Origin of the sequence: Natrinema amylolyticum (assembly GCF_020515625.1) — an archaeon.
GTDB lineage: Archaea > Halobacteriota > Halobacteria > Halobacteriales > Natrialbaceae > Natrinema > Natrinema amylolyticum.
On the sequence record NZ_JAIWPJ010000001.1, the window covers coordinates 1,800,058 to 1,856,136 of the forward strand.

A 56,079-nucleotide genomic window follows, 5' to 3' on the forward strand; every position below is an offset into this window, starting at 1 on the left:
ATGTCGAGACTGTTCGACCCGATACCGATACGACAATCGGGACGAGAGGCGAGGCTGAGAGCGTGAAAACGGGGAATATCTGATCCATGAAGGGATGATAGAGGGGCCGGATCGTCCGAGACACGGCTTTGAGCCCCTCCTCGTTGACGGTCTCTCACGCGCGAGGATTCAGTCGTCGATAGGGGTTTCGTCGACCGTCGAAAGTTCGATCGAAAAAATATGAGTTATAGGTCTGGAGTCGAGCGGTTGATATACCGACCCACACGATCCAATAATGTCTGGTAAATACGACTTAGTAATCGTCGGCGGCGGTATCAGTGGTGCGTCGCTTCTCTACACGACCGCGAAGTTCACTGATATCGACTCGATCGCACTGATCGAGAAGGAATCGGAGATCGCAGCGATCAACTCCCACCACACGAACAACTCCCAGACCCTTCACTTCGGGGACATCGAGACTAACTACACGCTCGAGAAGGCCGAGGAGGTCAAAGAGGGCGCGGAGCTCCTCGCCGGCTATCTGGAGAATCAGGACCCCGACCGGGAGATGCACGCCAAGCGCAGCAAGATGGTGCTCGGGGTCGGCGACGAGGAGGTTGCGGAGCTCGAGGAGCGCTACGAAGACGAGGGCTTCGGCGACCTCTACCCGAAGCTCCGTCCGATCGACCGCGAGGAGATCGGTGAGATCGAACCGAAGGTCGTCGAGGGCCGCGACCCCTCGAAGGATATGCTCGCACTTCAGACGCCGGACGGCTACGTCGTCGACTACGGCGAGACGACGAAATCGTTCGTCGAAGAGGCGAGAGACGAGGCGAACGTCGACGTGTTCACCGGAACGAAGGTCGAGGACATCACGCCGACGCTCGACGGGTACACGATCGAGACGAACGGCGGCCGCTTCGACTGTGACGCGACCGTCGTCGCCGCCGGCTCCCACAGCCTCCAGATGGCCAAGGAACTCGGCTACGGCCAGGACAAGGTCCTGCTGCCCATCGCGGGGAGCTTCTTCCTCGCCGACGACCTCCTGAACGGGAAGGTCTACACGCTCCAGATGAAGAAACTGCCCTTCGCCGCCGTCCACGGCGACGCTGACGTCCACGACGGCAGTATCACGCGATTCGGGCCGACCGCGAAACTCGTTCCGACGCTCGAGCGCGGTCGTATCTCGACCGTGAAGGACTTCCTCGACGTCTTCGGGCTGAACGCAGCAGCCTTCCTGAGTTATGCCAACATTCTCTCGGATCGGATTCTCCTGCCGTACGTGCTCCGGAACCTCGTCTACGATCTCCCGAACGTCGGCCGGAAACAGTTCCTGCCACACGTCCAGAAGGTCGTCCCGAGCGTCGAACTCGAGGACATCGAACGCGCCAAGGGCTACGGCGGCGTCCGGCCCCAGATCGTCGACACGAAGAACAAGTCCCTCGACATGGGCGAGGCCAAGATCGTCGGCGACGACGTCATCTTCAACATCACGCCGTCGCCGGGCGCCTCGACGTGTCTCAAGAACGCTATGCGCGACACGCACACGCTGCTCGAGTTCCTCGACGACGACTACGAGTTCGACGAGGCGGCGTTCCGGTCGGAGACGATCGACAACTTCCCGCGTGCCGACGACTCCGACGGACCGAAAGCGGTCAAACCGAGCGCTGACGACTGAGCCAGCGTCAGGCGCTGCCCAGCATCTTCCGAACCCTGTTCGAAATCCGTCGTAGCAGCGACGAGACGGTTTCGTCGGACCCCGTATCTGTGGCGTTCGTCTCCGCTGGATTCGGTTCTGGTTCCGTCGACACGGAACTCGGTCCCGAACCCTGGGACGCGTGTTCACAGTACGGACAGGCGTCGTTCTCGTCGGCGTAATACGGCAGGCCGCACTCGTCACACGCCGTTCGGTCTCCCCGTGTGGACGTTTCGGTGCTCATCGGCCCGGTCGATATAGGACTGCGAGCACAATATAGTTCAGTCCCGGCTGACGAGACAGACAGTCGTACTCACACGTTAGGAGCCGTCTCCGGTCCTCGTTCTGCGGATCCGACTGTCGTTCACACCGTTACTGCTCTCCTCGAGACACCGGAGAGCGAACGGTCGTGGTCTCGGTGTCTCCCTCGAGACTGCGACGATCGGAGTCGATCGAGAGGGACCGACGACTGTCCTCCGCGCCAACGTATCCACCGTTGCTCTTCTCACGTCGGGGAAACAGTACTTCGTTCCGACCAGATTGGTTGCTACCAATTCGCATACTCTTTTACTGCCGTTCGTCGTATTCTGCTGTATGATGGATGATACGAAATCACGGCTCGCGGAGACGACGAAAGAAGCGGCGGAACGGCAGACGGCGACTGCGAAACGAGAGCTCGGACGGGCGATGCTCGATGCGACGAACGAGTACTTCCCCGAACAGGCCAAAAAGCAACGGCGACGGGACATGGCGCGCGGCTTTCTCATCGGTGCCGCAGTGGGCGTGCTGGTTCGCGAGGCGCTTCGCTGGTGAGCGCGTTCGACGGCCCACCGGCGAACGAAACGGCGTCTGCTTTTTGACCGGTCGTCTCCGAGACGCGAGCGTCGCCTTCGTATCCGTCTCCCGGCTGGCCGGGTCGATCTTTCCGGCCGTGCATATGCGGCGCACAGTTTAACCACGGTGGCGATGTCACGGAACGAGTAATGAACGACCCGCCGGAAACCGTGGCCGAACTCGCACGGATCGTGACCGAACTCGAGCGGATCGCCGACGACGTCGACGACGACGAGACCGCGTACCGATTCGAAGAGGCGATCCGTCACATCGAAATCGGGGTTGGCGAGTGGGCCAGCACCGACTCCGAGGCGAGTGCCGTCGCTGGCGACCGATTCGACCTCGAGTGAGGGCGACGGTGTCGGTGAACCGCGCTCGACCGCTTCGATTTTCCTGCCACGAGACGAATTCCGATGGTGCCGTCCAGAGCGGCCGTTCGTCGCTCACTGAGCCGGTCGCTCGTACCCGTCGTCGAGTACGAGAGCGTAGCCACAGCGGCGACCGATCGAAGCGGGCACTGACGGTGAGCACAGCAGGCATCGACGGTTAACAGTGGCGTTTCGCATCGACTTCCTCGAGTTGATCGCGCGTCGCCTCGCGGGACGTCCTCCAGTACGCCGCGTACGCCTCATCCAGTACGCTGCGTACGTCTCGTCGTGTGCGAGGTACGGCGTGAGTACGCACGACCGGCGGACGGACACGTCGCCGCGGCCGTCCCACTCTTTGACGGGGACGCCGAGATCGCGTACGAACGATGCGGGCGCATCGCCGTACGCCGCTTCCCGAAGGACGATCTTCGAGGTGACGAAATCGTCGCGCACACGGGTTCCGATCGATGCGAGATGGCCTCGTACAGCGCCCCTCTCGGCCGACTCGCGCGGCCGATCATTGCGGACACCGATCGCCCGTCCGACGGCTCGAGCCGTCCCCCTACGCTGTGCGGTCGCTCGTACCCTCGCCCATCCGCTCGCTGTAGTCCCAACTGTAGATCTCTCGGGGCTCGATCCGGATCCCGACCTCCTCGCGGTCCTCGTCGAGCAACCACTCGGCGAGCGAGGAGTCCGCGTCGCCGAGGTAGCGCTCGACGAGGTCCCGCAGGACTGGCCTGCCGTCGGGTTCGATTTCGACGGTGCCGGTCCCCCTGATCCCGCGGTAGGGGATGTCGTTCGTCGAGATATCGAACGCGATCTCCGGATCGTTCCGGAGGAATCGCACCACGTCCGCGCTCGCCTGCGTCGCACACTCGAGTGCGCCGTCCCGATAGCGAAACCACAGCGTGACGAGCCACAGCGAGCCGTCCGGCCGCTGAGTGGCGATCCGAATCGGTACGGTCGTCTCCTGCAGGAAGGCCTCGACGTCGGCTTCGGTCCACGCCCCGCGGAAGTCGGTCATATCTGAGACGTTCGGGGAGCAGTTTGAAAAAGCTCGACCCAACAGCGGTCTCAGGACTGATTCGCGGTCGAGGGCTGATTTCGAGTCCGGTCCGATCCTTGGTCCGACGAGGCGGCCGTATCGGCGTCCGCCGACCCGGCCGCCTCGGTGTCCGACGATCCGAGCATGTCCGTCCGGACCGGCCGCTCGTAGGAGAGGAACTCCAGCGGGACCTCCCGCTCGGCTCCGGCGAATTCGAGCGTCGCGTCGAACTCGACCGACAGGTTCGACGTCTCGTCGTTTCGGAGGTGCGTCACCCACCACTCGTCGAGCGTATCGGTGTCGATCGTCGCGTTCGCCTCGATCGTCTGCGTGCGCTCCGGTTCGAGGAGGAGCTGCTCGCCGGCGACGCCGTCCCCGACGACGATGCCGTTCAACTGGACGGTGTATCGGATCTCCGCGATCGGGATCGGTATCGCCGTCGGGTTCGTGACCGTCGCCGAGGCGTCGATCGGCGTTCGGTTCGGGGTGGCGTTCCCCCACTCTGCGTCCGTCTCGTTGACGACGAACAACGTCCGTCCGCCGGCTTCGAACGCCTGGTTCTCGGTCGTCCGTAACGGCTCGAGCAGATCCGTACGGACGGTCCGGGTCTGCGTCCACCGATCCGCCGAGCGCCGAATACCGGCGTGCTCGACGACGACCTCCGGTTCCATTCGCACTGTGGTCGTCTCGTTTCGCTCGACGTGACTCGCCCACCACGCCGGAATGTCGTCGTTGTCGAGCCACGTCGAGACGGCGATCTCGCTCTCCGTACCGGAGTCTATCTGCCGTTGGCGCTCCGTGGCGACCTCGACGTCGTTCAGCGAGACGGTGTAGGAGACGTCCGCCGCGGCGTCACCGACGCGAAGCAGTCGTGGATCGTCGACGGCGATTCGGGTTTCGATTTCGGTCCGCTCGCTCGTGACGGTCCCCCACTCGTTGTCGACCGATTCGACCTGCGGTCGATCCACTGCGAACAGCCCGTACGCCGCGGCCGCGACGACCAGGAGGATCGCGACGAGAAGCACCATCCACGTCCGACGACCGGGAGCCATCTATCGAAACCCCCTCGCGACCGCAGTTCGACCCGCGCGTTACACGTTCAGGCCGTTCAAGACGGGGCCGCCGTGGCTCGACGCGACCGCGCTGCCCCGCCTCCTCGAGTCGACGATTTCGGGACCGATCGAGCGCTCGCGACGGCTCCGGAGACCTAACAAAACGTATAACTCACTGTGTCCGAACTATCGGAAAAACCATGAGTCTCTTCGGAACGGTTCTCCTGGGGTTCGCAGTCCTCGTCGTCGGGTACAGTGTCGTCCGATATCTCGGCCACGCACAGACCCGGGCCGTGGAGGCCCACGAGCGCTGCGAGAAGACCTGGGCCGACATCGAGGTCCTGCTGGAACGCCGACAGTCCGAACTCGAGCAACTGATCGACCTGACGAACGAGCACGTCGCCCACGAGCGGGACTTACTCGCGGGTCTCGTCGACGCCCGCGAGAGAGCGATCGAGGCCCAGTCCCCCGAGGAGGCCGCCGCGGTCGCGGTCTCGCTCCGAGAGACGACCCGAGAAGTCTACGCGCTGTCGGACGAACACCCGGAGCTGGCGTCGGACGACCGGTTCGCGGAGCTGTCGGACTCGATCCAGCGCCTCGAGCAGCGCCTCGAGGATCGCCGCGAGCAGTACAACGAGGCCGTCGCCGCGTACAACGCGTTGCTGAACACGTTTCCGGAGTCGGTCTTCGCCGGGCGTCAGGGGTTCACCCGCCGGGAACCGTTCGTCGCGTCCCGCAGCGCCCGCGAGGGCGTCGACGTCGGTGACCGCCTCGACGTCGGCGCGACGATGGAGACGTGATCCTCGCGATCGTCATCTACGCGGCGCTGGTCCTCGGCTCGGGCGCGCTCGTCGTCGTCGGAATCGGGACCGTTCGCTCGGGCTTCGAGCGCTACGAGGAACGGGTCGCGATCGTCGATCGACCCCGCTCGTCGCTCGAGTCGGTCGCGTTCGGCGAGACGGCGCTCGTGGGGACGGCCCGACCCGACGGGGGAGCCGAGCGGGTTCCGTTCGGCGGCCGGGAGCGAGCCGTCTGCTACGACGTGACCGTCGAGGACACCAACAAACTCGAGATGGCCCACGTCGACGAGCGGATCGCGCCGCCGTTCGTCCTCGAGGGGGCGGCCGACGACGCGACCGACGTGGCCCGCATCCGCGTCGACGCGTCGGACCTGCGGCTGGATCTCTCCGCGGACCGCCGGTGGTCGAGGGAGGTCGCCAGTCACGAGGTCCTCGAGGAGAACCTCGCGTCGTTCGCCGAGGCGAACGACCTGCCCGATCAGGGGCTCGAGCGCGACCGAACGTACGCCTACGAGTACCTCGCGCCCGGCGACGAGGTGTTCGTCTACGGACGGGCGGTGCCGGACGACGACGCCGCGGCCGACGGGAAGGCCGTGCTCGTGACGGCACAGGAGGACGGCGGGGGCGTCATCTCCGATAAATCGCCCGAGACGCTGCTCGCGGAGCGGCGGCGAGTACTGGTAAAGAGCGTCTCGCTGGGCGCACTCGAGGGCGTCGTCGGCCTCGCGGGGTTCCTCTGGCTGACCGGGATCGCCCAGCTTCTGCTCGGCGCCTGAACTACGACCACTCTTCATCGGCGACGACCCGGAGGCCGTCGTAGATCCCCCCGACGATCCCTTTGACCATCCAGGCCGTGAACACGCCGAGGACGACGCTCACCAGTACGATCCCGACAGCGGCGGGGTCGGAGAACTCGGGGCCGAAAAACCGGTCGTGGACGGACACGGTGAGGAGCAGCCAGCAGAAGACACTCGCGAGATAGAGGACGACGTTCGCCCAGAATTTGACGGTCCGATAGATCGTGTGTGCCGATTCCGGCAGGTCTCGAGCGGACCCGCTGCCGGGACGCGGGAGCCGATCGACGACGGGGCCGAGCAGCGCGACGAACTCGATCACTCCGATAACGACGAACCCGATCGGTGCCAGGAGATAGTCGACCCATGTCCGGCCGCTGCGACCGTCGCCGGCGGCGGATCCGTCGGACTCGGCGCGCGTTCGGACGGTCCAGTCGTCGGGCGTCGGCGGTTTCGGGAACGTCGAGGCGTCCGTGAGCGCGTTCCGGCAGTCCTCGCAGTAGGTCGCCGGTGCCGCGTCCAGCTGACGGCGGGTCGTTCCCGGCGCAACGGCGCACGGCTGGCCGTCGCCGCCTTCGTGCAGATGCGTTCGCAGCCCGAGCATGGTTCCGGCGACCGACCGAGTCTCTGTGGCCAACCGCTCGCGCTCGCGCTCGGTTGGCTCGGCGCCCTCGAGCAGTCGAGCCGTCGAGACGACCCCGACCGTCTCGAACTCGCCCGCGACGCCGAACACCGCGGTCTGATCGCGACTCATCCTGATCCTGCTCTCGGTGACGCCGACGGCGAGGTCGACGGCCGGAGTTTCGTCCCCGAGGTGCTCCAGGACCCGCGTCGCTCTGTGGTCGTCCGACTCCGTTCGCGAGGGCTCCTCGATCGGCTCTCGGATCGGAACCTCCATCTCGAACGTCTCGCGTAACGTTTCGGCGACTCGCTCACACGCCGCCGGCGACGGATCGCCGACAGGTATCACCGCGGCGTGCGGAGTGTTGCCGTGCGGAAAGACAGTCATTAGTTTCCGTACCTATCGGTACTGACGAATACATTTCGGTGTTCACCGGTCCCGTGCAATATATTGAAACTTTTATGATAGTTCCGTCGGATACTGTGGTAGACAATGACTAGGGACGGGCGGTCGTACGACTACGTCATCGTCGGCGCGGGGCCGGCGGGCTGTGTGCTCGCGAACCGATTGTCGGCCGACGACGACACCGAGGTCCTGTTGCTCGAGGCGGGGACCCCCGACGAGGAGCGCGAAATCGGGATTCCAGCGGCGTTCTCGGAGCTGTTCCGGACGGGAGTCGACTGGAACTACCACACCGAGCCCCAGTCGGCACTCCACGATCGGGAACTGTACTGGCCGCGCGGGAAGACGCTCGGCGGCTCGAGTTCGATTAACGCGATGATCTACGTACGCGGCCAGCCCGAGGACTACGATCGTTGGGCCGAGCTGGGCAACGAGGGATGGGGGTACGAGGACGTGTTGCCGTACTTCAAGCGGGCCGAACACAACGAGCGCGGCCCCTCGGAGCACCACGGAATCGGCGGGCCGCGGAACGTGGCCGACCTCCGGTCGCCGAACGACCTCAGCGAGGCGTTCGTGGCGGCCGGGCGGGCGGTCGGGTTACCGCACAACGAGGACTTCAACGCCGGTGATCAAGCGGGGGTCGGCTTCTACCAGGTGACCCAGGAGGACGGCCGTCGCCACAGCGCCGCCGACGCCTATCTCAAGCCGGTACTCGACCGTCCGAATCTGACTGCAGTGACCGGCGCGCGGGTGACGCGGGTCCGATTCGACGGGGAACGGGCCGTCGGCGTGGAATACGCGCGCGATGACGGCGACGGGAGCCCCGCGACGGTCGATGCGGCCGAAGAGGTCCTCCTCTCCGCCGGCGCGATCAACTCCCCGCAGTTGCTCATGCTCTCCGGCGTCGGCCCGGCCGATTACCTCGCGGACCACGACATCGAGGTCGTCGCCGACCTCCCCGGTGTCGGCCGAAACCTGCAGGATCACCTCCAGGTCGGCGTCAACTACGAGTGCGAGAAACCGATCAGCCTCGCCGACGCGGATTCGATCCGGAACCTCCTCACATTCTTCGCCCTGAAGCGGGGACCGCTGACGTCGAACGTCGCGGAGGCCGGCGGCTTCGCGACCGTCACCGAGGACGCCGATCGCCCCGAAATTCAGTTTCACTTCGGACCGTCGTACTTCGTCGAGCACGGGTTCGAGAACCCCGACGGCCACGGGTTCTCGCTCGGTGCACTCCGACTGCGCCCCGACAGCCGCGGCCGGATCACGCTCGAGTCGGCCGACCCCTTCGACGACCCGGCCATCGACCCCCAGTACCTGACCGAGGGCGACGACCTCGAGGTGCTGCTCGAGGGAGTTAAACTGGTCCGACGGATCTTGCAGGCCGCGCCGTTCGACGAGTACCGCGGCGAAGAGGTCCTGCCGGGATCGGACGTCCGGAGCGACGCGGAACTGATCGAGTACATCCGCGAGACCGCCGAGACGCTCTACCATCCCGTCGGCACGTGCAAGATGGGCGACGACGAACTGGCCGTCGTCGACGACCGGCTTCGGGTCCGGGGCGTCGACGGATTGCGCGTCGTCGACGCCTCGGTGATGCCGACGATCACCAGCGGCAACACGGACGCACCGACGACGACGATCGCCGAGCGGGCGGCCGATTTCGTTCGGGACTGATCGAAATCGGCGGCCGACCGTGCTCTCTCCCACCGAACATGAAATATAGGTAACTATTTTGCGGATCGATTCGAAGGAGGCCGGTAGAGCCGGATCACGGCTCGGTGTCCAATGAACGTCGACGAATTCGTCAGTACGAACGAACCGAAAGACGGCGGTGAAACGTTCCAACTCGAAAACGGCAAGCTGTTAGACGTAGCCCTCGACGGCTCCGTGATCGCGAAGGCCGGTTCGATGATCGCCTACGACGGCGACATCTCCTTCGAGGGAAAATCCTCCGCCGAAGGCGGAATCACCGGCTTCCTCAAGGAGAAAGCCACGAGTGAGGGGCCCCGGTCATGAAGGCGACCGGAACCGGTCACCTCTACCTCGCCGATCAGGAGAAGAAGATCCAGATCCTGGATCTCGACGCCGGTCAGGAAATCTCGGTCAACGGGAACGACGTCCTGGCGTTCGAGTCGAGCGTCGACTACGAGATCCGGACGATCGAGAGCATCGCCGGGTTCTCGGCCGGCGGGTTGACGAACGTCTCCTTGGTCGGTGCCGGCAGCGTCGCGATCACGACCCACGGCGAGCCGTTGGTCCTGTGAGCGCCCGTCAGAACCGACCCCAGCGCGACCGTCGCCTGGAGCGACACGACGCCCGGCAGTCACGTGGACAGAGCGATCTCGGACATGATCGGCCAGTCCTCCGACGAGACCTACCAACTCGAGTTCACGGGTTCGGAGGGGTTCGTCGTCGTGCAGCCGTTCGAGGAGCGAACGCCACAGCAGTAGCAGGCAGTATCGGCATCGCACCGCATCACGTATGATCGTTCGATCAGTACGCGTTCCTAGACGATTTCCATGAGACGACGAGCACTCGGCGCGATAGCGGCCGCAGTCGCACTGACGCTCCCCTGGGTCGCCATCGAGGGAGCGACCGGTATCCTCCCCTGGCTCACGGCGGCCGCGGGACTCGAGTATCAGGCACCGGCCGCGTTCCGGACGCTGACGACGTTTTGGACGGTGATCCTGACCGGCCTCGCCGTCCTCGGAGCCGCGTTCCTGCTCGCGTGGGCCGCCGAGACCGCCGAGAAGGACGTTCCCCAGGCGTTCGCGATCGCGGTGCTCGCCGTGTTGGCCGTCGCGCCCGAGTACGCCGTCGACGCGCTCTACGCCTGGAACGCGGGCGTGTTTGCGGGCACCGAACGCGGGATCGAAGCCGGCAACCTGGCCGTCGCCAACATGACCGGCGCGAACCGAATCCTCATCGGCATCGGCTGGGCCGGCGTCGCCCTCTTTACGATCTTCCGCCGAGGATCGTCAGCCGACCCCGCCGTCGAACGCCGCCCCGGCTTCCTCTCGGACGTCGTCGTCCTCGACCGGGAGATCGGCCTCGAGATCGTCTTCCTCCTGCTCGCGACACTGTGGGCGTTCCTCGTCCCGCTCAACGGCGGGATCGATATCTTCGACATGCTGTTTCTGGTCGGGCTCTACGTCTGTTACATCGCGGTGATCCTCCGGGGCGAGGTCGAACCGGACATGGACCACGTCGGCGTGCCGGCGTACCTCCAGAGCTTTTCGAAACCGCTCCGTATCGCGACCGTCCTCGCGCTCTTCGCCTACTCCGGCGCGATGATCTTCACCGCCGTCGAACCCTTCGCCCACGGGCTCGAGCACCTCGGCGAAAGCGTCGGCATTCCCTCGTTCTTCATGATCCAGTGGATCGCGCCGCTGGCCTCCGAAGCGCCGGAGCTCATCGTCGTCGTCTATCTGGTGAACAAGGCCCGCTCGACCGCGGGCTTTAACGCCCTGATCTCGTCGAAGCTCAACCAGTGGACGCTACTCATCGGGACGCTCGTCGTCGTCTACTCCATCGCGTTAGGCGAGTACGGCGTGCTCGCGTTCGACTTCAAGCAGTCGGCGGAAATCTGGCTGACCGCCGCCCAGTCCTTTTTCGCCATCGCCCTCCTGATCAGGTTCGAGATCTCCGTCAGAGAAGCCCTCACGCTGCTCGTCCTCTTCCTCTCGCAGGTCCTCCTCGAGTTCGCCATCATCCGCGAGTTCGTCGTGCTCCCGGTCTCGAGTACCGACCTCCTGCTCGTCTACAGCGCGATTTATCTGGTCCTCGGGACGGCGCTATTCGTCAGCCGCCGGCAGGCGTTCGGACGGCTCGTCCGGCGGACCGCGGGCACGATCGGTGACGCGATGTCGACCGGAAGCGACCGGCCCCACGGCGCCGACGACTGAAACCGCCGGCCACAGGGCTCCGTTCTCGGGGATGGCTCGTCCCCGTCGATGCTCTCGAGCGGTCCGCCGCTCTCCGACGCGGTGCTCACTCCCGCGTTCGCGCTCGCGCTCGCACTGGTCCACCTCTTCGCCGGCCGGCTGGGATTCAGTGGCCCGATTCCACGGAGTCGGTGGCTGTCTTTCGCCGGCGGCGTCTCGGTCGCGTACGTGTTCGTCCACCTCCTGCCCGAAGTCGGGGCGGCCGCGGCCGCGATCGACGCACGATACATCGTCATCGGCGGCCGGAAGCGATCCCCGACGGGGAAGGCCCTGTTCGGCAGCACGACCCAGTCCGTCCTGCTCGAGGCCGATCGGCCGGTCGTGACGGTCACGTCGGACGCGGGGTAGTCACGGAACGGGTCCCTAACTCGAGGCGGTGACGCCGGACTCGTCGGCCGTCGAGGGGGCGGGCTCGGCGATGCGGACGCGCTTGATGCGCGTGTCGTCGACGCGTTCGACGGTCAGTTCGACGCCGTCGTACGCAAACGTCTCGCCGGGTTCGACCAGCCGCCCGGCGCGGTTGAAGACGAAGCCGGCGATCGTCTCGAACTCCTCGCCTTCGGGGAACTCGACGCCGATGGCGTCGGTGACGTCCTCGATGTTCACCTCGCCGTCGACCCGGATCGTCCGTTCGTCGACGGTCTCGATCGGTTCCGCCTCCTGGGCGTCGAGGATCTCGCCGACGATCGCCTCGACGATGTCCTCGGTCGTGACGATCCCCTCGGTCGTCCCGAACTCGTCGATGACGACGACCTGTCCGACCCGCTCGCGGCGCATCTCGCGGAACAAGTCGTCGACCTGCTTGCTCTCCGGGACGTGCAACGTCTCCTCGATGTGGGCCTCGAGCGAGGCGTCGTCGACCGGGTCGCCAGCCCGATAGTCGCGGACGAGATCGCCGAGCGCGACCACGCCGACGACGGTGTCGAGACTGCCCTCGTACACTGGCAGACGGGCGTGACCGCTCTCGACGCACTTCGCGACGGCGTCGTCGACGGTCGCCGTTCGGGGGACGGCGGTCACGTCCAGCCGCGGCGTCATCACCTCCTTCGCGATGGTGTCCTTGAAGCGGAACACGCGCTGGAGCATCTCGCGCTCGTCGGCCTCGATGATCCCCTCGCTCTCGCCGGTCCGGATCAGTTCGCGGATCTCGTCGCGGCTCACGTACGAGGACTCGACGGTCGTTCCGCCGCCGGTCATCCCGTTGACGATGCGGGTCAGCCGATCGAACGTGACCACGAGCGGATACAGTGCGTACTTCGAGAGCCGCAGCGGCCAGGCGACCGAGAGGGCCCACGACTCCGTATTCTCGATAGCGTACGATTTCGGGGCGCTCTCGCCGAACAGCAGGACGACGGCGGTCACGCCGAACGTCGCCGCCGCCATCGCCTGTCCCTGCCCGACGTACATCGCGAACAGGCCGGTCGCGATCGACGACATCGCGATGTTGACGAGGTTGTTGCCGACGAGAATCGTCACCAGCAGCCGATGCGGATCCGATTGCAGCGCCTGCACCGTCTCGGCACCGGGCCGTCCTTCCTCGACGAGCGCCTCGATGCGGTGCCGGGCCAGCGAGAACATCGCAATCTCCGCCGAGGAGAAAAACCCCGAGAGGACCAGCAACACCAGCAGCGTCCCGACGCCGACGGCGGCCACGAGGTTCGTCGGGAGATCGAGGCCGACGGCTCCCTGCGCGACCGTCAGGCTCTCGACGCCGACGAGCGCTCCCGGAACGGCCGCCGCACTCTCAGCGGCGACGACTGCTCCCGTCAGGGTCGTCTCGAGGCCGGACATGGGCGTCAGTCACCCACTGAGTCGGTGTTCGCCGAGGCCGGGAACTCGTCGTCCGCGGCCGACGCGTCCGAGGCGGACGTCTCGCCCTCGCTCTCCGGGAAGTAACACGCCGCCCGGTGGCGCTCGTCGCCGGTCTCGTCGATGGCCGGTTCGGCCTCCCAGCACGATTCCTCGGCCTTCGGACAGCGCGGGGCGAACGCACAGCCCGAGGGGAGATCGACCGGGTCCGGCGGCTCTCCCTCGAGCAGGACGCGGCTCCGATCGACCGTCGGATCCTTCTCCGGCGCGGCCGAGAGCAGCGACGACGTGTAGGGGTGTTTCGGCCGCGTCGCGATCCGATCAACGTCACCCTCCTCGATGATCCGGCCGAGATACATGATGGCCAGCCGGTCGGAGACCTGCGTCAGACTCGCGAGGTCGTGGGAGATGTAGACGATCCCGATGTCCTCGGCGTCGGCCAGTCCCCGCAGCAGGTTCAGCAGGTTGACCTTCAGCGAGACGTCGAGCATCGACGCCGGCTCGTCGCAGATGAGGAAGTCCGGATCCAACACGAGCGCCTTGGCGACCGCCACGCGCTGGCGCTGCCCGCCGGAGAGCTCGTGGGGATACTTGTCGAGGAACGTCTCGGCGGGGGTCAGCCCCACCTTCTCGAGCGTCTCGACGATCGCCCGCTCTTTCTCGTCGGTGCGGTAGTCGTGAATCGTCAGCGGCTCGCCGACGAGCTTGCGGACGGTCTGGCGCGGGTTCAGCGAGTCGAAGGGGTCCTGAAAGATGATCTGGACCTTCCGTCGGAACTCCTGGAGGTTGTCGTTCTGATAGTACTCGTAGGGCTCCCCGTCGAACGTCAGCTCGCCGCCGGTCGGGTCCTCGAGGAGGGCCATGGTCTCACCGAGCGTCGACTTCCCGCAGCCGGACTCCCCGGCGACGCCGAGCACCTCCGAGCGACGGACGGACAGCGAGACGCCGTCGACCGCCTTCACGCGATCGGGATCCTCGCCGCGGAACTTGCTCACCAGCGACTGGCTCTGCTCGTAGTGTTTTTCCAGATCGTCGGTCTCGAGAATGACCTCACCGCGGTCGGAGTCGGCGTCGCCGTCGTCGGGGATGTCCCACGTCGCCGGTTCGTCGGCGTCCCGTCGCATCTGGGCCGCCTCCTTGACGCGGTGGCAGGCCGACTGGTGGTTGCGGTTCGGGAGATCGACCAGGTCCGGATGGGACTCCCCGCACTCCTCGGTGGCGAACGGACACCGGTCCTCGAAGACGCAGGCCGTCGGCTCCCCGTTGAGATTCGGCGGCGAACCGGGGATCGCGACGGGGTCCTCGCTCTCGCCGATCTCCGGGAAGGAGTTCTTCAGCCCCATCGTGTAGGGGTTCGTCGGGTTGACGAGCACGTTGTCGACGCTGCCCTGCTCCATCACCTTCCCGCCGTAGAGGATCGACAGCTCGTCGCAGGTCTCGGCGATGACGCCGATCTCGTGAGTGATGAGCAGCAGCGAGCTGTCCATCCGCTCTTGAATTTCGAGGATCTTGTCGATGATCTTGTCCTGAACGATGACGTCCAGCCCGGTCGTCGGCTCGTCGGCGATGATGAGGTCGGGCTCGAGGGCTAGCGCCATCGCGATGGTGACCCGCTGGCGCATCCCGCCGGAGAACTCGTGGGGGTAGTCGTCGATCCGATCCGGATCGAGCCCGACGATTTCGAACAGTTCGCGGACGCGGTCGCGCGCCTTCGAGTCCGTGACGTTGCGGTGGGTATGGATGGCCTGTGCGATCTGGTCACCAGTCGACATCACGGGATCGAGCGAGTCCATCGCGCTCTGGGGGATGTAGGCGATGTCCTCCCAGAGGACGTCCCGGCGTTCGGCCTCCGAGAGCGACGTGAGATCGGTCCCGTTGAACTCGATCGTCCCGCCCTCGACGGTACCGTTCCCCGGGAGCAGTCCCAGCAGCGCCTCCGCGACCGTGGACTTCCCGGAGCCGGACTCGCCGGCGAGGCCGTAGTTGACGCCCTCGTCGATACTGAACGAGACGTCGTTGACGGCGTGGACTGATTCGTCGTCGGTCGCGTACGTGACTTCGAGGTTTTCGACGTTGAGTAGCGTCATTGGTCGGTCTGGATTTCGGGGTTGATGACTTCCTCGTAGGCCCGTCCGATGAGGAACACCGAGGTGGTTATCGCGGCGATACCGATCGCGGGCGGGAGCACCCACCACCACGCGACGCGCATGCTCCCCGACGCGAACACCTGCCGGAGCATCCGACCCCAGCTGGTCATCGTCGGGTCGCCGAAGCCGAGGAAGGCGAGACTCGCCTGCGCCGCGATCGCCCAGGCGACGCCGTAGGCGGTGTAAAGGAAGCCGATCGGCAACACGTTCGGCGCGACGTGGTACAGCATCGTCCGCAGGTCGCTCGCGCCGCTGGCTCGAGCCGACTTGACGAACGTTCGCTCGCGGACCGACAGCACCTCCGAGCGGACGACTCGCGCCGGCATCTTCCAGAGGAAGCCGGCGATGATGGCCGTGATCAGCCAGATGTTCGGCGTCATGAACGTCAGCAACAGCAGCGCCATGGGCATGAACGGCAGCGAGAACGTCAGGTCGGTCAGCCGCATCAGGAGTTCGTCGACCCAGCCGCCGTAGTAGCCGCTGACGACGCCGACGGCGAAGCCGAGCGCGCCCGTTCCCAGCCCGCCGAAGAGACCGACGATGAGCGTCGGCCGCGCGCCGGCGAGGAACTGGCTCAGCACGTCCTTCCCGTAGGCCGTCGTTCCGAAGTAGGCGTCCGCGCTCGGAGTCGAGAGCCGGAGCACGGAGCCGGTGTCGCCGCGGACGGTGTGTTCGATCGGATCGTGGGGGGCCAGGAACGGCCCGAACAGCCCGAGGAAGACGAACGCCGCGACGACGAGCATGCCGGCGAAGGCCAGCGGGTCCCGCCGCAGGAACGCGAACTGGTCGCGGACGGTCGTCCACAGCGCGTCGACGCGCCTGTACAACTCTGCTTTGGGTTTCGTTTCGGTACTCATGCGGAGCCACCTCCGTTGGTCGACACCGTCGGATCGAAGTACGCGTAGAGGACGTCCGCAGCGAGGTTCGCGATGATGACCGCCAGCGCCATGATGAAGACGGCGGCCTGAACCAGCGGGTAGTCCTGCTGCTGGATGGCCAACACGAGTTCGCGGCCGATACCGGGCCAGCTGAAGACCACCTCGAGCAGGATCAGGCCCTGGAAGATCATCCCGAGCCGGAGCGTGAAGTACGTCAGAATGGGCAGCATCGAGTTCCGGCCCGCGCGGGCCAGTTGCTGCATCTCGGTGAGCCCCTTCGCCCGGTGGAGCTTGAGGAACTCCGAGCCGCGCTTCTCGACGACGCCGTTGCGGGCCAGCAAGAGGAAGTCGCCGCTGTAGTAGAGGACCGCGACGGTGAAGGGCAAGAGGTAGTGATGGAGGAAGTCGAGCGAGGCGAACGTCTCGACATAGCCGTCCGGCGTCGCCCGGATCGAGCGCATCCCGAGCGCGGGGACGATCTCCAGGTTGTACGCGAAGACGATGATGAAGAAGATCGCCGTGATGAAGACGGGCGTCGAGCGCAGCAGCGTCGTCGAGACGATGCTGAACTTCTCGAGGCGGCTCCCCCGGTTCCAGCCGGCGTACATGCCGAGCACCGAACTCAGGATCGCCGTGGTCACCAGCGCGGGAACCAGCAGGATCAGCGAGTTGATCAGCCGCGGCTCGAGGACGTCCCAGACCGGCTGGCTCCGCAGGATGGAGTAGCCGAACTGGAAGGTCAGTAGACTCCCGAGGTAGTTGACGTACTGGACCCAGATCGATTGATCGAGCCCGTACATCGCCCGGATCTCGTCGATCTGCTCCTGATTGAGGTTCCCCGAGGTCACGAGCGCCTCGAAGGGGCTCCCCGGCAGGAGCCGCAGGACGACGAAGATGACCGAGACCGCGACCAGCGTCAGCAGGACGGAGATCGCGAGTCGCTTGAGCAGGAACCGCTGGAATTTGCTCATCGATTCCCCTCCCGACTGCTCGCAGCGTCGTTCGCTGACCGCGTCGCCGCGCTCGCTGCCGCGCGGCGGTCGAGCGACGTGCGCTCGATGCGAGCGGCACGGTCAGGGGTTCGGTTCGCCTCGGGTCGGATCCGTGCCCGCGGAATTCGCGGGAGAGCGGCCGTCGTGTGGTGCATTGGAGTCAGTCCGTTCATGAGAAATCCGGCTGGTCGAGATCCGAGCGGCGCTCGTTGGTGTTCTCGGGCTGGATACGCTCGACGAACGCCCCCCAGGCCTCGCCGTTGGGGAATCGCAGGTTGCCGTCGCCGTCCCAGGTGTAGCCCGCCCGCTCGAGGACGGTTCGCGCTTCCTCGATGTCGTAGCCGTACTCGGTCGTCTCGGGGTTGTGCCACGGGGTGAGCGACGAGATGGGGTTCTCGCCGGCCGGCACAGTCGCCTGGCCCTGCAGGAAGTCCTCGACGAACCCCTGCGAGTCGACCGCTTTCGCCAGCGCGACGCGGAACTCCTTGTCCCGGATCAGCGGACAGGAGAACATGAGCTTCGCGTCCAGCGGGGCGTAGCTCCCGGCGGACATCTTCTCGATCCCGTCGGTGTCAGCCGCGCGGTCGGCCTGCAGGTCCGAGAGGTTCGTCCCGATAGCGTCGATATCGCCGCTCTGGAGCGAGCCGATCAGCGCGTCGACGTTGCTCACGTTGATCCAGATGACGCTGTCGACGCCGGGGCCCCGTTCCACCTGCTCGCCGAGGGCCTCGGCCCGCCAGTCGTCGTCGAACATCCAGTGGCCCTCGTTACGCGAGACCTCGAACCGGGTCCCCTGTTCCCAGTTCTCGAACTGGAAGGGGCCGGTGCCGACGGGCGCGTCCGGGTTGTGCTGGGACGGGTTGTCGACGCCCTCCCATCGGTGTTTCGGGAGGATGACGCTCCGGACGACCCGCTGGGTCATGAACGACGCGTCGGGATTCGTCAGGTCGAACCGCACCTCGTGGTCGCCGAGGATTTCAACGGACTCGATCGGTTCGTAGAACGGTACCTGACTCGTAGAGGCGTATTCCTGGTACAGGTCGACGGTGAACTTCACGTCCTCGGCGGTGAACGGTTCGCCGTCGTGCCACTCGACGCCCTCGCGTAGAGAGAGTTCGACGGTCGTGTCGTCGACGAAGCCGCCGCCGGTCGCCAGCGCGGGCGCGACCTCGAGGTCGGGCGTCGCGTCGAAGAGGCCGTCGTAGACGAACGTGAGCCGATTCGCTTCCGCGCCGCCGGCGGCCCACGGCAGGTTCAGCGAGTTCATCGACGTCGAGACGCCCTTGACGTAGGTCCGGTTGTCCGTCTCGGGCTGGAGGTTGACCTCGGTCCAGACGAACGAGTCCATCGTCGGGCCGTTGCCCGGCGTCTCCACGTAGCCGCTCCACCGCGCCGTGTTCACGGCCGTGATGATGTTCGGGAACAGCGTGATCAGCGCCCCGACGTCCTCGGCGAATATCTCCTGAGCCCGGTCGACGAGTTCCTCGCGGTCGGCCCGCTCGGTCGTCCGCGCCTGCTCGGTGAGGATCTCCTGCAGTTCCGGGTGATAGTAATTGTCGTAGTTCGAGAGCGACCCCTCGGTCCGCCGCATCAACAGCGGGTTCGGATCGAGCCCTCGCTGCGGGTCGGGCCCGTGCGTGCTCATCGAAATGACCGCCTCGAGTCCGTTCGCCGTCCAGCTCTGCGCGTAGAGCTGGTTCAGCGGTCGATCGTTGAGCCTGACGTCGATCCCCAGATCGGCGAGCCCCCGCTGGACCATCAGCGCGTGCTCGCGCATCCACGGGTCGTCCTCGCTCGAGAACTCGACCGGCAACCGATCGAGCACCGATCCGGCCGTCGCACTGTACTCGAGTGGCGGCGAGTCGGCGTCGACGGTCTCCCACTCCCGCCAGTACTGCGTCTCGACGGTCTCCGGGACTCCATCGGGCACGTCGGGCTCGAGGCTCTCGCCGCGGCTGGCGCTACAGCCGGCGAGCGCGCTCGTCCCGAGCGCCGCGGCGGCCGTGGCAATGTAGCCGCGTCGTGTGAGCCGGTCGTGCGCCCCGCCGACCGAACTGTCATTATTTTCTCTTGGCGTCATCCACTCCCACGTTACGGGCTCGCTAGGTTCGATTTACTCCCCATGGCGAGCGATATCTATCGAACTTTAAGTCGGGGTGGAAAAATCCGACTCTCCGGTCGCGCTCGAGAGCGGATTCGGTTCGGGCTCAATCGCGAGGCCCGTAGATGAGTTCGAGCAGGGTCCGCTCGGCGGTCCGGAGTCGCTCGTTGACCGTCGACTGGGTGACGTCCAGTTCGTCCGCGAGGTCCGTCTCCGACGCGTCCCGGGGCACGTCGAAGTAGCCGCGGGTGTAGGCCGTCTCGAGGACCGCCAGCTGGTCGTCGGTGAGTTTCGAGACGATGACCTCCGTCAGTCGGCCGCTGTCCAGTGGCTCGCCGGGCTCCTCATCCTGAGTGACCGACAGCAGCTCGAATTCGCCCAGCGTCTCCTGGATCTCGTCGGCCATCGAGCGGAATTGGTCCCAGTCGCGCGCGGTCGTCACGACTTCGAAGACACCGTTCTGGAGGACGATCCGGTTCGGAATTGCCTCCTGGCGCAACACGAGGCTCAGGATGAACGGGTAGGACTCGTTCGCCAAGAGAGTGAGCCGACGGATCTCGAGATCGTCGGACGCGGTCGGGATTTCGCTGCTGTAGAACAGCGACGCGCCGGAAATCCCCTCGAGAACCGTCTCGGGATCGAAGCCAGCGTTCGAGGTGACGGTTAGCGACTCGAGCCACGTCCCGTCCTCGACGTAGAACGCGTTGTCGAGTTCGATGCTCCGGACGTCGTCCAGCGCCCGCTGGAGCTTCGCCATCACGCCAGTCGGCACAGTCGTGAACTCGACACGTAGAATTGGCGACCCTCCGTACAGGGTAGAGCCCGGCCCGCTCATATATAGCTCACGCTTGTCGCGGTCGCCCGCTGTCAGCTCACCAGCGGCCAGTAGAGGAGCCACGCGAGCGCGGCGACGACGATCGAGAGCCCCATCGTCACGAGGCCGAACGCGGCGACGTCGCGGTGTGACAGCGGCCCGCGATCCATCGAGACCAGCACTGCAGTCGTGTTGAACGGCAGGATCGTCGTCGAGCCGACGACCAGTAAGACGGTCAGCGCGAGCGGCAGCCGATCGATACCGAAGACGCCCCCGAACTCGAGGACGATCGGGAGCGCGACGACGATCGCCGCCGAGCCGGTCGAAAACAGGGTCCGGATGCCGACGGCGATGGCGATCAACACGGCGACGATCTGCCAGTCTGCAAGCGCCGCGAACGGGATCAACCGCGTCAGCGCGTCGATAACGGCCGTAATCGCTCCCGTCGCGTTCATCGCGTCTAGTATCGACAGCATCGCGCCGATCAGGAAGATGACACCCCAGCTCACGTTCGCGATATCTTCGGCCGTGATAACGCCGACGGACGGGAGCGAGAGCACCGTGACCGCCGCGACCGCCGGGACCACCGTCGGAAGCCCGACGAACGAGCCGCCGATCCAGCTCGCGACGGCGCCGAAGAGGACGAGTCCTACGAGACGCTGGTCGCGCGTCAGCGCGGCCGTCCCGCCGTCCGGGTCCGGCTGGCTCTCGTCGCCGTCCGCTCGCACCTCGATTCCGTCGCCGTCAGCTCGCGTCCTGATTCCGTCGTCGTTCGCGTTCGGCCGGGGCGCACCGTTCGCGCCGACCGTCGCTTCCCCACCGACCCGCGCGAAGAGCCCCGCGGCGACGGCCGCCAGCGCGTACAGGAGGATCGTCGGCGGCACCATCAACACGGCCCAGTCGACCCACGTGATCGGCCGCACCGACGTCGCGACGATCTCGGAGGTGACCAGCGCCATCCCGCCGCCGGTCATGAGCGCCATCGACGCGATGGGGTTGACGTGGCCGAGGACGAGAAACGCTGCGCTCTCGAACCCGTCGTCCGATCCGAACGCGCCCGCGAGTCGCTTCACGATCGGAATGAACGTGATCGCACGGGCCATCGCGGAGGGCATCACCAGCGCCAGCGCGAGGACGCTACCGGCGACCGAGCGCAGCGCCCGGCGCGGCGTGCTGTCCGCAGTCAGCAGCCGTCGCGCCAGCCGCCGATCGAGTCCGACGCTCGCCGTCGCGTCGCCCAGCAACAGGAGGCAGAGCAGAAAGAACACGAGCGTCGACGTAAAGCCCGTCGTCGCCGCACTGAACGAGTCGACGATCCCCAGCGCGAACAGCAACGTGACGCTGAGAACGCTCGAGACGACGTACGGAACGGGCCGCGTCAGCCACAATGCGAGCGCCGACAGGAAGACGGCCAGCGTGCGTTGGCCCTCGACGGTCAGCGCCGCCGGCGGGGGACGTACCGTTCCGGCGACGAGCACGACGACGGCCGCGAACAGTCCCAGGACCTGCCGTGACGGCACCGTCGCAGTCATCCCTCGCTCGCCGGATCCATCACCCATTACCGTCATCCTCGCCACTCCCGCTGAAGAATCTGATGACACCGCGTCGGGCCGGCCGCTGATCGCATCTAGACTCGCCTAGTCGAGGGCCGCCACCGACTCGAGGACAACCGCTGACTCGAGAACACCGGCGTAATACCCGATTGCCGGCGGGAAGATCCCGGTCGTACTGGGTCTGCTACCGCGCTCTCGATCGGTCGAACGGGATCGTTTTCCCGTTCCGCTGTAATCTCTCCCTATGAAACTTCGCCGACCGCGCCGGCCGCGCGATTTCCGGCTCGCGGACTCCGCCCAGCAGATCGTCGGCGGGTTCCTGCTCGCCGGTCCGTTCGTGGTCACTGAGGAGGTCTGGGTGCTCGCGGGGAGTATGAATCTCTATCAGGCGATCGGGACCGTGATCGTGGTGTTCGGGATCGGCTACGGAGCGTTGTACACGGCCGATACGACTCGCGACCCGGACGACGAACAGGAGGTCGCCGGGATCCCGCTCCGGTTTATTTCGCTGATGATCGTCTCGTTCGGCGCAGTGACCGTGCTCGCGCTCTTACTGGACGCGCCGGACACCTTCCTCGGGGACGCTAGGGCCGCCTGCGAGCCCGTTCGACTCGTTCGCACCCCCGGTCCGTTTCTCGAGACCACCGCGATCGCTTGCGAGCGGGTGCTGGTCACGTTCAAGGCCGTGAGCGTGGGATCCGTGTTCAGCGTCGTCGGCGCGGCGACGGCCGACAGCATCTTCGCGAAATAGTCGCTGATCGGTCCACTCGAGGGAGCGACTCGAGAGCGCCGACGCGATTTCGGGACCCTGCAGTGAGCGGCTAGAGGTACGAATCGTCGTACGATTCCTCTGAGCGTTCCGCGTGCTCGTTCCCACAATCGCTGCACTCGAGGCGATCCATCTCTGCCATCGAGACGTCGAGCGAACCACAGTTCGCACAGTAGAACCCGTACTGTTCGGAATGCTCTTCGTCCTCGTAGGTGACGAAAAACGACGCCGCGGTCCCCGACTCCTCCTCGTCGCGAGCGATGTACGCTGTCTCGCCGTCGTCGGTCACCGTCAGGTGGCCGTCGGTCGTCTCCGCTTCGGGGAACTCCTCGTCCTCCGCGTCCTCGCCCTCGGCCCGCGACTCCGTCGGGAGAGTCACGTCAACGTCCGAATCGGCGTACACGTACTTCACGAGGGACTCACCGGCGACCTCGATGCGCCGGTCCCCGTTGTGCTCGAGGCCGAACTGTTCGACGAACTGGTGGCCCTCGGTGTTCGCCTCGAGGACGGTGACGCAGACGTGGTCGGCTCCCCGATCGCGGAGCGTCTCGCTCGCGGTCTCGTAGAGCTCCGTCCCGATCCCCTTCCCTCGGTGTTCCGGGTCGACGAAGAGCCAGTTCACCTCGCCCCACTCGTCCTCGAGTCGGCCTTCGACGAACCCGGCGATGGCCGTACCCTCTATCCCCTCGCCGGCCTCGACGATGTGGAGCAGTGTGCTCTCGTCGTCGATCTTGTCAGCGACGGCGTCGTCGCCGAACTGATCGTCGGTCATCCCGTCGATCTGTCCCGGACTGAGCCTGAACGAGGTCGTCATCGAGCTGTCTACGACTTCCCGAATCCGCTCGGCCTCGTCCGGCTCCGGTTCCCGAATCTCCATATCGAATACTCGGTATCGTCCCGGATAAGATGGCTGCAGGCGGGAACATGCGGATTTATTTGGGGTTCCCACGCTCGTCGGCGCGCCGGCCGCCGCTCGCCTCGACGTCGAGCGAATCGGACCGCTCGAGCGAGACTTACGCGTCGCCGCCGCCGGTGACGACCACCGGGCGGTCGGAGCGGAGAATGACGCCCTGTGTCGTACTCCCGAAGAGCGCCTTGCCTACGGGCGAGCGCTTCCGGCCGCCGAGGACGATCGAATCGACGTCGTAGGCCTCGGCCTCCTCGAGAATGTCGTCTTCGGTATCGCCACTGTCCTCGAGGATCGTCACGTCGACGCCGGCCTCCTCGAGGGATTCCTGTGCGCGGCGGACGGAGCCGATTCGCGAGGCGGACTTGAACTTCTCGAACTCCTGCGGGAGGTCGTCGCTGTCCTCGGTGAAGACGAACAGGATGTAGGCCTCGACCGCCTCGGCGGCGTTGGGCAGCGATTTGACGTAGTCGGCTTGTGCCAGTGCACGGCTCTCGTTGGTATCGACGGGCAGCAACACGCGATGCATAGACAGGCGTTCGCATGGGTGAACAATAAAACCGGCTCCGAATCCCGCCGTTTCGGACCGCTGAGCCGCGAATCGATCTCCCTCCCCCCTCTCCTCCATCCGCGTCCTCACTCCTCGTCGATTCCCTCACGCTCTCGCAAGGAGCGACGGCGGATCTTGCCGGTCGTCGTTGTCGGGAGCCGCTCGACGAACGTGACGTGCTGGGGGTACTCGTACTCGGCGAGTCGATCGCGAACCAGATCGCGGATCTCCGCGCGGAGTTCGTCGGCGTCGTAGTCGTCGACGGCCGGTTCGACGAACGCCTTGATCGCCTCGCCGCGGGTGTCGTCGGGGACCCCGACGACGCCAGCCTGCTCGATGGCCTCGTGAGTGAGGATCGCGTCCTCGACTTCCATCGGTCCGACGCGGTAGCCGCTGGTGAGGATGACGTCATCGGCTCGGGAGACGAACCAGACGTAGCCGTCGTCGTCGCGCTCGACGAGGTCGTCGGTCAGGAACCACCCCGATTCGGTCCGCTTGTTCGCCGTCTTCTCCGGCAGGCCGTGATACTCGTCGAAGAAGACCCGTCGATCGCCCGGCTTCACCGCGAGTTCGCCGACCTCGCCGCGCTCGAGTCGCTCGCCTGTGTCGGGATCGAACACCGCAATCTCGTAGCCGGGAAACGGTTTTCCCATGCTGCCCGGCCGCGTGTCGAACCAGGTCGCCGAGTTGCCGACGACGAGATTGAGTTCGGTCTGGCCGTAGAACTCGTTGATCGCGACGTCCGCGAACGTCGCCTCGACCCAGTCGACGACCTCCGACGTGAGCGGCTCGCCGGCCGAGGCGAACGTCTCGAGGGAAAGGTCGTACTGCCCTTCGGGATCGTCGACGCCCGTCAGCATCCGGAGCGCGGTCGGCGGCATGAACGCCGCGGTCACGTCGTGGCGCTCGAGCAGATCGTAGACCGCCTCGGGGTCGAACCCGTCGCGGGGCCAGCCGACGACCGGACAGCCGTGGTGCCACGCCGCGAACAGCGTTCCGCCCAGCGCCGCGCCCCAGGCCCAGTCCGCCGGAGTCCACAGCGTCGCCTCGCCCTCGGCCAGCCCCTGATCGAAGTAGTTGTACGCCGCGGCGGCCCGTCCGAGCCAGAGCGCGTGGCTGTGGCGGACCCCCTTCGGCGGCCCCGTCGAGCCGCTGGTGTACATGATCGCCGTCGGCGTCTCGGGGGTGGCGTCGTAGACCTCGATTCCGGGCTCGCGGGCCGCGACGAGGTCGTCGAAGGCGTGGGCCTCTCCACCGACCGAGTCGCCGTCGCCGAGTTCGATCACGTGCTCGAGTTCGGGACACTCCGCGCAGATCTCGTCGACGGTCTCGCGGACGCTCGGATCGACGACGACCGCTTTCGCCTCGCTGTCCGCGAGGCGATACTGCAGGGCGTCGCGACCGAAGAGGACAGTCAGCGGCACCGAGACCGCGCCGAGTTTCCAGTTCGCCAGATGCGTGAGCGGGTTCTGGGGTTTCTGCGGGACCACGACGCCCACCCGGTCGCCGGCCTCGACTCCGAGGTCGGCCAGCGCGGCGGCGAGGCGATCCGACCGCTCGTCGAGGTCGTCGAACGAGTACATCTCGAGGCCGTCCTCGGGATCCTCGTACCGCAATGCCGTCCGACTCGTGTCCTCGTGTTTCCGGAGGAAGTCGACGGCGGGGTTGTACTCCTCGGGGAGGTCCCACGAGAACTCTTCGCGAGCGGTCTCGTAGTCGTCGTAGGTCGGCATAACCGTCCAGGCCATGCGGTGGCGTACCGGGGCCAGCGCATAGCGTTTTTCGACGCGCGCGAAAATCGTGCGGTACCCAGTCGATACGCCGTGCGGTTCCCGGTTGATACGCCGCTCAGTCAGTCCTCGTCCGTCTCTTCAGCGTCTTCCTCGTCCGTCTCCGCTTCGTCCGTCGCTTCCTCGTCGGTTTCGCCGTCCGATTCTCCATTCTCTTCGCCCTCGACTTCGACCTCCGCCTCGACTTCGATCGTCAGTCCGTCGACCTCGAGTTCGCCCTCGAACTCGCGTTCGTCTCCGACCTCGATCTCGAGTTCGTTCGAGTCCACTTCGACTTCGACCTCGACGTCGACGGTGACTTCGTCGTCCATACTCGGGTTTCGCTCGCCGTTCCTAAAGGAATGTCGCGCGTTTTCGCGGATCGAATCCGGTCGTTCGTCTCCGACCCTGCGGCGGCCCGATTCGGAACGTACTTTTAGGCCGGCCGAAAATGGGGCGTATGACCGATCCCGCCCGCGTAACGCTCGAGGACGACGACGAATCGACGTCCGTCCGCGTCTACGACGACGAGGGCGACGTGTCGACCGGCGACGCGACGTTTCGATTCAGCGTCGACGGCGGAACCGGAGGCGACTCGAGCGGCGAGGGGACCGACGCAGCGGCCGGGAAGAGCGGAGCGGCCGACGGTGCCGATTCCCGCCGAATCGCACCGCTCGCGGACGTACCGACGGACGGGACGCTCCGGTGTGAGGCGCGACGCGACCGTCGCGGGACGGAACTGATCCTTCGACGGGCAGGGGACGAGGTGTCCGCGTGGCGGAACTCGTGTCCGCACAAGCCCGAGGTCCGCATCGACCCCGGTCCGGGGGCGATCGTCCGCGACGACCAACTGGTGTGTCACGAACACGGTGCGCGCTTCGAGTGCGACGACGGCGTCTGTACGATGGGTCCGTGTCGGGGCGACGCGCTCGACTCGATCGCGGTTACCGTTCGCGACGGGACCGTCTATCTGACCGACGACCGCTTCGATTCGTGTCGCCTGCTGGGCGAGTAAGCCATCTGCTATCGTCGAAACCCTGTTCGAGTCTCGACTACCGCGGAGTGGTCGCTGCCACGCTGTCGACTCCTGTCACGGGTCTCGAGAAAATACACACCTGATTACATTCTCCCCCGATAACCGTATAGTCTTTTAGGACTCCGATCCAAACAGTAGTATGTCTCCACCGATCGAGGACGCGATCACCATTCTATTGGTCGAACCGAACCCTGGCGATGCCCGCCTGTTCTCCGAATCGTTCGACGATGCGAACATCGCGAGCGAGATTCATACCGTCACCGACGGCGAGGACGCGCTCGATTTCGTCTACCAGCGAAACGATCGCACGGACAGCCCGCGTCCGGACATGATCCTGCTCGACTTCCAGCTTCCCGACGTCGACGGCGCGGACGTCCTCTCCGAACTCAAATCGGAACCGGCACTGCGTTCGATCCCCGTGATCGTAATGACGAGTTCGGCGTCCGAAGAGGACATCGCCCGCTCCTACGACCTCCACGCGAACGCGTACGTCCAGAAACCGGTCGAACCCGACGAGTTCATCGAACTCGGCCGCTCGTTCGAGGACTTCTGGTTGACGTTCGTCCGCTTTCCCGACGACCGATAATACCGAACCGTTCGTGTCGCGCTGGACCTACGACTCGAGCCAGTCCGGCACTGCATTGACCGACTCGAGGACCGCCGCTGCGCCCTCGCTCTCGTACTTCCGGCGGCCCGACTCGCCGGTCAGTCCGCCGGTCAGGACGCCGATCCCGTGGTACTCCCGGTCCGGATCCGCCTCGCTCGCGTTGACCGCCGTCCGAACGTCGTCTAGCGTGTCGCCGACGAAGACGACCGAATCGGCGTCGAACCGCTCCGCGAGGGTCGTCAGCGCGCGTGGATGGGGCTTCCCTTCCTCCCAGTCGTCCATCGTGAAGCGGTGCTCGAGCGCCACCGCGTCGTCGAGTCCCACTCGATCGAGGGCGATTTCGGCCTCGGCCGCCGGCCGCCCGGTCAGGACGCCCACGTCGTAGTCCGCGAGCAGCCGATCGCGGGCCTCGGGCTCGAGCACCACCGGTTCGTCGTGGATGAACCCCGGCGTCTCGCGCTCGAGGTCCGGTTCGCCCCCCTCGAGCCCGCGATAGAGTTCGTCGCCGAGATACAGTTGCTGGAAGACGTCGCGGAGCCGCTCGCGGTCCCAGCGGTCGGTCACGCGCTGGGTCGCCCGCGCGCCGATCGCCTCGCGGACGACGCTCTCGGCCGCCTCGAGGCCGCCGCCCGCGGCGGCGATATCGTCGGTAAAGGCCTCGAGCGACTCCCCGTAGCCCTCCTCGGCCGCGAGGATGTAGAGCGCGGCGGCGTACGTCAGCTCCCAGTCGTTGTTGAACCCGCCCGCGTCCTTGAATTCCTGAATGTCGTCCTTACGGATCGTCCGGTCGTAGACGGCGTCGACGGACTCGACGATCGCCCGCCGGTAGGAGTCGGCGACGTCGACGAGAACGCCGTCGATGTCCAGAATAACGGCATCTGCGTTCATACCCGTGGGGACGGGTCGATGCGGATAAAAACCACCCGTTTACGCTGCGTTCGTTTTCGGTGCGTCCGATGAGCCATACGCACTCTCGACTGCGCGGCGGACGATCACATCACCGGTACCCCGACGACGGAGAACGCGACGACACCCAACCCCACTGCGTAGAGGACATCCGCCCAGAGCCACGAGAGGAGGTTCGCGACGTAGATCACGACTACGAACGGGACCCCGAGCAGCACCCGCGGCGACCGCCGCCACTCGGCCCGCGATCGCTTCCAGAGGGTGTTCGCATCTCCGGTACTGGAAACGCGTGCATCCCGATCGTGAGCCCCAGCCAACCGAGAACGAGTACGGCAGCGATCTGCCGGCTCGAGGCGCCTCGAATACCACCGCTGGTCTCGACGAGCGTTGCGAGACTGAGAAAGGCAACGAGCGCGACGATAGTGTTGACCAGAAACGGTGCGACGCTGACGACGACCGACTCCCGATACCGCTCGGGCTGGGCGTGACGGACGTACCCCGCTGGATCACCGAATCGGAAGTACACGACGTCGACGACGGGAACGCCGACGAGATCACAGGCCTGCTTGTGGGCGAACTCGTGGACGACGACGCCCGGAATCGACGCGATGCGAATCAGGAGCCAGAAGAGAGTGCTGATGCCGACGATCACTACTATCAGCACTGCAACGGCGACTACGACGACACCAGCGTCGGTGAGATACTCGACGTTCACGGCTATCGGAACGTCTCGCATCCGAATAATTCATTCGAGCCAGTTCGTAGCACTCACTCCGGGCGCGCTCGAGCGACGTACAGCGTCCCCGCTTCGACCGTCACCCGTTCGACCGGCACCGCGGGCTGGTCGCCGCCTAACGTCGTGAACAGGAGATCGGCGTCGGTGTCTCGAGCCACCGTCAGCGCCGGCCGGTGAAGTTCCGGCGGCAGGTTCCGCGCGTACACCGCGTCCGCCCCGGCGTAGACCGACGAGTCGGGATCGACGACGTCGTCGCGGACGAACGTCACGCCGTCCGGAACGTCGCGGTCGTGGACGTCCGTCGCGGTGACGGAAACCCCGCGTTGGGCGAGCGCTCGAGCGAGATCGGTCCGGCGGCCGATCCCGATCTCGACTACCTGTTCGTACTCGTCAACGTAATCGATTATTGCATCGAGATTCCGGCGAGAGTGGGCCACGGCGGGACGTTTATGCCACCCGCGGCCATAGCCCTTGCTATGCTCGTCGATATCGTGCCGGTCGGCAACGTGTCCGCCGAGGTCAAGCGGGCCGCCTCCACCGCGTTGCGATCGGTCTACGACTGCGACGTGTCGGTCAACGACTCGCAGTCGGTCCCCAACGGAGCCTACGACTCCGACCGGAATCAGTACTCCGCGGAAACGTTCATCCAACTCGCCGAACGGGTCGGCCGCGGCGAAAAGAACATCGCGATCACCCCACAGGATCTCTTCTACCGGCGTCGAAACTACGTCTTCGGTCTGGCCTACCTCGATGGCAGCGGGAGCGTCGTCTCGACCTATCGGCTCCAGACCTCGAGCGACGGCGGCTTCTCGAACCAGAGCGCCGCCGACATCTTCGAGGACCGCGTCCGCAAGGAGATTGTCCACGAGATCGGCCACACCTACGGGCTCGAGCACTGCGACAACAACCGTTGCGTGATGAACTTCTCGCCGACCGTTCGCGAAGTCGACATCAAAGAAGAGAACCTCTGTGGGAGCTGTCAGCGGCTGATTAGCTGAGTTCTCCCCTGCGGTATCAATCTACGACCGACTACTGTCCGTCGAGTCGACGACTTACGGCGCGTAGTAGTACTCGCCCTCGCTCTTCTGCTGGCGATCCAGCTGCGATTCGGGCTTGTTGATCCGCGGGCGAGAGGTGCGCTCGTCGCGGCGGAACGTGACCTCGAGGTTCGCGAGGAACTCGTTCATGCCCTCGCGCATCTCCTGTGGCTGACCGGCGCGACCGTGGACGGCGGGTTCGCCGTCGAAGACCATCAGGCGGTCAGCGAGCAGGTCCATCATGTAGATGTCGTGGTCGATGACCATCACGGTGGCGTCCTGCTGTTCGGCGAAGCGCCGGATGGCCTTGGCGGCCTGCACCCGCTGTTCGACGTCGAGGTGGGCCGACGGTTCGTCGAGTAGGTAGAGATCCGCCGAATCGGAGAGGCAGGCGGCGATGGCGACCCGCTGGCGTTCACCGCCGGAGAGATCGGAGAGGTTCTGCTCCATGATTCGTTCCAACTGGAGCGGCTGTGCGATCTCGGTGTTCCAGTAGGAGGACCCGAACTGGTCGGTGATCGAGGAGAGGAAGGCGTCGACCCGCATGTGCTGGTCGATAGTGACGTACTGGGGTTTGTAGGAGATGTCCTGATCGAGATCGGCGTCGCCCTCGTCGGGCGTGAGATTCCCCGTGAGCAGTTTCGCGAAGGTCGACTTCCCGATCCCGTTGGGACCGACGACGCCCAGGACTTCGTTCTCTCGGATCGAGCCGCCCTCGACCTCGAGGCTGAACTCGCCGTCGCCGTAGCTCTTCGTGAGGTCGGGATACTCCACGAGCGTGTCGGCGGTAGTCACGGTCCGCGGGGCGTGTTCCTCGAACTCGATGGGATCTGGCCGGATCCGCATGTTCTCGTTCTCCAGATAGCCCGAGAGGTACTCGTTTATCCCGTTGCGGACGGACTTCGGTGAGGTGATGACACCGTACGCGCCGGGTTCACCGTAGGCGACGTGGAGGGTGTCGGCGAGCAGATCGAGGATCGCGAGGTCGTGTTCGACGACGAGGACCGACTTGTCCTCCTCCTCGGCGAGTTCGCGGATCAGCCGCGCCGCGGTCACCCGCTGGCCGATGTCCAGATACGGCGTCACCTCGTCGAGGAAGTAGAAGTCCGTGTCCCGGGCGAGCGTGGCCGCGATGGCGACCCGCTGGAGCTCCCCGCCCGAGAGGTCGTCGATCGACTGCTCCATGACGGGTCCGAGCGAGAGCCGCTCGACGAGCTCGTCGAGGGCCCCGCGCTCGTCGGTCCGCTCGAGCAGCTCGCGGGTGTTCCCGTCGAAGGTGTTCGGAATCTGGTCGACGTACTGGGGCTTCTGTGCGATCGTGATGTCCCCGTCGCGGACGTCCGCGATGTAGTCCTGCAGTTCGGTCCCGCGGTAGGCTTCCAGCACCTCGTCCCAACCCGGTTCCTCCTCGTGTCGGCCGAGGTTCGGCTCGAGTTCGCCGGCCAGAATGCGGACGGCGGTCGTCTTCCCGATCCCGTTCGGGCCGAGGATCCCGGTGACCTGACCCTCCTGTGGCGCGGGGAGTCCGTACAGCGAGAAGGCGTTCTCGCCGTAGCGGTGGACCGGCTCGTCCTGGAGCTCCTGCGGGAGGTTGATGATCTCGATGGCGTCGAACGGACACTTCTCGACGCAGATCCCGCAAGTCTCGCCGAGACAGATCTCCTCGGAGATGTGGATCTGCTCGGGCTGGCCCTCTGCGGCCTCCTCGCCGCGGAGGGTGATACACTCCTTGCCGGTTCGGTTCGGCGGACAGTAGTTCTTGCACTCGTAGCTACACCGATCCGGCTGGCATCGGTCTAAGTCTACGACGGCGATGCTGTCGTCGGCCATATCAGGACGCCTCCGCGGTCAGCAGGATTCCCCACGTCACGAACCACAGCGAGAAGGTCATGAACGCGATGAACAGGTAGTGTTTCGCCCCGAACTCGTCCTCGCCGTAGATCCCCGAGGCGTTGATGAGGACGTACTGGACGAGGATCGCCCCGACGACGAACGCGAGCGCCTGCGTGTTCTCCGCGGCCGTCGCGGTGACACCCACCCAGTTCGCGGAGGCCAGCGCCGCAGCGACGCCCAGCAGCGCGGACAAGGCGGTCACGCTGACCGAGCGGATGTGCTCGCGCCGGTCGCTGATCGATTCGGTCGACATAGAGGAAAATCCGAGGCCGGAGCTAAAAAGGCGTTCGCATTAGCCGAAGTACGTCTCGACACCACACCAAGGGTCCGAACTCAATCAATGATATAGAAGATGTCGCTGTCATCGCGATCGTTCCTGTTCTTCCGTTGTTCGGAATAGGCAACCGTGTATCGCTCGCCGGAGCTGCCAACGACATTGATCCCGTCCATTCGAATTTCGACCGTTCCGCTCTCACCGCCACTAGGGTCGTAAATGATCTGGTCACCGCCATTGTAACTGACCGTGCCGGCTCCACTGACGACGGTCGGGGATCCGGAAGTGTAGTCCACGCCGCCATTCGTCTGCGGGTCGCTGACGTTGATATACACTTCGTCGTTGTTCTTCAGCCCGTCACCGCTGAACGAGAACGTCTGACTCGTGTTCCCGGTACCGACATCGTCCGCCTGGAAATTAACCACACCACTGCCACTCCCCTTCTTACACTGAATGTCGACAGTGGTGTTAAACGATACACCACTGACCATGGTCGTCGCTCCGTCGACTTCGACAATTTCGACTCCTATATCATGGACGCCGGCAGATACCGAGTCTGCACAGACGACCGTGACGTTCTCGCTCCCTCCCGATGCGATCGTTTCTCCGGGATTGGGGCTATCTACCGCAAGCGCATCGCTGTCGTTGTGGATCTTGAATTCGATGATATCGACATCCTCGTTGAGGTTATTGAAAAGCGTCGCTACTTGTTCCGGCGGATCGTCACCGCGTAACGTCCCGATGTCGTTTTCGTTGTCGACACCCAGATACGCGTTCGATTGGTCACTGGGAACGTTTACGGTCGTTCCTCGATCGGCAGCGAACGAGCTGAACCCGAACACTGGGCCCGCCATTAGCACCGCTCCCATGGCAATAAACAGGACCGCCAGTTTACTGAGTGTGTTCATCGTTACGGTGGCCGTTCCATCTCTCCGAGTCGCATCCGTCGATTCTGTACCACGTGAACGACTGCCGACACGGCAAACAGTGTGAACACCAGCGTCGCCCAGCCGAGCTCCGGTACCGTCTCGGTCGGAATCACCTCGAGCCACAACCCACCCATCACGACCGAGCCAACGGCGGTCAGCCCCAGATAGTACGTCGCCCACGGGACCGAATCGCCGGGGACGATGTCGAGGTAGACGTCTAATTCGGCGGCCTCGTCGGTGAGTTCGATCGTCCGATCGTCGAACTCGATGACGTCGGCTCGCTCGAGCGTCGGCAGATGGGTCTGCTGCAGCGACGTGTAGACTCGCTTTCGTTCGGCGGACGTGATCGCCTCGACCTCTTTGTCGAGTTCCCAGGCGGCGACGTGTTCGGCGAGATCACCGAGCGGAACCGGTTCGCCCTCGCGCTTGCAGTAGTGAATGGCGTACCGGCGGCGCTGATTGCTCAACAGGTCGAAAATCTCGCCTTCCCGTGACTGATCGTCCCGACCTGTTGGCCCCCCCGTACTCGGTTTGCTCTCGCTGGTCGTCGCCATCCCCTGTTCAGTATGATTATCAGCGCTGTTGATACATAACGCTTGTTGCCGGCTGAAGCGTTCGCTCGAAACCGTTTCCGGAGTTTTCAGGAGGGATTCACAGAATCGATAGCGAATCGATCCCCATTCCGGAAGTCCACTCCTTTTCCGTCGGAAATGCCACTCGTTTCGAGGACGAGACCGTCGCAGCCGAAACGGCTGCGATCGCGACCGTCCCTATTCACACTGAATCGTAATCTCGCGCTCGAGTTCGATAGTGATTTTCCCATCGCTGGTTTCGATAGCGAACGCGAGAACCGTGCTGTCGGTCTGTTGGCTTCCGATCGGGGCGTCACAGTGGAACTCGGCTTCGACAACGTACTCGCCGTCGACTGCGTTCAGCTCCCAGTTCTCGAGAGACGGATTTCCGTCATTCTCGGTTTCCACGGAGAGACGTTCCCGTTCAATAGCCAGTTCGGGAGGCGGAGTTTGGTCACTGATAGTGACGATCTCGACATCGTATTCGCGATAGCCACCGAAACAAACGAACCCCTCACACACGAAGTTCCCCTCCTCTAAGCCAATCTGATCCGTCTTCTCGAGGGCCAAGAGCGCGTTCTCATCAGTTGCGGTTTCGACACTGACCCCTCGGTCGGCGTTCGTCACGTCGAACGCACCGCTCGAGGCGGCGAGTACGAACCCGCCGACGATGATCAGTCCGAGACCGAGAAACGTGCTTGATCGCATGGGACGTCAGTGAAGTGCGTTCGCTCGGAACCCGTGCGGGCTAGACAGAGAGCCGTCTCTTCGCCCGTCGTTCTGTCGACACGGGACCCGACACTCGGTGAGAGCACAGCTGGACGGTCCCCCTTTTCGTTCGGAAGTGAGGGGGGTAGATCGCAGCACCGCCATTAGCCGATGACGATGGTATCGGCGTCGACGTCGACGCCGGTGTCGCCCGTCACACCGTTCGTCTCGTCCGTGGTGGAATCGCCAGTTCCAACCGACGGCGAACTCCCCTCAGCGGTGTCTCCCTCGAGCGTCGGATCCACGTCCTCGACCCCGCCCGCGTCACGGCCGTCGCCGGCGTCGACGTCGGTCGAATCACCGCCGCCGGGTTTGATCGTGATGCTGGGCGTTCCGGGGTCGACGCCCGCGCGTTCGACCTCGACGTAGACGATCAGATCGTTAAAGTCCGGATCGTTGGTTCTGTCGGGGTTTCGTTCGTAGGCCTCGACCGCGTCGTCCCAGAGTGCGTCGATATCATCCTCGTCGCACACCCGTCCGCACTCGGCCGTATTCTCGAAGAGGAACACGAACTCGCCCGAATCGAGATCGAGTTCGTCCTCGTCCTTCACGAGGCCTCGCTCGTCGAGGGCCTCGGTGGCGCTGATCTGTTGGTCCGCACCCGCGGGAAGCGCCGGGATCGTATTGTTCTCGGCGCTCCGAACGCGGACGTTCTGTAGGTTCTCGCCCTGCGACGCGTCGATCGGACCGAATTCGGTATTTGACGAGACGTCCTTACACCACTCGAGCGCTCGGTCTTCGGGATCCGAGTAGTGGGATAGTTCGTCGGGGTCGGTGCTTCGATCGTTACACAGACTATATCTAGTATTCCGAAGAGTGAGTTCCGTCTCGTCTTCAACCGTAAAGTTATACGTGTAACTATCATCGGTCTTGTCCTGCCACGTCGGTCCGGTGTTGATATTATCACCGCCGGTCGGGTTGTCGAAGGAATGTTCGGTCCCGCCGTTCGCGACCACGTCCAGGGTCATCGGCGCGAGGAGGTGAACGTACTCGTACTCACCTCCACCCCATCGCCCTCCTCCGGTCCACCGTCTGCTGTTTCCGGAGACCTGTGAGCCCACGACATCGACGGTCACGTTCGCGTTGTCGATTTCACCTAAGCCGACCCGACCGGGATCGATTCCGGTATCGACGACGAAATCAATGGTCTCGGTTCCGTCATCCGTCCGAATCGTCGCCCGATACTCCCCGTCGAGGAGTTTACTCTCGTTGAGCTCCAGCTCGATGGTATCCGATTCGCCGAACGACCGAGTGATTTCCCGTTCGAAGAGGTCCCCGTACGGATTTTCGCCCTCGAGTTCGTCTGGCATCTCGTCGAGGTACTCGAGGTTCAGACTGGCGGTCTGTGAGCCGGAGTCGACGCCGGTGTTCTCGAGATCGGCCGTGATCGTGACCGTATCATCGTCGACCGTGGCGTTCCCGTTCGACAGCTCGAAGTTCGTTTCGGGTTCGCCGACGTAGAACGATCCCTGCTCGCTCAGGCCCTCGCCGTCGGCGACGATGTCGTAATTGTAGACCGTTCCCGATTCGAAGTCGTAGTCGGCGGGATCGATATCGAACGAGACCGTGCCGTGTTCGCCGCTGTCGAGCGTTATCGGTTCGGTGCGGTCGACACCGGCTTTCGGAATCGTCACTCTGACCTCCCGTGTCTCGCCGTCGCTGGCGTAGGTGCTCGCCACTTCGGCGTCGACGGTGAACGGGTCGCCATTGACGACGATCTGATCGCCTCCGACGCCCTCGTCCTCGACGACGATGAACGTCCCTTCCTCCCCAGTTGCTTCCCCAATGACGGTCCCGGTCGCCTCGTCGTCACCCGTCCGGATCTCGAACTCGTTCGAGCCGTACGGCAGGGCGCTCTTATCGACCGTCCAGCTGACCGTCCCGGTCGCACCGTAGTCCAGCGTGACCGTCTCGCTCGCTGTGACGTCGTACTCCTCAAAATCGATGGTCACGGTACGGTCTCCTTCCTCGAGACCGTGATTCCGGACCTCGGCGGTGATGGTGACGTTTCCGTCACCGGTCGGCGTCGTTTCGATGTCGTCCTCGGTCACGTTGAAGTCCGATCCCGGTTCGCCGAGGTAGAACTCTCCGCGATCGTTGAGCGTATCGTCGACGTTTCCGGAGTCGTCGAGCGTCTCGATCCTGTACTCGTACGTTCGCCCCGGCGTGAGATCGTCCTCGTACGAGTCGATCTTGACTGATCGCTGTTTCGTTTGTCCGCCCGGAACGGCCGCACTGCCGCCGCTGTTTGCCTCCTCTATCGGTGTCCCAACGATAGAAACCTGCATCGTCGGTGGCGTCGCGGTATCGCTACCGGTGTTGTTCAGCGTTGCCTGGAACCGGAGATTCTTCCCGAATTCACGCCGGTGATCGCCCGGTCCATCCGTGTTTTTGAGGCCGTCGTCCGACTCGATCAGTAGCGTTTCGGTATCTGCGGGTTCCCTGATCGACGTGATGTTCACCTCGACGGTTCGGTCGGCCTCCTTGTGTTCGACGTCAACCTCGGGGTACTCCCCGTCACCGACCGCGTCCTCGAGGTACCGGTTCCACCCATCGTGGTACGTGCTGTTCTCGATCCGGAAACTGACATCGGTCCCCGTGGGACACTCCGCAGCGGCGTTGCCGATTCGATCGGTGAGATCCGTCGACTCGCTGTGGTTCGCTCGCGCCATCGGATCGCTCCCACCGAAATCGCCCTCCTCGAGTTGGAGGACCTGCAGCTGTAACCTGTCCCCGTCGTATCCGATCTGGGGCTCCGAAACGACGCTGGTCCGGCCGTCGGTCTGCTCCCAGACGCCACCGCCCTGGTGGGCGATCGTCCGACCATCGAGTTCGAACTCGAGTGCGCGTAACTCACCCGTGACGGGCGAACACCGGGTTCCGTCCGTCGCGTTGAACCACCTGACGGAGATATTTCCGTCGTCCGCGACCGTCGGTTCACCACCCTGCATTTCGTCGATCGGCAGCGGCTGGTCTTCACCCGTCACCGCGGCCGTCGTGATTCTGTGGTCCGTCTCGCTGACGAACTGTTGGGTCTGTTCGTTATCGACTTCCGCTTCGATCGCGTCGAACATCGCTGACCCGGCGACGAACACCAGTGACGCGCCCAGTATCACGAGTGCAAACAGCAATATGATTCCGATCATCGGACTCGCCCCTCGCTCCTCGGAGTCGCTCGCCTGACCCCGGAACGGACTTTTTTCACCCACCATTAGCTCGTATTCTCTTACTGTGAGAAATATGGATATAAAAATACGCATGGTGGTTCTGTTATCATAACCTGAAATATCCATCTCAGGTAACACTTGATCGCGACGAACCGCGGTGATACAGACTGTCGAATCCGGGGTTACGAGCGCTGGTCCGCCAGTGCCGGGTTTTGTGCCGCTCGCTCGAGAGCAGTGATCGACCGGCCCTGATATCGTGTCCCGTCATCACATCGCGGTGCTCTCTCGGCGGCGTTTCAGGCGGTACTTGTCCGCCTCGAGGCCCGAAAATACGCGTTCAAGACCGCCTTGAACCACTGTATGGCCGGTCTTTCGCCGGTTCCGGTTACTCAATACAAAGGGGGTGGGGTTTGTGGGTAGGAGTAGGAACTGCGTTCCAGCACCCGGCGCGGTCGGTGCTGGGGCGTGGACTGGAAACCATAACCATGAGAATGAATCGACGCAACGTGTTAGTTGGACTGGGTACGATTGTTGCTGGCGGCGGCGCTGCGCTCGGAACGGGCGCGTTTAGTAGCGTGCGGGCAGACCGGACCGTGACCGTCAACACCGCTGGTGACTCGAGCGCATATCTGGGTGTCAGCGTGACTGGAAATTATGCTGTGGACGGAGGAAGCGGGGACGCTGTCGAAATCGACCTCGGTGACTCGAGTACCGGTGACGGGTTTAACGACGACGCGGTGACTGACGTCACCGGGATTCTCACGCTCTCTAACAACGCTGCGGACGGCAATCAAATAACCGTGGGATTCGACGACGGTTCCGGAAGCCAGACGGCGACGAGAACGATAGTCGTCGAAACCGATAGTAGCGGCGATGTTGTGGCAGAGGTCGACTTCGAGCTCGCCAGCGATGATGGGAGCGGCAATCAGAAGACGCTGTCAGACACCACCTCCTCTGTCGACGTAAACGCGACCGTGCGAACGGGGAGTGAAACCACTGCGTCTTCGTCTACTGCAGACAAGACGAGCGGCTCTCTCACACTGATAGCGAACTAGTCTCCGTTCCGGCTGGTAGCGGTCCCTGTTTCGAGCTATCCGCTGTTCGGTAGAAATCGCTACCGCGTCACGAAAACCGAATGCCATCCACAAAGATACTGCTCATCGCGGCTGCGTCCTGTTTTCTCCTCGCGTTCGCAGTCCCGACAGTAGCGATCACAGTGGATGAGGCTGCGGAACGCGATGGCGTTGGCCTCGAGCCGACCGATGCCCAATATGCGACGATCGAAGACGACGAAATAACACTCGATCTCGAGGCCCTCAACGACCGTGCAATAACACGAGCGGACGACGTGTTCACGATCACTGTCACCGACGACAATGTCGAGCGGATCTGGATCGATCACGACGTGTCCGGGCTCACGTTCTACCGGGGCGACCAGCCGACGGCGACGATCAGCGAATCGAATCCCCTCGAGCCGTCGGCCGGCACCGTCGCGAGTATCGGCGTCGCGGTCGATACCCACGTCGCGCAGTCGGGGACCGAGACGTTCACGGTTACAGTCAAGTACGCAGACGACGACAACAGCTCCGCTCGGTCTGCAGGGGGCTCGAGCGGGTCGGCCCCGTCCGAATCACCGGCCATCGAACGCTCGAGCGTCGACGTTTCGCCGTCGACGGTCGGGGCCGGCGAGACGGTGACGGCGACGGCGACGTACCGAAACGTCGGCGAGACGACCGAGTCAGTAACGGCGACCCTGACGGTCGACGGGACCGCCGTCGACCGGCGGACGATCACCCTCGAGCCCGGCGAATCGCGGACCGTCACGTTCGAGCGGACGATGGAGTGGGCGGGGACGTACGAGGTCGGTATCGACGGGACGGGGAGCGCCTCGGTGACCGTCGAGGGGCCGCCGATCGAAGTCGTCGACGCGACCGTCGTCGATCCCGATATCTCCGTCGGCGAGTCGACGACAATTCGGGCGACGGTCAGGAACCCGACCGACGAACGGGTTACGCGCACGCTCGAACCGTCGGTCGACGGGATCGTCGTGGACGGCCGGGCCGTTTCGGTCCCGGCGAACGGCGAGCGGACGGTCAGCTTCGAGCGCCGGTTCGATAAGCCCGGGACGTACGACCTCGCCGTCAGCGGCGTGACTGCGGGGACGGTGTCGGTCGATCGAGCCGCGTTCTCGATCCGTGATCGTGAGCTTTCGCCGGCGACGACGGCAGCACTTGCTCCGCCGGCGACGGCGGGGCTGTTGTTCCTGGCGATCGCTGCGAACCGCCGGTGGGCGCTCCTTCGCTAGCACGCAGTCGGGGAGTCAGTCTACGCCAGTGCAACCGCAGCGGTCGGGCAGTTCGCCGCTTCTCGCCCGCGTTCTCAATCGCCTGATCGCGCTCTCACGACCTTTATGCTGCTGCAGGCGAAACGTAGACTACTCGAATAGTCAGTTGAATATGACCGTCTCACCTACTGATTCATGACTGCCGTCGGGCTCGCAAAGCGAGGGCTCGGACTCGTCCTCGTGGTGGCCGTCCTCCTCTTGGTGGTCGGCCAGTTGCTCGGACAGCCGATTCTGCTCGGGTACGTCTCCTCCGGGAGCATGGAGCCGACGATGGACACCGGCGACGGGTTCGTGGCGATTCCCAGTCTCGTCACCGACGTCGAGGAGGGTGACGTCGTCGTCTATCAGGCGCGGGAACTCCACGACGGCGGGCTGACGACCCATCGCGTGGTCGGCGAGACGGAAGAGGGGTACGTCACGAAAGGCGATGCGAACCCGTTTACCGATCAGGACGGCGGCGAACCCCACGTGACGGAGGGCCAGATCGTCGCCGAAGTCTTGCAGGTAAACGGTGCCGTGGTGACGATTCCAGGTCTCGGCACCCTCGTGTTGGCCATTCAAGGCGTGGCGGCGTCGGCCGCCGGCACCGTCACGTCGGTGTTCGGCTTAGCGACGATGTCCGCGAACGGACTCGGGGCGCTCATGGTCGCGGTCGGCGTCGCGATGCTCGGCTTCGGAACGCTCTTCGAGCGGCTCGGCCCGTCCCAGCGCGCAACGAGGCGGTCGCGCTCGCGCGAGAACGTGATCGCCTTCTGGACCGCGCTCGGCCTCGTCTTGCTCGTGTTCGTCACGTTCGCGACCGCGGCCATGGTCGTCCCCTCGGGAACGACCGAGTACGAACTCATCAGTTCGGAGTCACCCGACGACAATCCACAGATCGTCGCCCCCGGCGAGACGACGGGACTCACCCGAACCGTCGATAATTCGGGCTACTTGCCGGTCGCGGTCGTTCACGAGGCCGAGAGCGGCGGGATCAGCGCCGACCCGACACGGCAGACGGTCGGCATCCGCGACAGCGGCGAGACCACGGTATCGCTGTCCGCCCCCGACGAGACGGGCGAGTATACGCGCCACCTCGGTGAGTACCGCTATCTCGCCGTGTTGCCGCCGTCCGTCCTGTTCTGGCTCCACGATCTGCATCCGCTCGCCGCTATCGGTGCGGTAAACGGCGTCATCGTCGGTCTCGCCGTGGCGATCGTACTCGTGCTCTTCGGCAGCGGCGACATCCGGTTCCGGTCCGCCGGCGATCACGTCCCGCTGTCGACGCGGCTCGAGCGAAAACTCCGCAACTGGCTCCGAAACGGGAAGTAGCCCGGGGCCACTACGCTTATATTGGTTGATTTCTTTCACTAATTCATGAATTGTGGGGGTGACCGATCGGTTCGAAAGCGAACGGTTCGGCCACCGAACGTGTTCGTGACGGGGACCGGTGCGTGGGGGACGACGGATGATCGATAACCCGCGTCTCGAGTTACTGCTCGCCAGACAGGGTCGTGCGATCACGATCGCGCTGATTGCCGTTGGGCTCCTCGCGATCATCGCGACCGGCTGGGCGGTCGCGAACCCGGAGACGACGACTTCGCCGCAGTTCGACGAGGAGGCGGTCACGGCCAACGTCGGAACGAGTGCGATCGTCACCGAGAGCGGGACCCTCTGGACCGACGGCGAGGAACTCTCGAACAGTTCGGTGTACTTTCTGAACGCGTCACCGGAACTGACGGTCGCTCCGGAGACGAAGCTGCGAAACGAAACCGGCGGGACGCCGATCGAGGACGGGGACGTCACCCACGAGGTGGTGCTTCGGTTCGAAGCGAACCGCGACGGCTCCGCGTTCTGGAACGAGACCCATCAGGTGCTTCGCGAGTCGCCGTCGGTCGAAAACGGCGTCGCGACGTCACGGGCGACGATCGACGTCGAATCCTACCGGCAGCGCCAGCGCCAACTCGAGCGCGAGGTCAGCGGGGTCGGCTCGGTCGAACTCGTGATGGAGCTCCGCGTCGAGTACGATACGGGTCGCCATCGGGGAACGCTGACGACCGCGACGCCGGTGACGATCACGGAGGACGCCTACTGGCTCGAGGAGTCGCTTGCCGACTCCGCGTCGCACAGCCATCGGAGCGGCACGACGCGGACGACCGAGTCCCGCAACCCGGCGCTCGTCGGGGGTCTGTCGGTGCTCGGGACGCTCTCGCTCGCCGGGGCGGCGATCGTCGCCCGCCGGTCGCCGACCGACGTCGAGGCCGCTCGCCGCGCGGTCCACGAACAGCGCTACGCCGAGTGGATCTCCCGGGGCTCGATCCCGATGTGGATCGGCGACTATCACGTCTCGCTCGACACGCTCGAGGACGTCGTCGACGTCGCGATCGATACCAACGAGCGGGTCGTCCACGACACCCAGCGGGGGCTGTTCGCGGTCGTCAACGACGGCGTCGTCTACTACTACAGCGACCGCGGCCTCTGGGAGGAGACCGCCTGGCCGGAGATGGACCTCAAGGAGCAGCCGGCCGTGATCGACGGCGATCGGGACCTATCTCCCGAGGAGCTCTCGGAGCTCGACCCGAGCGACGAGTTCGCCGCGTCCGACGAAGGCGTCGGGTTCGACGACGACGAAGAAGTCTGGGAACAGTTGTAGCGTCTCCCTTCTCACGGCGGCGTCGACCGCCAGCCCGTCTCTCCGCACAGCATCCGGCGCGTCGTCGGGTCAAGAGACCCGGCGTCGACGGCCGATCGGGTTTCCGTAAACCTTCCTGATCGATAATAAACGAAATCACTATACGACCGATGCGCGAAAATTTCGGCGTATGGAAACGCCACTCATTGTCACGGACTTCCTCGAGCAGGCGCGGGATTACTACGGGGAGCAGGAAGCGATCGTGGGAACGGACGGCGATCGATTCACCTATGCGGAGTTCGGCGAGCGCGCGGACCGTTTCGCGGCGGCGCTGCAGGAGCGAGGGATCGAGAAGGGCGACCGGGTGGCCGTCCTCGATCCGAACACGCATTACCATCTCGAGGCGGCTTTCGGCGCGATGCAGCTCGGGGCGGTGCACACGCCGCTGAACTACCGCCTCGAGCCGGACGACTACGAGTACATCCTGTCGGACGCGGGCGTCGACGCGATCTTCGCCGACTACGAGTACGCTGACAAGATCGAGGCGATCCGCGACGAGGTGCCGACGGAGACGTTCGTGACGAACGATACCGACGCGGTGAAGGGCGACTGGGAGGATTTCGACGCGACCATCTCGGCCGCCGGGACCGAGTTCGAGCGCCCGGAGATGGCCGAAGACGAGATAATCACGATCAACTACACCTCGGGGACGACGGGGGATCCGAAGGGCGTCTGTCGCACCCACCGGACGGAGACGCTACACGCCTACCTGATCTCGATCTATCACGAGATTACCGACGACGATACCTACCTGTGGACGCTGCCGATGTTCCACGTCAACGGCTGGGGTCACATCTACGCGGTGACCGGGATGGGCGCGACCCACGTCTGTACGCGAGGGGTCAACGCGGACGAGGTCGTCGCCTCGATCCGCGAGGAGGATGTCTCACTGCTCTGTGCCGCCCCGGCGGTGCTCAACCAGTTGGTCGACTACTACGAGAGCGAGGGCGAACCCGAGATGATGGGAGATCAGCAGGTCCGGGTCACGACCGCCGGCTCGGCCCCGCCGGAGGCGACGATTCGGGCCGTCGAGGACCGCTTCGGCTGGTATCTGAAACACCTCTACGGGGCGACCGAGACGGGGCCGCTGATCACGATCTCCGACGCGAAGCGGCTCATGACCGACGACAACCGCTTCGAGATCAAGAAGCGCCAGGGGATGGGCGTCCTCGGCACCGACGTTCGCGTCGTCGACGAGGACGGCGAGGACGTCCCCCGCGACGATCAGACGCTCGGCGAGATCGTCGTCCGGGGCAATCAGATCATGGACCGCTACTGGAACAAGCCCGAGGCGACCGAGGAGGCGTTCACCGATCGTATCGAGGGCTACTACCACACCGGTGACCTCGCCACGATCGACGAGAACGGCATGATCGCGATCCGGGACCGGAAGAAGGACATCATCATCTCGGGGGGCGAGAACATCTCGAGCATCGAACTCGAGGACACGCTGTTCGATCACGATGCGGTCGCCGACGCGGCCGTGATCCCAGCACCGAGCGACGAGTGGGGCGAGACGCCGAAGGCGTTCGTCGTGCCGTCGAACGGGGATCCGACCGATCCGCCGGTCTCGGCCGACGAACTGACCGAGTTCACCCGGGATCGACTCGCGAGCTACAAGGTCGTTCGCCGGATCGAATACGTCGAAGACCTCCCGAAGACCGCGACGGGAAAGACCCAGAAGTACGAACTCCGCCAGCAGGAGTGGGCCGACGAGGACCGGATGATCGGTGAGGGGTAGTCAGAGAGCGGCCGGTCCGCTGACTGGGTATTCAGCCTCGTTCCGGTCTCTCGCGTTCGAATCTGTCCCGATCGTCGAATATCGTCGTATTTGATTAGTTCCGCCGGATCGGCTACGGATCGCGTATCGAGTGTATCACCGACTATATGGACATTTTACGCTATCGAATATATAGAAAAATGTCGGAGTTCCCTCTCGGTAAGGCTCAACTTTTATACTGCTGGGGCCTTTCGAATCGTAATATGGCAGAGACCGACGGGGAGGAGATCGAAGACTTGCCACCGAGCGCGAAACTCGTCTTCAAGGTTCTCGAGTACGACGGGCCGTTGACGCAGAAACAGATCGTCGAGGAATCGATGCTCTCGGCCCGAACGGTGCGATACGCGCTCGAGCGTCTCGAAGACATTGGGATCGTTGACGAGGATATTTACTTTGCGGACGCCCGTCAGAGCCTCTATCGGCTCGAAGAGCCGGTCGCCGCCGACGGTAACGGCGGCGTCGAGGAGTCCCCGAAGAAAGACGCCTGCTGTGCCGAATAACGGCGAGAGCGGCAGAACTATTTTCTAGCGGTGACCGAATTCGGTATGGATAAAGAGCGGCTCCCGCGGTGGGGATGGCTGCTGATCGGTCTGTTTCTGGCGGCGCTGGTCGCGAACATACTCAATCTGCTCGTTCTGGTACCGACCGTCCTTCCGGAGGCGTATCGATCGATCACGGTCATCACGACCATGTCGCCGGTACTGATCTACGTCGGCGTCTGGTACGACGAGGAGCGCCAGTCCTACTGGGAGCATTCGCGGGCGCGAATCGTCGGTGACGTCCTCTTCGTGGTGTCCGGTGCGGCGCTTGGGTCAGCGATCACGCTCGCAGTGATCGTTGACCTGGGAGTGTCCGCGTTTCTCCAGGACGTCCTCGCGATGGCCACCGGATTTCTTCTGGCGTGGGGGCTGTTCTGGTGGCGCAATCCGGATATGTACGCCATCGAAACGGATCAGTGAGACTCGGGCGTCGAGTAGCGAGTCGTGGCGCGGGGGGACGGCCGTCGATCGTCGTCGCTACTCGCGGGAGTCCGCTCCGCCGTCGACACGGTCCTCGCGGCCGAGGATCCCCGGCGTCGGCGGCGTCGTCCGTTTGTGGGCGGTGGCGGCGTGCAGGGACGCGATCTCGTCGGCCGTCTCGCGGTCGATCCGCAGGTCGGCGACGGCCTCCTCGAGCGGGAGTCCCTCCTCGACGACTCGGTACAACAGCGGGTCGATGACGTCGTACCGGGCACCGAGTTCGCCGGCGTCGGTCTGGGTCGCCCAGAAGCCCGCCGTCGGCTCCTTGCTGACGATGCGACGGGGAAGGCCGATGTGTTTGGCGAGCGCCCGGACCTCGGTCTTGTAGCAATCCCCGATCGGATAGGCGTCGGCCGCGCCGTCGCCGTGCTTGGTAAAGTACCCCAGCAGCTGTTCCGAACGGTTCGCGGTTCCGAGCACGAGCCGCGACTGGCTGTTCGCGGCGTAGTAGGCGGTGACCATCCGCAACCGCGCGACGGCGTTGCCGATCTCGTGGGTCCGCTCGTCGGACCGGTCAGTCGCGTTCGACGTCGACTCGAGGGTGCTCGCGACCGTCTCCTCGAAGGCCTCGAGCAACGGCCGCAACTGGATCTCCTGAAACTCGATTCCCATTCCCTCCGCGATCGTGCGGGCCTCGCTGACGTGGGCCGCGTCGGTCTTATGACAGGGCAACCCGAGTCCGAGAACGTTCTCGTTGCCGACGGCCTCGACCGCGAGCGCGGTCGTCAGCGTCGAATCGATACCGCCGCTCATCGCGACGACAACGCCGTCCACGCCGGCGTCGGCGACCCGCGTCCGAATGTCGGCGACGATCCGCTCGCGTATCGCCTCGAGCGAACGACGATCGGTCAGAAACGGGCCGTTCGTGCGCTCGATATCCGAATAGACGAACGTCTTCTTATCTACGCTCATACGTTGGGATCACTTTGAGTTACCTACATTATCCAAACGATCGTCCGCTATAAGAATCTAATCCTTAAACAGCTAGTAGCCAAAACCGTGGTTCAGGCCCACACGTTTTCGATTGCGTTCTATCGGTGTCTATCCGTCCAATTACTGTCTCGAGGATCGTGGGTCTTCGGACGTTTGTCGTCCCCGGCCGGCGGGCCGACTGCGCAACGGTCCACGCACCGCGGGACGTCCTGCGTCTCACTCGCCACCGGAAAGCGACCCGCTCGCATCCGCTCGCTCGCCGGATAATTACGACAGCATGACCGTCACCGAACCCTTCACGATGGACCGTTTTCCGCTCGGGTGCACTCACTACGTTCGCGCACGACTCGCGCAAAAATACACCAAAAAAGAGCCGCTCACTCACTGCGTTCGTTCGCGGGTTGGCTGCTTACGACGGGACGATCGTCACCGAATCCTTCCGGTCGATCGCTCGCTCGAGTTCCTCTGCGATCGCGCTGCCACGCGAGACCTGAATCTCGCCGCCGCGGCTCACCGTCGCGGTGAAGAGGTACTCGCCGCCGGCCCGCACCTCGACGGTCTCGCCGTGGCTGCCGTCGACCGGGATGACGATGTGTCTCGAGGTGATTTCCGGTTTGACCATCTGGCCCGCTTGCGCGCCGCTGCCACCGCTCCCGCCGCTACTGCCGCCCCCACCGCCGTTCGCGCTCGCGCCGCCGCCAGCGCTCCCCGCGCCGTAGTTGGGGTTCTCGTCGTGCGTGCGGACGTCGATGTCGATCCCCAGCCGATTCTCGACGTCGGTGATGCGCCCGCCGCCCTTGCCGATGACGCTCGAGATGTCGTCTTCCTCGACGTAGACGACGGCCTTGTCCTGGCTCTTGAGTTCGACGTCGACGTAGCCCTGGGCGATCGAGCGGATCTCCCGTTCGATCTCCTGTTTGGCGATCCGGTCGACGCCGGACTCGTTGGCCGGACCGCCGTCCTCGTCTTTCAGCGGGACGGTGACGACCTGCCGGTTGAAGGTGTAGATCTCGTACTCGGGCTCGCCGGTCTGGAAGTTCGTGACCTGAATCACGGGACGAGCGAGGTCCTCCTCGGTGAGGCCCGCGGGGACCTTGACCTCGGTCTTGACGTCGTAGACGGTCTCGACCTCGCCGGCCTCGATGTAGACGACGGTGTCGACGACCTGCGGGATCATCCCGAGTTCGACGCGGCCGACGAGCCGCTGGAGGGCGTCGATCGGTCGCGTCGCGTGGACGACGCCGATCATGCCCACGCCGGCCAGGCGCATGTCCGCGAAGACCTCGAAGTCGTTGGTCTTCCGGACCTCGTCGTAGATGGTGTAGTCCGGCCGGACCATCAGCAGGGCGTCGGCCGTCTTGGCCATCTCGCCGCCCAACTCCGTGTACTGGGTGATGTCCGGACCGACCTGCAGGTCCCGCGGCTTCTCCATGGTCTTGACCGAGTAGTCGTGATCCGAAATATAGCGGGCAACCGCCTGCGCGAACGTCGACTTCCCGGCTCCCGGGGCTCCCGAGATCAGGACGCCGCGCTGGCGCTCGAGCAGGCGCTCTTTCAGCTCGTCGGCGTGCTCGTAGTCCTCGATGTCGGTCTGGGCGATCGGGCGGACGGCCGTGATCTCGATGCCGTCGGAGAACGGCGGGCGACCGATCGCGATCCGGTAGTCCCGGAACTGGACGATGTTCATGCCCGGTTCGGAGAGCTCGATGAAGCCGTCGGGGGCTTCCTTCGCGGCGTCGACGACCTCGCGAGCGTACTCGTCCATCGTCGCCTCGTCGAGCGGCTCGTCGGCGATGGCCTCGTAGGACATCGCACCGAGTTCGCCGCGTTTGGCCTTCGGCACGGCGTCGGTCTTGAGGTGGACGCTCATCGTCTGGTCGTCGAAGAACTCCTCGACGGCCAGCGTCCCGACCTCCCGTACTTCGGGGGCGACGTGTTCGACGTCGAGGCCCTTCGCCTCGGCGACCTCGGCCTGGACGACGTCGCTCGTGACGAAGGTCGCGTCGAGTTCCTCCGCGAGGTCGCGGATCAGGGCGTCGATCTCGCCTTCCGAGGCGTGGCCCCGCTCGATGGCGTTGGGCCGCTCGCCGACGTATCGGAGCTCGATGACTCCCTCGTCGGCGAGGTCGGCCAGCCGCTGGAGCTCCTCTAAGCCGTCCCAGCCGCTGTCGATCCCGTCGTTGGCCTGCGCCTCGAGTTCCGCGACGACCGCCTCGGGGACGCAGATCGTCGCTCCCTCGAACTGCCCGTCTTCGATAGTCGCCGAGACGCGGCCGTCGATGACCACGCTCGTATCCGGCACGACGTTCATACGTAAACTGGTCGACGTACGCCTATAAGGGTGTCCACAGCAAATCCGCGTTCCTCGTTTCCAGTCCACACGCCTCTATCCGTGCGACCGAGTCCCACGTTCCTATTCAGCGGGAACACTCACGGAAAGTTAATCGATCGACCGAACACGTTTCGGTCATGCAACCGCAGCAGACGTTCGGGCGCGGGGGACTCAACGGCTTTCTCGACGTCGACGAGCTCGTCGATCGTATCGGGCTCGACGAGGACGAAATCGCGTGGCGAAAGGAGTTCATCGGATTCGACGAGGACGACGAGCGGCGGCTAGCGGCCCTCGAGCCGTTGGTCCAGGCGAATGCCGAGGCGATCGCCGACGACTTCTACGAGAACGTGTTGCACTACGAGCAGACCCGAGCGATCGTCGACCGATCGCCGAAAGACGTCGACGCCCTCAAGCGAACGCAACAGGCGTATCTCGTCTCGCTGGCCGCCGGGGAGTACGACCGGGAGTTCTTCAAGAATCGGGCGCGGATCGGGAAGCTCCACGAACTGCTCGACATGCCGCTAAAACAGTACGTGGGGCAGTACGGCGTCTACTACGACCTGATTCTGTCCCGGTTGAACGAGCGGGTCCAGCAACAGGTCGTCGACGCCATCGAGGAGTGGGCCGAGGAGCGCGACGCCGAGGGAGACGGCGGCCTCGAGCGGTTCGTCGGCGCGCTGGGGCTCGGTGGCGGCATCGAGGACGCGGAAGACGGCCTCGAGGAGTCGTTCGAGGAAACCGTCAGAGACGCCATCGACGACGGCATGATGGACGTCCTCTCGCTGTTGCGGATCATCAACCTCGACATGCAGGTCGCGGTCGACACGTACGTCGACTCGTACGCACAGCAACTCGAGGAGTCGATCGAGCGCCGGAAGCGACTCGCCCGCGAGGTCGAGGAGGACGTACAGGGGCCGATCGCCGAACTCCACGACTCGAGCGAGGCGATCGCGAACCGCGCCGAGGCGATCAGCGAGCACACCGAGTCCCAGGCGACTGGCATCACGCGGGCGGCGGGGGAACTCAACGAGATGAGTGCGGCCATCGAGGAGGTTGCGAGCGTCGCCGACGAGGTCAGCGAGGAGAGCGATCGAACCGAGACGCTCGCTGCACAGGGCGTCGAAGCGGCCGACGATGCACTTGACGAACTCGCAGCGATCGAGGACGCGACCGATCGCGTCGCCGACGCCGCCGACGCGCTCGCGGACCGTACCGAGGAGATCGATGAGATCGTCGATCGACTCGACGAGCTGGCCGAACGGACGACGGTGCTGGCGGCGAACGCGAAGATCGAGTCCTCGCGAGACGGTGCAGACGGCAGCGAGACGATGAGCGTCATCGCGAGCGAAGTACGGTCGTTCGCCGAACAGACAAAGACCGACCTCTCCGAGATCGAGGAGGCCGTCGAAGCCGTTCGCCAGGACGCGACGGCGACCGTCGAGACGACTGAGGAGACGGTCAGTCGCGTCGAGACCGGAACGGACCGCGTTCGGAAAACGGTCGACTCGCTCGAGGAGATCCATGAGTCGGCGCGGACGACGGCGTCGGGCATGGAAGACGTCGCGGCCGCGACCGATCAGCAGGCTCGGGGCGTCGAGGTAACGGCGGAGACGCTCGATGACCTCTCGGAGTCGGCCGACACGGTTGCGAGCGCCGCAGAGTCGGTCGCGGCGGCGAGTCAACAGCAGACGGCCAGCCTCAGCGAGGTCCGCGAGTCGGTCGCGCGGTTGACCGACGACGAGCCCGACTCTGCGCCGCCGGTCTACGAGCGACTCGGCTGAATCCCGAACGGCCCGGCGAGCCGACCGCGAACCCTGTGGCGGGACACCGACCTCGAGTTTCGGTGCACTGAACAGCACAGCCGTCGATACGTCGCGTATGACTCTCGTCGAGCTGACGCGCGAACTCGTCGCGATCCCGAGCCACGAGGACGAGACCGCCGCCGGCGACTTCATCGAGACGTGGCTCCGTCGCGAGACCGACGCTGACGTGACTCGAGACGCCGCCGGCAACGTGATCGCTCGGAAGGGGACCGGCGAGGAGACGCTCGCGCTGGTCGGACACCACGACGTCGTGGCGCCGGCCGAGTCACAGGTCTCGAGCGGCGGCGGAGACGATGGCGGAGACGGCGACGGGACGAGCGAGTACGTCGTCGACGAGCGCGACGGTCGCCTCTACGGCCGCGGCACGGCGGATATGAAGGGGGCGGTCGCGGCCGCGCTGCTCGCCTTCCGGGATGCCGATCCCGCCGGCGAACTCGTCGTCGCGAGTTTCGTCGGCGAAGAAGTGGGCGGTACCGGCGCACGGCACGCCATCGAGAAGGGGTTCGCACCCGACTACGCCGTCGTCGGCGAGGGATCGACGAACTACTCCGGGCCGGACGTTACCGACGTCGCCGTCGCTCACAAGGGTCGCCGCGGGAGCACGATCACCGCCCGCGGGACCGCGGCCCACGCCAGCGAGGCCGACGCCGGCGAGAACGCCATCTACCGCGCTACCGCGGCGGTCGACCGCGTTCGCGACGTAGAGCCCCCGTCGGTCGACGTAGCGGGCGAGACGCTCGAGGGGCGGCTCACGGTCACGGAGATCGAGGGCGGCTCGGCGATGAACGTCGTCCCCGCCCGCTGTGCGTTCACGGTCGACGAGCGGACGGTGCCGGGCGAACGCGCGGCCCTCGAGCGGGTCAAAGAACTCGAGGGGGTCGAGTGGACGGTCGACCAGGATCTACCGCCGATGCGCTGTGACGACGAGGCGTTCGCCGAGACGGTCCTCGAGGCCGCTGCCGGTTCCCAAGCGAGCGAACCCGAACTGGTGACGAAACCCCACGCGACGGACGCGGGCTGGCTCTCGCAGGCGGGCGCGGAGTGCGTGATCTGCGGGCCCTCCGAACCCGGCGAGGCCCACACCGACGACGAGAGCGTCTCGATCGATGTCCTCGAGCGTTGTCGCGAGACCTATCGGCGGGTCGCGGAGCGGTGGCCGTCGGCGCGGTGAGTGCGCCGCGACGGCGCGTCGACCGCTCGGTGGTCCACGTCAGACGCCCGGGACGCCGACCGCTTCGAAGCCGGTGATACCGAGCACCGCGAGGACGTAGAGCGCGATCAGGACGGTAATCCAGGCGACGAGGCCGATCATCGCTGCGGCGGTCCAGTCGCCGGGATACCGCCAGTTGATGACCCCGACGTACGCGATCAGGGCCAGTAGAGGTCCGACGAGGGGGATCCAGCCGACGACGAAGCCGACGATCGTCCAGACGATCGCCCCGATCAGCGCGGTGACGATGGCGTGATCGTAGTTGCCGCGGCCGACGATGACTCGAGCGCCCGCGTAGATACCGAGGGCACCGATCAGTAGGCTGACGACGAACACGACGGCTGACGCGATTGGCGAAGCGAGGGCCATAGCGAGCGGACGTACGTCAGATCGGCGGAACAGTCCGGTGCTTGCACGTTCCATCTCACTCTCATCGGTTCTCGATTGCGGCAGTACGGTCGCTTGTGATGCCCGTAATACCGGTATCGATAGTCACGGTAGTCGACATCCGACCGCTCGGTCTCGAGATGCCCGGAACCCCGACGTTGATACCGCTTCCGAGCGAACGGTACGCCCATGGCGACCGATCAGGCCCAGAGCGACGCGAGCGAGGCCGACACCTACGAGCAGTTCGAAGAGCGAGTGCGACGCATCTCGAACGTCGGGAACGCCGCCGGCATCCTCCGGTGGGATCAGGAGGTCGTAATGCCCGACGAAGGAACTCCGGCCCGCGCACAGCAGCTCTCGACGCTGTCCTCGATCAGTCACGAACTCCTGACCGCCGACGAGACCGGGGAGTTGCTTTCCGATCTTGAGTCCACCGACCTCGATGAGGAAGGAACCGCCGTCGTCCGCGAGCTCCGACGCCAGTACGACCGCGAGACGAGCGTCCCCCAGGACCTCGTCGAAGAAATTTCCGCGACGGCGTCGAACGCCCATCCGAAGTGGAAGCAAGCCAGGGAGGACGACGACTTCGACCACTTCGCGCCGACCCTCGAGAAGCTGGTCGACCTCAAGCGCGAGTACGCGAACCACATCGATCCCGACGCCGACCCCTACGCCGTGCTCTTCGCGGACTACGAGCCTTACATCGACCTCGAGACGGCGGAACGGGTCCTCGAGCGACTGCGCGAGAACCTCGTCCCGCTGATCGACGCCGTCCAAGACAGCGACGCGGATCTCACCACGGACGCGTTCGCGGGCGAGTTCGACGACGACGATCAGGAAGCCCTCGCGCGCGATGTGCTCGACTCGCTCGGATACGACTGGGATCGCGGCCGCATCGATACCGCACCGCATCCGTTCTCCTCGGGGACGCAGTTCGACGCCCGCGTGACGACCCGGTTCGAGGAGGACGATCTGCTGGGATCGATCACGTCGACCATCCACGAGTTCGGCCACGCGAACTACACGCAGGGCCTCCCCGACGAGGGATACGGCACGCCGCTGGGCGAGGCCCGCGATCTCTCGGTCCACGAGTCCCAGTCCCGCCTCTGGGAGAACCACGTCGGCCGATCCCGCCCCTTCTGGGAGCACTTCCTGCCGATCGCCCGCGAGCGCTTCCCCGAACTCGAGGACGTGACGCCCGAGGAGGCCTACGAGTCGGCCAACCAGGTCTACGACGACAATCTCATCCGCGTCGAGGCGGACGAACTCACCTATCACCTCCACATCGTGATCCGCTTCGAGATCGAACGTGACCTGATCCGGGGGGATCTCGAGGTCTCGGAGGTCCCCGAGGTCTGGAACGACAAGTACGAGGAGTACCTCGGCGTGCGCCCCGAGACGGACGCGGAGGGCTGTCTGCAGGACATCCACTGGTCCCACGGCGACTTCGGCTACTTCTCGACGTACTCGCTGGGTTCGGTGCTCGCGGCACAGCTGTACGCCGCGGCGGAGGACGACCGCGGCGAGTTCGATGACCAGATCCGCGAGGGCGAGTTCGACGAACTCAACGGCTGGCTCCGCGATAACATCCATCAGCACGGTAAACGGTACGTCACGCCCGACCTGATCGAGAACGCGACCGGCGAGGGGCTGACCGCGGACTACTTCCTCGAGTACGTCGAGTCGAAGTACGGCGAACTCTACGACCTGGACGGCTACTGATCGACCTGAACGACGACTGACCGCGGTCCCTGCGACCGTCCTCGATCGCCGCCGACCGTTCCGCGACCCTCGTTTTTACGACCGCTGCCCGCATACGTGTGACGCGATGTCAGACACGCTCGAGCAGGGAACGGCGATCGTCACCGGCGCGAGTTCGGGAATCGGCGCGGCGACGTGTCGCGAACTCGGGGCCGAGGGAGCGAACGTCGTCCTCGCGGCCCGCAGCGAGGACCGACTGACGAGCCTCGCGGACGAGCTCGAGGCGGCCCACGGCGTCGAGACGCTGGTCGTCCCGACGAACGTCCGCGAGGAGGACGACGTCGACGCGCTCATCGACGAGACCGTCGCGACGTTCGGCGGCATCGACGTCCTGGTGAACAACGCGGGGCTGTCCCGGGGCAGCGAGGTCGAATCGCTGTCGACCGAGGAGTACGAGACGATCCAGGAGACCAACGTCGACGGCGTCTTCTACGCGTCGCGGGCGGCGATCCCCCACGTCCGCAAGCGCGAGGGCCACCTGATCTTCGTCGCCAGCTTCGCTGGCCGACACCCGCGGCCGGCCAATCCCGTTTACGCCGCGTCGAAGTGGTGGGTCCGGGGCTTCGCCAAGAGCCTCGCGGCCCAGATCGGCGACGACGACGTCGGGATCACGATCGTCAACCCCGCCGAGGTCCGTTCGGAGTTCGAGACGCCCGACGGCGAGACCTTCGCCGAGCGGTTCGACGAGGACGAGGCCAGCGCCCCCGAGGAGGTCGCCGACGCGATTCGTTTCGCCGCGTCCCAGGACCACTCGAGCGTGAGCGAACTCGATATCAACCGTCGCGGCAAGTTCGCCGATACCTTCCACTGACGAGGGCGGCGACGGCCACCGCGATCACCTAAAAGGGGCTGTGATTGCCGGGTATGGACTCACCCGTCCCCGACCCCCTCCCTCGAGTATGCGAGTCTCAATTCCGGGCGCTCCGGGCGTCTACTTCGACACCGACGCGGAGTCGACGGCGATCAATGTCGCGCTGACCGCCGCCGGTCGGCGGGCACCGAAACCGCAGGGCTACGCCATTCAGGCCCTGCCGTACCTCTGGTCGTTCGACGTCGACCTGCAGGAGGTTCCCAACGACCACCCGATCCAGTACCTCCATCCGGAGGGCGCACGGAGCCTCGGCGAACTCTCCCCCCAGCGCGGGGTCCGCGAGGCCGGCACCGAACTCGAGTCCGTGCTGCGGTTCGTCTGGTCGGTCAACGAGGAACTCGAGACGGCGACGACGCAACTCCTCGGCGCGGGCGACGCGGCGGAGGACGGCGTCACCATCGAGATTCAGGAGGGAAGCGTCGGCGTCGACGGCTCGACGCTCGAGACCGACGAGTTCGATATCGACGAGTCCGAGACGGAGACGTCCGCCCGCACCGAGATCGACATCGACGACGGTGATGCCGGCGGAGCCGGCGATTCCGACGAATTCGGGTTCGACGAGTCAGATCCCGACGACGAAGTCGATACCGATGACGAGTTCGATCTCGACGGCGAGTCCGACCCCGACGACGAGTTCTGAATTTCCCCGAGATCGATTCCGCTGACCGCTCAGTGAGCGGTCGGCCGTTCGATCGGTCGAATCGGCGGCCGTCGAGACAGCGAACGGTATAACACCCTGGCACCGCTGGATCGACTCGAGAACCGATGGCTCCCCGCGCGTTCCGGATCGCCTACGACGGGACGGACTACCACGGCTTCCAGCGACAGCCCCAGCCCGACGTCCCCACGGTCGAGGACGCGGTCTTCAACGCCCTCCGCGCGCTCGAGGTGCTCGATCCCGACGCGGCCAAGCCCGCGGGCTACGCAGCCGCTGGCCGCACCGACGCCGGCGTCTCCGCGCTGGCCCAGACGATCGCGCTCGAGGCACCCGACTGGCTCGCGCCGCGAGCGCTGAACGCCGAACTCCCCGCCGACGTGCGGGCGTGGGCGGCCGCCGACGCGCCCGAGGGGTTCCACGCGACCCACCACGCGAGCCGCCGGGCGTACACCTATCACCTGTACGCGCCGCCCGCCGACGAAGCGACGCTCGATCCGGACGCCGATGCGATCGCGCCCGCCGTCGACGACGAGC

The 56,079-nt window shown here is 65.1% G+C and carries 51 protein-coding genes and 2 pseudogenes (1 of these 53 only partly in view); 26 read left to right on the forward strand and 27 right to left on the reverse strand.

Going from position 1 to position 56,079, the window contains the following annotated elements; genetic code table 11:
• Positions 1 to 274 precede the first annotated feature (274 nt).
• The 3 genes from LDH66_RS08840 to LDH66_RS08850 all read left to right on the forward strand — a co-directional run bounded on the left by LDH66_RS08840 (position 275) and on the right by LDH66_RS08850 (position 2,859).
• Complete coding sequence (locus tag LDH66_RS08840; protein WP_226480687.1) at positions 275 to 1,657, forward strand: FAD-dependent oxidoreductase; 1,383 nt, start codon at positions 275 to 277, stop codon at positions 1,655 to 1,657.
• Positions 1,658 to 2,269: 612 nt separating this feature from the next.
• Positions 2,270 to 2,488, forward strand: coding sequence for a hypothetical protein (locus LDH66_RS08845; protein WP_226480688.1), 219 nt, complete (start codon positions 2,270 to 2,272; stop codon positions 2,486 to 2,488).
• A gap of 170 nt (positions 2,489 to 2,658) precedes the next feature.
• The gene (locus tag LDH66_RS08850; protein WP_226480689.1) at positions 2,659 to 2,859 is read left to right on the forward strand and encodes a hypothetical protein; all 201 of its coding nucleotides are present in this window, start codon (positions 2,659 to 2,661) and stop codon (positions 2,857 to 2,859) included.
• A 93-nt stretch (positions 2,860 to 2,952) separates the two neighbouring features.
• Here LDH66_RS08850 and LDH66_RS23275 read toward each other — a convergent pair whose 3' ends face one another.
• The 3 genes from LDH66_RS23275 to LDH66_RS08860 form a co-directional block, all read right to left on the reverse strand.
• The gene (locus tag LDH66_RS23275; RefSeq protein WP_425492897.1) at positions 2,953 to 3,330 is read right to left on the reverse strand and encodes a hypothetical protein; all 378 of its coding nucleotides are present in this window, start codon (positions 3,328 to 3,330) and stop codon (positions 2,953 to 2,955) included.
• A 109-nt stretch (positions 3,331 to 3,439) separates the two neighbouring features.
• Positions 3,440 to 3,901 (reverse strand): pyridoxamine 5'-phosphate oxidase family protein, encoded by a 462-nt coding sequence (locus LDH66_RS08855; protein WP_226480690.1) that lies wholly within the window; start codon positions 3,899 to 3,901, stop codon positions 3,440 to 3,442.
• 50 nt (positions 3,902 to 3,951) lie between these two features.
• Positions 3,952 to 4,974: an LEA/WHy family protein gene (locus tag LDH66_RS08860; protein WP_226480691.1), complete on the reverse strand. Its 1,023-nt coding sequence runs from the start codon at positions 4,972 to 4,974 to the stop codon at positions 3,952 to 3,954.
• A gap of 200 nt (positions 4,975 to 5,174) precedes the next feature.
• Here LDH66_RS08860 and LDH66_RS08865 point away from each other — a divergent pair, with 200 nt between their 5' ends.
• Positions 5,175 to 5,774: a LemA family protein gene (locus LDH66_RS08865; protein ID WP_226480692.1), complete on the forward strand. Its 600-nt coding sequence runs from the start codon at positions 5,175 to 5,177 to the stop codon at positions 5,772 to 5,774.
• Positions 5,771 to 6,550, forward strand: coding sequence for a hypothetical protein (locus LDH66_RS08870; protein WP_226480693.1), 780 nt, complete (start codon positions 5,771 to 5,773; stop codon positions 6,548 to 6,550). Before LDH66_RS08865 ends, LDH66_RS08870 begins: the two co-directional genes overlap by 4 nt.
• A gap of 1 nt (position 6,551) precedes the next feature.
• On the opposite strand, the gene LDH66_RS08875 is transcribed toward LDH66_RS08870, so the two are convergent.
• Positions 6,552 to 7,577, reverse strand: a complete 1,026-nt coding sequence (locus LDH66_RS08875) for a zinc metalloprotease (RefSeq protein ID WP_226480694.1) — start codon at positions 7,575 to 7,577, stop codon at positions 6,552 to 6,554.
• Between the two features lie 105 nt (positions 7,578 to 7,682).
• On the opposite strand from LDH66_RS08875, the gene LDH66_RS08880 reads away from it, so the two are divergent.
• The 4 genes and pseudogenes from LDH66_RS08880 (at position 7,683) to LDH66_RS08895 (ending at position 11,890) form a co-directional block, all read left to right on the forward strand.
• The gene (locus LDH66_RS08880) at positions 7,683 to 9,272 is read left to right on the forward strand and encodes a GMC family oxidoreductase (protein WP_226480695.1); all 1,590 of its coding nucleotides are present in this window, start codon (positions 7,683 to 7,685) and stop codon (positions 9,270 to 9,272) included.
• A 111-nt stretch (positions 9,273 to 9,383) separates the two neighbouring features.
• Positions 9,384 to 10,048 (forward strand): annotated as a pseudogene (locus tag LDH66_RS08885) (AIM24 family protein).
• A 69-nt stretch (positions 10,049 to 10,117) separates the two neighbouring features.
• Positions 10,118 to 11,503 carry a sodium:calcium antiporter gene (locus tag LDH66_RS08890; RefSeq protein ID WP_226480696.1) on the forward strand — a complete coding sequence of 462 codons (1,386 nt, stop codon included), beginning with the start codon at positions 10,118 to 10,120 and terminating at the stop codon, positions 11,501 to 11,503.
• A gap of 48 nt (positions 11,504 to 11,551) precedes the next feature.
• Entirely contained in the window at positions 11,552 to 11,890 is a 339-nt protein-coding gene (locus tag LDH66_RS08895) for a universal stress protein (RefSeq protein WP_226480697.1), read from the forward strand.
• A gap of 15 nt (positions 11,891 to 11,905) precedes the next feature.
• Here LDH66_RS08895 and LDH66_RS08900 read toward each other — a convergent pair whose 3' ends face one another.
• The 7 genes from LDH66_RS08900 to LDH66_RS08930 all read right to left on the reverse strand — a co-directional run bounded on the left by LDH66_RS08900 (position 11,906) and on the right by LDH66_RS08930 (position 21,842).
• Positions 11,906 to 13,333: a hemolysin family protein gene (locus LDH66_RS08900; protein WP_226480698.1), complete on the reverse strand. Its 1,428-nt coding sequence runs from the start codon at positions 13,331 to 13,333 to the stop codon at positions 11,906 to 11,908.
• A 5-nt stretch (positions 13,334 to 13,338) separates the two neighbouring features.
• On the reverse strand, positions 13,339 to 15,438 hold the full coding sequence (locus tag LDH66_RS08905) for a dipeptide ABC transporter ATP-binding protein (protein WP_226480699.1): 2,100 nt from the start codon (positions 15,436 to 15,438) through the stop codon (positions 13,339 to 13,341).
• Positions 15,435 to 16,355 carry an ABC transporter permease gene (locus LDH66_RS08910; protein WP_226480700.1) on the reverse strand — a complete coding sequence of 307 codons (921 nt, stop codon included), beginning with the start codon at positions 16,353 to 16,355 and terminating at the stop codon, positions 15,435 to 15,437. Before LDH66_RS08910 ends, LDH66_RS08905 begins: the two co-directional genes overlap by 4 nt.
• Complete coding sequence (locus LDH66_RS08915) at positions 16,352 to 17,347, reverse strand: ABC transporter permease (RefSeq protein WP_226480701.1); 996 nt, start codon at positions 17,345 to 17,347, stop codon at positions 16,352 to 16,354. The genes LDH66_RS08910 and LDH66_RS08915 overlap by 4 nt, the downstream gene beginning before the upstream one ends.
• 190 nt (positions 17,348 to 17,537) lie before the next feature.
• Positions 17,538 to 19,379, reverse strand: coding sequence for an ABC transporter substrate-binding protein (locus LDH66_RS08920; RefSeq protein ID WP_425492910.1), 1,842 nt, complete (start codon positions 19,377 to 19,379; stop codon positions 17,538 to 17,540).
• A gap of 196 nt (positions 19,380 to 19,575) precedes the next feature.
• A complete protein-coding gene (locus LDH66_RS08925; RefSeq protein ID WP_319004352.1) occupies positions 19,576 to 20,226 on the reverse strand; it encodes a helix-turn-helix domain-containing protein in 651 nt (216 codons plus the stop codon).
• A 110-nt stretch (positions 20,227 to 20,336) separates the two neighbouring features.
• On the reverse strand, positions 20,337 to 21,842 hold the full coding sequence (locus tag LDH66_RS08930) for an SLC13 family permease (RefSeq protein ID WP_226480704.1): 1,506 nt from the start codon (positions 21,840 to 21,842) through the stop codon (positions 20,337 to 20,339).
• 238 nt (positions 21,843 to 22,080) lie between these two features.
• Here LDH66_RS08930 and LDH66_RS08935 point away from each other — a divergent pair, with 238 nt between their 5' ends.
• Positions 22,081 to 22,587, forward strand: a complete 507-nt coding sequence (locus tag LDH66_RS08935; protein ID WP_226480705.1) for a DUF2391 family protein — start codon at positions 22,081 to 22,083, stop codon at positions 22,585 to 22,587.
• 70 nt (positions 22,588 to 22,657) lie between these two features.
• On the opposite strand, the gene LDH66_RS08940 is transcribed toward LDH66_RS08935, so the two are convergent.
• The 4 genes from LDH66_RS08940 to LDH66_RS08955 form a co-directional block, all read right to left on the reverse strand.
• Positions 22,658 to 23,482, reverse strand: a complete 825-nt coding sequence (locus tag LDH66_RS08940) for a GNAT family N-acetyltransferase (protein ID WP_226480706.1) — start codon at positions 23,480 to 23,482, stop codon at positions 22,658 to 22,660.
• Positions 23,483 to 23,618: 136 nt separating this feature from the next.
• Positions 23,619 to 24,041, reverse strand: coding sequence for a universal stress protein (locus LDH66_RS08945; protein ID WP_226480707.1), 423 nt, complete (start codon positions 24,039 to 24,041; stop codon positions 23,619 to 23,621).
• Between the two features lie 107 nt (positions 24,042 to 24,148).
• A complete protein-coding gene (locus LDH66_RS08950; RefSeq protein ID WP_226480708.1) occupies positions 24,149 to 25,810 on the reverse strand; it encodes an acetate--CoA ligase in 1,662 nt (553 codons plus the stop codon).
• 104 nt (positions 25,811 to 25,914) lie between these two features.
• A complete protein-coding gene (locus LDH66_RS08955) occupies positions 25,915 to 26,163 on the reverse strand; it encodes a hypothetical protein (RefSeq protein ID WP_226480709.1) in 249 nt (82 codons plus the stop codon).
• A gap of 128 nt (positions 26,164 to 26,291) precedes the next feature.
• On the opposite strand from LDH66_RS08955, the gene LDH66_RS08960 reads away from it, so the two are divergent.
• Positions 26,292 to 26,846 (forward strand): Rieske (2Fe-2S) protein, encoded by a 555-nt coding sequence (locus LDH66_RS08960; RefSeq protein ID WP_226480710.1) that lies wholly within the window; start codon positions 26,292 to 26,294, stop codon positions 26,844 to 26,846.
• 160 nt (positions 26,847 to 27,006) lie between these two features.
• Positions 27,007 to 27,453 (forward strand): response regulator, encoded by a 447-nt coding sequence (locus LDH66_RS08965; protein ID WP_226480711.1) that lies wholly within the window; start codon positions 27,007 to 27,009, stop codon positions 27,451 to 27,453.
• Positions 27,454 to 27,480: 27 nt separating this feature from the next.
• Here LDH66_RS08965 and LDH66_RS08970 read toward each other — a convergent pair whose 3' ends face one another.
• The 3 genes and pseudogenes from LDH66_RS08970 to LDH66_RS08980 form a co-directional block, all read right to left on the reverse strand.
• On the reverse strand, positions 27,481 to 28,362 hold the full coding sequence (locus LDH66_RS08970) for a TIGR01548 family HAD-type hydrolase (protein WP_226480712.1): 882 nt from the start codon (positions 28,360 to 28,362) through the stop codon (positions 27,481 to 27,483).
• A gap of 104 nt (positions 28,363 to 28,466) precedes the next feature.
• Positions 28,467 to 29,116, reverse strand: a pseudogene (locus LDH66_RS08975) (DUF3267 domain-containing protein).
• Positions 29,117 to 29,148: 32 nt separating this feature from the next.
• Positions 29,149 to 29,553: a UPF0146 family protein gene (locus LDH66_RS08980; protein WP_226480713.1), complete on the reverse strand. Its 405-nt coding sequence runs from the start codon at positions 29,551 to 29,553 to the stop codon at positions 29,149 to 29,151.
• 39 nt (positions 29,554 to 29,592) lie between these two features.
• Here LDH66_RS08980 and LDH66_RS08985 point away from each other — a divergent pair, with 39 nt between their 5' ends.
• Positions 29,593 to 30,114, forward strand: coding sequence for an archaemetzincin family Zn-dependent metalloprotease (locus LDH66_RS08985; RefSeq protein ID WP_226480714.1), 522 nt, complete (start codon positions 29,593 to 29,595; stop codon positions 30,112 to 30,114).
• Between the two features lie 54 nt (positions 30,115 to 30,168).
• Here LDH66_RS08985 and LDH66_RS08990 read toward each other — a convergent pair whose 3' ends face one another.
• From LDH66_RS08990 to LDH66_RS09015, 6 genes are all read right to left on the reverse strand, one after another.
• Complete coding sequence (locus LDH66_RS08990; RefSeq protein ID WP_226480715.1) at positions 30,169 to 31,983, reverse strand: ribosome biogenesis/translation initiation ATPase RLI; 1,815 nt, start codon at positions 31,981 to 31,983, stop codon at positions 30,169 to 30,171.
• A 1-nt stretch (position 31,984) separates the two neighbouring features.
• Positions 31,985 to 32,299 carry an EMC6-like membrane protein gene (locus LDH66_RS08995; protein WP_226480716.1) on the reverse strand — a complete coding sequence of 105 codons (315 nt, stop codon included), beginning with the start codon at positions 32,297 to 32,299 and terminating at the stop codon, positions 31,985 to 31,987.
• Between the two features lie 80 nt (positions 32,300 to 32,379).
• Positions 32,380 to 33,228, reverse strand: coding sequence for a hypothetical protein (locus LDH66_RS09000; RefSeq protein WP_226480717.1), 849 nt, complete (start codon positions 33,226 to 33,228; stop codon positions 32,380 to 32,382).
• A 2-nt stretch (positions 33,229 to 33,230) separates the two neighbouring features.
• Complete coding sequence (locus LDH66_RS09005; protein ID WP_226480718.1) at positions 33,231 to 33,803, reverse strand: DUF7344 domain-containing protein; 573 nt, start codon at positions 33,801 to 33,803, stop codon at positions 33,231 to 33,233.
• 216 nt (positions 33,804 to 34,019) lie between these two features.
• Positions 34,020 to 34,529, reverse strand: coding sequence for a hypothetical protein (locus tag LDH66_RS09010; protein WP_226480719.1), 510 nt, complete (start codon positions 34,527 to 34,529; stop codon positions 34,020 to 34,022).
• Between the two features lie 164 nt (positions 34,530 to 34,693).
• Complete coding sequence (locus tag LDH66_RS09015; RefSeq protein WP_425492898.1) at positions 34,694 to 37,882, reverse strand: DUF7289 family protein; 3,189 nt, start codon at positions 37,880 to 37,882, stop codon at positions 34,694 to 34,696.
• A 359-nt stretch (positions 37,883 to 38,241) separates the two neighbouring features.
• On the opposite strand from LDH66_RS09015, the gene LDH66_RS09020 reads away from it, so the two are divergent.
• From LDH66_RS09020 to LDH66_RS09050, 7 genes are all read left to right on the forward strand, one after another.
• On the forward strand, positions 38,242 to 38,811 hold the full coding sequence (locus LDH66_RS09020; RefSeq protein WP_226480721.1) for a hypothetical protein: 570 nt from the start codon (positions 38,242 to 38,244) through the stop codon (positions 38,809 to 38,811).
• 80 nt (positions 38,812 to 38,891) lie between these two features.
• Positions 38,892 to 40,061, forward strand: a complete 1,170-nt coding sequence (locus LDH66_RS09025) for a CARDB domain-containing protein (RefSeq protein WP_226480722.1) — start codon at positions 38,892 to 38,894, stop codon at positions 40,059 to 40,061.
• Between the two features lie 174 nt (positions 40,062 to 40,235).
• Positions 40,236 to 41,411, forward strand: a complete 1,176-nt coding sequence (locus LDH66_RS09030) for a signal peptidase I (protein WP_226480723.1) — start codon at positions 40,236 to 40,238, stop codon at positions 41,409 to 41,411.
• A 136-nt stretch (positions 41,412 to 41,547) separates the two neighbouring features.
• Positions 41,548 to 42,732 carry a DUF5305 domain-containing protein gene (locus tag LDH66_RS09035; RefSeq protein ID WP_226480724.1) on the forward strand — a complete coding sequence of 395 codons (1,185 nt, stop codon included), beginning with the start codon at positions 41,548 to 41,550 and terminating at the stop codon, positions 42,730 to 42,732.
• A 169-nt stretch (positions 42,733 to 42,901) separates the two neighbouring features.
• Positions 42,902 to 44,512, forward strand: coding sequence for a long-chain-fatty-acid--CoA ligase (locus tag LDH66_RS09040; protein ID WP_226480725.1), 1,611 nt, complete (start codon positions 42,902 to 42,904; stop codon positions 44,510 to 44,512).
• A gap of 242 nt (positions 44,513 to 44,754) precedes the next feature.
• On the forward strand, positions 44,755 to 45,051 hold the full coding sequence (locus LDH66_RS09045) for a MarR family transcriptional regulator (protein WP_226480726.1): 297 nt from the start codon (positions 44,755 to 44,757) through the stop codon (positions 45,049 to 45,051).
• A 45-nt stretch (positions 45,052 to 45,096) separates the two neighbouring features.
• A complete protein-coding gene (locus LDH66_RS09050) occupies positions 45,097 to 45,510 on the forward strand; it encodes a hypothetical protein (protein WP_226480727.1) in 414 nt (137 codons plus the stop codon).
• A 57-nt stretch (positions 45,511 to 45,567) separates the two neighbouring features.
• On the opposite strand, the gene LDH66_RS09055 is transcribed toward LDH66_RS09050, so the two are convergent.
• Entirely contained in the window at positions 45,568 to 46,482 is a 915-nt protein-coding gene (locus LDH66_RS09055) for an NAD+ synthase (protein ID WP_226480728.1), read from the reverse strand.
• 430 nt (positions 46,483 to 46,912) lie between these two features.
• Positions 46,913 to 48,814 (reverse strand): PINc/VapC family ATPase, encoded by a 1,902-nt coding sequence (locus LDH66_RS09060; protein WP_226480729.1) that lies wholly within the window; start codon positions 48,812 to 48,814, stop codon positions 46,913 to 46,915.
• Positions 48,815 to 48,972: 158 nt separating this feature from the next.
• On the opposite strand from LDH66_RS09060, the gene LDH66_RS09065 reads away from it, so the two are divergent.
• Complete coding sequence (locus LDH66_RS09065; RefSeq protein ID WP_226480730.1) at positions 48,973 to 50,616, forward strand: globin-coupled sensor protein; 1,644 nt, start codon at positions 48,973 to 48,975, stop codon at positions 50,614 to 50,616.
• A 97-nt stretch (positions 50,617 to 50,713) separates the two neighbouring features.
• Positions 50,714 to 51,829 (forward strand): M20 family metallopeptidase, encoded by a 1,116-nt coding sequence (locus LDH66_RS09070; protein WP_226480731.1) that lies wholly within the window; start codon positions 50,714 to 50,716, stop codon positions 51,827 to 51,829.
• 39 nt (positions 51,830 to 51,868) lie between these two features.
• Here LDH66_RS09070 and LDH66_RS09075 read toward each other — a convergent pair whose 3' ends face one another.
• On the reverse strand, positions 51,869 to 52,237 hold the full coding sequence (locus LDH66_RS09075) for a hypothetical protein (RefSeq protein ID WP_226480732.1): 369 nt from the start codon (positions 52,235 to 52,237) through the stop codon (positions 51,869 to 51,871).
• Positions 52,238 to 52,444: 207 nt separating this feature from the next.
• Here LDH66_RS09075 and LDH66_RS09080 point away from each other — a divergent pair, with 207 nt between their 5' ends.
• The 4 genes from LDH66_RS09080 to truA all read left to right on the forward strand — a co-directional run.
• Positions 52,445 to 53,977, forward strand: a complete 1,533-nt coding sequence (locus LDH66_RS09080; RefSeq protein WP_226480733.1) for a carboxypeptidase M32 — start codon at positions 52,445 to 52,447, stop codon at positions 53,975 to 53,977.
• A 106-nt stretch (positions 53,978 to 54,083) separates the two neighbouring features.
• Complete coding sequence (locus tag LDH66_RS09085) at positions 54,084 to 54,827, forward strand: SDR family oxidoreductase (protein WP_226480734.1); 744 nt, start codon at positions 54,084 to 54,086, stop codon at positions 54,825 to 54,827.
• An 88-nt stretch (positions 54,828 to 54,915) separates the two neighbouring features.
• On the forward strand, positions 54,916 to 55,527 hold the full coding sequence (locus tag LDH66_RS09090) for a hypothetical protein (RefSeq protein ID WP_226480735.1): 612 nt from the start codon (positions 54,916 to 54,918) through the stop codon (positions 55,525 to 55,527).
• A 125-nt stretch (positions 55,528 to 55,652) separates the two neighbouring features.
• Positions 55,653 to 56,079: the 5' end (the start) of a tRNA pseudouridine(38-40) synthase TruA gene (gene truA / locus LDH66_RS09095; RefSeq protein WP_226480736.1), read on the forward strand. The gene runs 437 nt beyond the window's last position; the window shows 427 of its 864 coding nt (coding positions 1-427); its start codon is at positions 55,653 to 55,655; its stop codon lies beyond the right edge, outside the window.

What these genes read in the sequence shown, in the direction of transcription:
- LDH66_RS08840 (WP_226480687.1), top strand. Translation starts at nt 275, where the DNA reads ATGTCTGGTAAATACGACTTAGTAATCGTCGGCGGCGGTATCAGTGGT.
- LDH66_RS08845 (WP_226480688.1), top strand. Translation starts at nt 2,270, where the DNA reads ATGATGGATGATACGAAATCACGGCTCGCGGAGACGACGAAAGAAGCG.
- LDH66_RS08850 (WP_226480689.1), top strand. Translation starts at nt 2,659, where the DNA reads ATGAACGACCCGCCGGAAACCGTGGCCGAACTCGCACGGATCGTGACC.
- LDH66_RS08855 (WP_226480690.1), bottom strand. Translation starts at nt 3,901, where the DNA reads ATGACCGACTTCCGCGGGGCGTGGACCGAAGCCGACGTCGAGGCCTTC.
- LDH66_RS08860 (WP_226480691.1), bottom strand. Translation starts at nt 4,974, where the DNA reads ATGGCTCCCGGTCGTCGGACGTGGATGGTGCTTCTCGTCGCGATCCTC.
- LDH66_RS08865 (WP_226480692.1), top strand. Translation starts at nt 5,175, where the DNA reads ATGAGTCTCTTCGGAACGGTTCTCCTGGGGTTCGCAGTCCTCGTCGTC.
- LDH66_RS08875 (WP_226480694.1), bottom strand. Translation starts at nt 7,577, where the DNA reads ATGACTGTCTTTCCGCACGGCAACACTCCGCACGCCGCGGTGATACCT.
- LDH66_RS08880 (WP_226480695.1), top strand. Translation starts at nt 7,683, where the DNA reads ATGACTAGGGACGGGCGGTCGTACGACTACGTCATCGTCGGCGCGGGG.
- LDH66_RS08890 (WP_226480696.1), top strand. Translation starts at nt 10,118, where the DNA reads ATGAGACGACGAGCACTCGGCGCGATAGCGGCCGCAGTCGCACTGACG.
- LDH66_RS08895 (WP_226480697.1), top strand. Translation starts at nt 11,552, where the DNA reads ATGCTCTCGAGCGGTCCGCCGCTCTCCGACGCGGTGCTCACTCCCGCG.
- LDH66_RS08900 (WP_226480698.1), bottom strand. Translation starts at nt 13,333, where the DNA reads ATGTCCGGCCTCGAGACGACCCTGACGGGAGCAGTCGTCGCCGCTGAG.
- LDH66_RS08905 (WP_226480699.1), bottom strand. Translation starts at nt 15,438, where the DNA reads ATGACGCTACTCAACGTCGAAAACCTCGAAGTCACGTACGCGACCGAC.
- LDH66_RS08910 (WP_226480700.1), bottom strand. Translation starts at nt 16,355, where the DNA reads ATGAGTACCGAAACGAAACCCAAAGCAGAGTTGTACAGGCGCGTCGAC.
- LDH66_RS08915 (WP_226480701.1), bottom strand. Translation starts at nt 17,347, where the DNA reads ATGAGCAAATTCCAGCGGTTCCTGCTCAAGCGACTCGCGATCTCCGTC.
- LDH66_RS08925 (WP_319004352.1), bottom strand. Translation starts at nt 20,226, where the DNA reads ATGGCGAAGCTCCAGCGGGCGCTGGACGACGTCCGGAGCATCGAACTC.
- LDH66_RS08930 (WP_226480704.1), bottom strand. Translation starts at nt 21,842, where the DNA reads ATGGGTGATGGATCCGGCGAGCGAGGGATGACTGCGACGGTGCCGTCA.
- LDH66_RS08935 (WP_226480705.1), top strand. Translation starts at nt 22,081, where the DNA reads ATGAAACTTCGCCGACCGCGCCGGCCGCGCGATTTCCGGCTCGCGGAC.
- LDH66_RS08940 (WP_226480706.1), bottom strand. Translation starts at nt 23,482, where the DNA reads ATGGAGATTCGGGAACCGGAGCCGGACGAGGCCGAGCGGATTCGGGAA.
- LDH66_RS08945 (WP_226480707.1), bottom strand. Translation starts at nt 24,041, where the DNA reads ATGCATCGCGTGTTGCTGCCCGTCGATACCAACGAGAGCCGTGCACTG.
- LDH66_RS08950 (WP_226480708.1), bottom strand. Translation starts at nt 25,810, where the DNA reads ATGGCCTGGACGGTTATGCCGACCTACGACGACTACGAGACCGCTCGC.
- LDH66_RS08955 (WP_226480709.1), bottom strand. Translation starts at nt 26,163, where the DNA reads ATGGACGACGAAGTCACCGTCGACGTCGAGGTCGAAGTCGAAGTGGAC.
- LDH66_RS08960 (WP_226480710.1), top strand. Translation starts at nt 26,292, where the DNA reads ATGACCGATCCCGCCCGCGTAACGCTCGAGGACGACGACGAATCGACG.
- LDH66_RS08965 (WP_226480711.1), top strand. Translation starts at nt 27,007, where the DNA reads ATGTCTCCACCGATCGAGGACGCGATCACCATTCTATTGGTCGAACCG.
- LDH66_RS08970 (WP_226480712.1), bottom strand. Translation starts at nt 28,362, where the DNA reads ATGAACGCAGATGCCGTTATTCTGGACATCGACGGCGTTCTCGTCGAC.
- LDH66_RS08985 (WP_226480714.1), top strand. Translation starts at nt 29,593, where the DNA reads ATGCTCGTCGATATCGTGCCGGTCGGCAACGTGTCCGCCGAGGTCAAG.
- LDH66_RS08990 (WP_226480715.1), bottom strand. Translation starts at nt 31,983, where the DNA reads ATGGCCGACGACAGCATCGCCGTCGTAGACTTAGACCGATGCCAGCCG.
- LDH66_RS08995 (WP_226480716.1), bottom strand. Translation starts at nt 32,299, where the DNA reads ATGTCGACCGAATCGATCAGCGACCGGCGCGAGCACATCCGCTCGGTC.
- LDH66_RS09000 (WP_226480717.1), bottom strand. Translation starts at nt 33,228, where the DNA reads ATGAACACACTCAGTAAACTGGCGGTCCTGTTTATTGCCATGGGAGCG.
- LDH66_RS09005 (WP_226480718.1), bottom strand. Translation starts at nt 33,803, where the DNA reads ATGGCGACGACCAGCGAGAGCAAACCGAGTACGGGGGGGCCAACAGGT.
- LDH66_RS09010 (WP_226480719.1), bottom strand. Translation starts at nt 34,529, where the DNA reads ATGCGATCAAGCACGTTTCTCGGTCTCGGACTGATCATCGTCGGCGGG.
- LDH66_RS09015 (WP_425492898.1), bottom strand. Translation starts at nt 37,882, where the DNA reads ATGGATATTTCAGGTTATGATAACAGAACCACCATGCGTATTTTTATA.
- LDH66_RS09020 (WP_226480721.1), top strand. Translation starts at nt 38,242, where the DNA reads ATGAGAATGAATCGACGCAACGTGTTAGTTGGACTGGGTACGATTGTT.
- LDH66_RS09025 (WP_226480722.1), top strand. Translation starts at nt 38,892, where the DNA reads ATGCCATCCACAAAGATACTGCTCATCGCGGCTGCGTCCTGTTTTCTC.
- LDH66_RS09030 (WP_226480723.1), top strand. Translation starts at nt 40,236, where the DNA reads ATGACTGCCGTCGGGCTCGCAAAGCGAGGGCTCGGACTCGTCCTCGTG.
- LDH66_RS09035 (WP_226480724.1), top strand. Translation starts at nt 41,548, where the DNA reads ATGATCGATAACCCGCGTCTCGAGTTACTGCTCGCCAGACAGGGTCGT.
- LDH66_RS09040 (WP_226480725.1), top strand. Translation starts at nt 42,902, where the DNA reads ATGGAAACGCCACTCATTGTCACGGACTTCCTCGAGCAGGCGCGGGAT.
- LDH66_RS09045 (WP_226480726.1), top strand. Translation starts at nt 44,755, where the DNA reads ATGGCAGAGACCGACGGGGAGGAGATCGAAGACTTGCCACCGAGCGCG.
- LDH66_RS09050 (WP_226480727.1), top strand. Translation starts at nt 45,097, where the DNA reads ATGGATAAAGAGCGGCTCCCGCGGTGGGGATGGCTGCTGATCGGTCTG.
- LDH66_RS09055 (WP_226480728.1), bottom strand. Translation starts at nt 46,482, where the DNA reads ATGAGCGTAGATAAGAAGACGTTCGTCTATTCGGATATCGAGCGCACG.
- LDH66_RS09060 (WP_226480729.1), bottom strand. Translation starts at nt 48,814, where the DNA reads ATGAACGTCGTGCCGGATACGAGCGTGGTCATCGACGGCCGCGTCTCG.
- LDH66_RS09065 (WP_226480730.1), top strand. Translation starts at nt 48,973, where the DNA reads ATGCAACCGCAGCAGACGTTCGGGCGCGGGGGACTCAACGGCTTTCTC.
- LDH66_RS09070 (WP_226480731.1), top strand. Translation starts at nt 50,714, where the DNA reads ATGACTCTCGTCGAGCTGACGCGCGAACTCGTCGCGATCCCGAGCCAC.
- LDH66_RS09075 (WP_226480732.1), bottom strand. Translation starts at nt 52,237, where the DNA reads ATGGCCCTCGCTTCGCCAATCGCGTCAGCCGTCGTGTTCGTCGTCAGC.
- LDH66_RS09080 (WP_226480733.1), top strand. Translation starts at nt 52,445, where the DNA reads ATGGCGACCGATCAGGCCCAGAGCGACGCGAGCGAGGCCGACACCTAC.
- LDH66_RS09085 (WP_226480734.1), top strand. Translation starts at nt 54,084, where the DNA reads ATGTCAGACACGCTCGAGCAGGGAACGGCGATCGTCACCGGCGCGAGT.
- LDH66_RS09090 (WP_226480735.1), top strand. Translation starts at nt 54,916, where the DNA reads ATGCGAGTCTCAATTCCGGGCGCTCCGGGCGTCTACTTCGACACCGAC.